General features: G+C 30.6%; 53 protein-coding genes and 1 tRNA gene (2 of these 54 cut by a window edge). 38 read left to right on the top strand and 16 right to left on the bottom strand.

The window, feature by feature from the left end; genetic code table 11:
• From clpX to yihA, 3 genes are all read left to right on the top strand, one after another.
• Window positions 1-933 carry the 3' portion of an ATP-dependent Clp protease ATP-binding subunit ClpX gene (gene clpX / locus BUA21_RS07595; RefSeq protein WP_072744213.1) on the top strand. 348 nt of this gene lie to the left of the window's left edge, so the window shows 933 of its 1281 coding nt (coding positions 349-1281); its start codon lies beyond the left edge, outside the window; its stop codon occupies window positions 931-933.
• A gap of 97 nt (window positions 934-1030) precedes the next feature.
• Window positions 1031-3391, top strand: coding sequence for an endopeptidase La (gene lon, locus BUA21_RS07590; protein WP_072744212.1), 2361 nt, complete (start codon window positions 1031-1033; stop codon window positions 3389-3391).
• Window positions 3378-3986, top strand: coding sequence for a ribosome biogenesis GTP-binding protein YihA/YsxC (yihA, locus tag BUA21_RS07585; RefSeq protein WP_072744211.1), 609 nt, complete (start codon window positions 3378-3380; stop codon window positions 3984-3986). Before lon ends, yihA begins: the two co-directional genes overlap by 14 nt.
• A gap of 20 nt (window positions 3987-4006) precedes the next feature.
• On the opposite strand, the gene rd is transcribed toward yihA, so the two are convergent.
• Complete coding sequence (gene rd / locus BUA21_RS07580; RefSeq protein ID WP_072744210.1) at window positions 4007-4165, bottom strand: rubredoxin; 159 nt, start codon at window positions 4163-4165, stop codon at window positions 4007-4009.
• 188 nt (window positions 4166-4353) lie between these two features.
• On the opposite strand from rd, the gene BUA21_RS07575 reads away from it, so the two are divergent.
• From BUA21_RS07575 to BUA21_RS07545, 7 genes are all read left to right on the top strand, one after another.
• On the top strand, window positions 4354-4755 hold the full coding sequence (locus BUA21_RS07575; RefSeq protein WP_072744209.1) for an ATP-binding protein: 402 nt from the start codon (window positions 4354-4356) through the stop codon (window positions 4753-4755).
• A gap of 13 nt (window positions 4756-4768) precedes the next feature.
• The gene (locus tag BUA21_RS07570; RefSeq protein ID WP_072744208.1) at window positions 4769-6844 is read left to right on the top strand and encodes an S-layer homology domain-containing protein; all 2076 of its coding nucleotides are present in this window, start codon (window positions 4769-4771) and stop codon (window positions 6842-6844) included.
• 132 nt (window positions 6845-6976) lie between these two features.
• Window positions 6977-8803, top strand: coding sequence for a translational GTPase TypA (gene typA, locus BUA21_RS07565; RefSeq protein ID WP_072744207.1), 1827 nt, complete (start codon window positions 6977-6979; stop codon window positions 8801-8803).
• 113 nt (window positions 8804-8916) lie between these two features.
• A complete protein-coding gene (gene cls / locus BUA21_RS07560; RefSeq protein WP_072744206.1) occupies window positions 8917-10374 on the top strand; it encodes a cardiolipin synthase in 1458 nt (485 codons plus the stop codon).
• Between the two features lie 47 nt (window positions 10375-10421).
• Entirely contained in the window at window positions 10422-11213 is a 792-nt protein-coding gene (locus BUA21_RS07555; protein WP_072744205.1) for a hypothetical protein, read from the top strand.
• A 58-nt stretch (window positions 11214-11271) separates the two neighbouring features.
• Complete coding sequence (locus tag BUA21_RS07550) at window positions 11272-12114, top strand: aminotransferase class IV (RefSeq protein ID WP_072744204.1); 843 nt, start codon at window positions 11272-11274, stop codon at window positions 12112-12114.
• 48 nt (window positions 12115-12162) lie between these two features.
• Window positions 12163-13185, top strand: a complete 1023-nt coding sequence (locus tag BUA21_RS07545; RefSeq protein WP_072744203.1) for a lysylphosphatidylglycerol synthase transmembrane domain-containing protein — start codon at window positions 12163-12165, stop codon at window positions 13183-13185.
• 59 nt (window positions 13186-13244) lie between these two features.
• Here BUA21_RS07545 and pepT read toward each other — a convergent pair whose 3' ends face one another.
• The gene (pepT, locus tag BUA21_RS07540) at window positions 13245-14477 is read right to left on the bottom strand and encodes a peptidase T (protein ID WP_072744202.1); all 1233 of its coding nucleotides are present in this window, start codon (window positions 14475-14477) and stop codon (window positions 13245-13247) included.
• Window positions 14478-14758: 281 nt separating this feature from the next.
• Between pepT and BUA21_RS07535 the strand changes: the two genes are divergently transcribed.
• On the top strand, window positions 14759-14947 hold the full coding sequence (locus tag BUA21_RS07535; RefSeq protein ID WP_072744201.1) for an aspartyl-phosphate phosphatase Spo0E family protein: 189 nt from the start codon (window positions 14759-14761) through the stop codon (window positions 14945-14947).
• A gap of 11 nt (window positions 14948-14958) precedes the next feature.
• Here the strand turns inward: BUA21_RS07535 and BUA21_RS07530 are convergent, their stop codons facing one another.
• Window positions 14959-15741, bottom strand: coding sequence for a ZIP family metal transporter (locus BUA21_RS07530; RefSeq protein WP_327198042.1), 783 nt, complete (start codon window positions 15739-15741; stop codon window positions 14959-14961).
• Between the two features lie 292 nt (window positions 15742-16033).
• Between BUA21_RS07530 and BUA21_RS07525 the strand changes: the two genes are divergently transcribed.
• The 3 genes from BUA21_RS07525 to BUA21_RS07515 all read left to right on the top strand — a co-directional run bounded on the left by BUA21_RS07525 (window position 16034) and on the right by BUA21_RS07515 (window position 18309).
• Entirely contained in the window at window positions 16034-16912 is an 879-nt protein-coding gene (locus tag BUA21_RS07525) for a DegV family protein (RefSeq protein ID WP_072744200.1), read from the top strand.
• A 103-nt stretch (window positions 16913-17015) separates the two neighbouring features.
• A tRNA-Lys gene (locus tag BUA21_RS07520) sits at window positions 17016-17091 on the top strand.
• Between the two features lie 117 nt (window positions 17092-17208).
• Window positions 17209-18309 carry a GerMN domain-containing protein gene (locus tag BUA21_RS07515; protein WP_072744199.1) on the top strand — a complete coding sequence of 367 codons (1101 nt, stop codon included), beginning with the start codon at window positions 17209-17211 and terminating at the stop codon, window positions 18307-18309.
• 37 nt (window positions 18310-18346) lie between these two features.
• On the opposite strand, the gene BUA21_RS07510 is transcribed toward BUA21_RS07515, so the two are convergent.
• Window positions 18347-18922, bottom strand: coding sequence for a helix-turn-helix domain-containing protein (locus tag BUA21_RS07510; RefSeq protein ID WP_072744198.1), 576 nt, complete (start codon window positions 18920-18922; stop codon window positions 18347-18349).
• Between the two features lie 449 nt (window positions 18923-19371).
• On the opposite strand from BUA21_RS07510, the gene BUA21_RS07505 reads away from it, so the two are divergent.
• The 9 genes from BUA21_RS07505 (at window position 19372) to BUA21_RS07465 (ending at window position 31437) form a co-directional block, all read left to right on the top strand.
• Entirely contained in the window at window positions 19372-21102 is a 1731-nt protein-coding gene (locus BUA21_RS07505; protein ID WP_072744197.1) for a peptide ABC transporter substrate-binding protein, read from the top strand.
• Window positions 21103-21254: 152 nt separating this feature from the next.
• Complete coding sequence (locus BUA21_RS07500) at window positions 21255-22190, top strand: ABC transporter permease (protein WP_072744196.1); 936 nt, start codon at window positions 21255-21257, stop codon at window positions 22188-22190.
• Between the two features lie 78 nt (window positions 22191-22268).
• Complete coding sequence (locus BUA21_RS07495) at window positions 22269-23225, top strand: ABC transporter permease (protein ID WP_233242568.1); 957 nt, start codon at window positions 22269-22271, stop codon at window positions 23223-23225.
• A gap of 9 nt (window positions 23226-23234) precedes the next feature.
• Entirely contained in the window at window positions 23235-24275 is a 1041-nt protein-coding gene (locus BUA21_RS07490; protein ID WP_072744195.1) for an ABC transporter ATP-binding protein, read from the top strand.
• On the top strand, window positions 24268-25227 hold the full coding sequence (locus BUA21_RS07485) for an ABC transporter ATP-binding protein (protein ID WP_072744194.1): 960 nt from the start codon (window positions 24268-24270) through the stop codon (window positions 25225-25227). The genes BUA21_RS07490 and BUA21_RS07485 overlap by 8 nt, the downstream gene beginning before the upstream one ends.
• 245 nt (window positions 25228-25472) lie before the next feature.
• On the top strand, window positions 25473-26375 hold the full coding sequence (locus BUA21_RS07480; protein WP_072744193.1) for a glycyl-radical enzyme activating protein: 903 nt from the start codon (window positions 25473-25475) through the stop codon (window positions 26373-26375).
• 5 nt (window positions 26376-26380) lie between these two features.
• Entirely contained in the window at window positions 26381-28741 is a 2361-nt protein-coding gene (gene hypD / locus BUA21_RS07475) for a trans-4-hydroxy-L-proline dehydratase (protein WP_072744192.1), read from the top strand.
• Between the two features lie 24 nt (window positions 28742-28765).
• Window positions 28766-30313, top strand: a complete 1548-nt coding sequence (gene pruA / locus BUA21_RS07470; RefSeq protein ID WP_072744191.1) for an L-glutamate gamma-semialdehyde dehydrogenase — start codon at window positions 28766-28768, stop codon at window positions 30311-30313.
• Window positions 30314-30369: 56 nt separating this feature from the next.
• A complete protein-coding gene (locus BUA21_RS07465; protein WP_072744190.1) occupies window positions 30370-31437 on the top strand; it encodes a M24 family metallopeptidase in 1068 nt (355 codons plus the stop codon).
• A 44-nt stretch (window positions 31438-31481) separates the two neighbouring features.
• On the opposite strand, the gene BUA21_RS07460 is transcribed toward BUA21_RS07465, so the two are convergent.
• Window positions 31482-31685, bottom strand: coding sequence for a hypothetical protein (locus BUA21_RS07460; RefSeq protein WP_143147148.1), 204 nt, complete (start codon window positions 31683-31685; stop codon window positions 31482-31484).
• A gap of 14 nt (window positions 31686-31699) precedes the next feature.
• Between BUA21_RS07460 and prdR the strand changes: the two genes are divergently transcribed.
• The 3 genes from prdR to BUA21_RS07445 all read left to right on the top strand — a co-directional run bounded on the left by prdR (window position 31700) and on the right by BUA21_RS07445 (window position 35704).
• The gene (gene prdR, locus BUA21_RS07455; protein ID WP_072744188.1) at window positions 31700-33445 is read left to right on the top strand and encodes a sigma-54 dependent transcriptional regulator PrdR; all 1746 of its coding nucleotides are present in this window, start codon (window positions 31700-31702) and stop codon (window positions 33443-33445) included.
• Window positions 33446-33491: 46 nt separating this feature from the next.
• Window positions 33492-34439 (top strand): alpha/beta hydrolase, encoded by a 948-nt coding sequence (locus BUA21_RS07450; protein ID WP_072744187.1) that lies wholly within the window; start codon window positions 33492-33494, stop codon window positions 34437-34439.
• A 254-nt stretch (window positions 34440-34693) separates the two neighbouring features.
• The gene (locus BUA21_RS07445; RefSeq protein WP_072744186.1) at window positions 34694-35704 is read left to right on the top strand and encodes a proline racemase; all 1011 of its coding nucleotides are present in this window, start codon (window positions 34694-34696) and stop codon (window positions 35702-35704) included.
• Between the two features lie 24 nt (window positions 35705-35728).
• Here BUA21_RS07445 and BUA21_RS07440 read toward each other — a convergent pair whose 3' ends face one another.
• On the bottom strand, window positions 35729-37600 hold the full coding sequence (locus tag BUA21_RS07440; RefSeq protein ID WP_072744185.1) for an ATP-dependent helicase: 1872 nt from the start codon (window positions 37598-37600) through the stop codon (window positions 35729-35731).
• 165 nt (window positions 37601-37765) lie between these two features.
• Here BUA21_RS07440 and BUA21_RS07435 point away from each other — a divergent pair, with 165 nt between their 5' ends.
• The 8 genes from BUA21_RS07435 to map all read left to right on the top strand — a co-directional run bounded on the left by BUA21_RS07435 (window position 37766) and on the right by map (window position 45693).
• Entirely contained in the window at window positions 37766-38158 is a 393-nt protein-coding gene (locus tag BUA21_RS07435; RefSeq protein ID WP_072744184.1) for a GntR family transcriptional regulator, read from the top strand.
• Entirely contained in the window at window positions 38151-39050 is a 900-nt protein-coding gene (locus BUA21_RS07430) for an ABC transporter ATP-binding protein (protein ID WP_072744183.1), read from the top strand. The genes BUA21_RS07435 and BUA21_RS07430 overlap by 8 nt, the downstream gene beginning before the upstream one ends.
• Window positions 39025-40089, top strand: a complete 1065-nt coding sequence (locus BUA21_RS07425) for an ABC transporter permease subunit (protein WP_072744182.1) — start codon at window positions 39025-39027, stop codon at window positions 40087-40089. Before BUA21_RS07430 ends, BUA21_RS07425 begins: the two co-directional genes overlap by 26 nt.
• Before the next feature lie 97 nt (window positions 40090-40186).
• The gene (locus BUA21_RS07420; RefSeq protein ID WP_072744327.1) at window positions 40187-40750 is read left to right on the top strand and encodes a phosphatase PAP2 family protein; all 564 of its coding nucleotides are present in this window, start codon (window positions 40187-40189) and stop codon (window positions 40748-40750) included.
• A gap of 66 nt (window positions 40751-40816) precedes the next feature.
• A complete protein-coding gene (locus tag BUA21_RS07415; RefSeq protein WP_072744181.1) occupies window positions 40817-41629 on the top strand; it encodes a nitroreductase family protein in 813 nt (270 codons plus the stop codon).
• 428 nt (window positions 41630-42057) lie between these two features.
• The gene (locus BUA21_RS07410) at window positions 42058-43881 is read left to right on the top strand and encodes a heavy metal translocating P-type ATPase (RefSeq protein WP_412458289.1); all 1824 of its coding nucleotides are present in this window, start codon (window positions 42058-42060) and stop codon (window positions 43879-43881) included.
• Window positions 43882-43981: 100 nt separating this feature from the next.
• Window positions 43982-44926: a tetratricopeptide repeat protein gene (locus BUA21_RS07405; protein ID WP_072744179.1), complete on the top strand. Its 945-nt coding sequence runs from the start codon at window positions 43982-43984 to the stop codon at window positions 44924-44926.
• A gap of 20 nt (window positions 44927-44946) precedes the next feature.
• Window positions 44947-45693, top strand: a complete 747-nt coding sequence (gene map / locus BUA21_RS07400) for a type I methionyl aminopeptidase (protein WP_072744178.1) — start codon at window positions 44947-44949, stop codon at window positions 45691-45693.
• Window positions 45694-45714: 21 nt separating this feature from the next.
• On the opposite strand, the gene BUA21_RS07395 is transcribed toward map, so the two are convergent.
• Both BUA21_RS07395 and BUA21_RS07390 read right to left on the bottom strand, forming a co-directional pair.
• Window positions 45715-46518: an ABC transporter permease gene (locus tag BUA21_RS07395; protein ID WP_072744177.1), complete on the bottom strand. Its 804-nt coding sequence runs from the start codon at window positions 46516-46518 to the stop codon at window positions 45715-45717.
• The gene (locus BUA21_RS07390) at window positions 46511-47290 is read right to left on the bottom strand and encodes an ABC transporter ATP-binding protein (RefSeq protein WP_072744176.1); all 780 of its coding nucleotides are present in this window, start codon (window positions 47288-47290) and stop codon (window positions 46511-46513) included. The genes BUA21_RS07395 and BUA21_RS07390 overlap by 8 nt, the downstream gene beginning before the upstream one ends.
• Before the next feature lie 126 nt (window positions 47291-47416).
• On the opposite strand from BUA21_RS07390, the gene BUA21_RS07385 reads away from it, so the two are divergent.
• Both BUA21_RS07385 and nudC read left to right on the top strand, forming a co-directional pair.
• Window positions 47417-47995, top strand: coding sequence for a thymidine kinase (locus BUA21_RS07385; protein ID WP_072744175.1), 579 nt, complete (start codon window positions 47417-47419; stop codon window positions 47993-47995).
• Between the two features lie 27 nt (window positions 47996-48022).
• Window positions 48023-48853 carry an NAD(+) diphosphatase gene (gene nudC, locus BUA21_RS07380; protein ID WP_072744174.1) on the top strand — a complete coding sequence of 277 codons (831 nt, stop codon included), beginning with the start codon at window positions 48023-48025 and terminating at the stop codon, window positions 48851-48853.
• A gap of 46 nt (window positions 48854-48899) precedes the next feature.
• On the opposite strand, the gene BUA21_RS07375 is transcribed toward nudC, so the two are convergent.
• The 8 genes from BUA21_RS07375 to BUA21_RS07340 all read right to left on the bottom strand — a co-directional run bounded on the left by BUA21_RS07375 (window position 48900) and on the right by BUA21_RS07340 (window position 55804).
• Window positions 48900-50141 (bottom strand): S41 family peptidase, encoded by a 1242-nt coding sequence (locus BUA21_RS07375; protein ID WP_084604199.1) that lies wholly within the window; start codon window positions 50139-50141, stop codon window positions 48900-48902.
• Window positions 50131-50826: a S41 family peptidase gene (locus BUA21_RS07370; protein ID WP_072744173.1), complete on the bottom strand. Its 696-nt coding sequence runs from the start codon at window positions 50824-50826 to the stop codon at window positions 50131-50133. Before BUA21_RS07370 ends, BUA21_RS07375 begins: the two co-directional genes overlap by 11 nt.
• Before the next feature lie 201 nt (window positions 50827-51027).
• Window positions 51028-51696: a hypothetical protein gene (locus BUA21_RS07365; protein ID WP_072744172.1), complete on the bottom strand. Its 669-nt coding sequence runs from the start codon at window positions 51694-51696 to the stop codon at window positions 51028-51030.
• 55 nt (window positions 51697-51751) lie between these two features.
• A complete protein-coding gene (locus BUA21_RS07360) occupies window positions 51752-52891 on the bottom strand; it encodes a DUF4097 family beta strand repeat-containing protein (RefSeq protein ID WP_072744171.1) in 1140 nt (379 codons plus the stop codon).
• An 11-nt stretch (window positions 52892-52902) separates the two neighbouring features.
• Complete coding sequence (locus BUA21_RS07355; protein ID WP_072744170.1) at window positions 52903-53487, bottom strand: DUF1700 domain-containing protein; 585 nt, start codon at window positions 53485-53487, stop codon at window positions 52903-52905.
• Window positions 53480-53800: a PadR family transcriptional regulator gene (locus tag BUA21_RS07350; RefSeq protein ID WP_072744169.1), complete on the bottom strand. Its 321-nt coding sequence runs from the start codon at window positions 53798-53800 to the stop codon at window positions 53480-53482. The genes BUA21_RS07355 and BUA21_RS07350 overlap by 8 nt, the downstream gene beginning before the upstream one ends.
• Window positions 53801-53897: 97 nt before the next feature.
• Window positions 53898-55004, bottom strand: a complete 1107-nt coding sequence (gene rodA / locus BUA21_RS07345) for a rod shape-determining protein RodA (protein ID WP_072744168.1) — start codon at window positions 55002-55004, stop codon at window positions 53898-53900.
• Between the two features lie 80 nt (window positions 55005-55084).
• Entirely contained in the window at window positions 55085-55804 is a 720-nt protein-coding gene (locus BUA21_RS07340; RefSeq protein WP_072744167.1) for a tRNA lysidine(34) synthetase, read from the bottom strand.
• 216 nt (window positions 55805-56020) lie between these two features.
• Between BUA21_RS07340 and BUA21_RS07335 the strand changes: the two genes are divergently transcribed.
• Both BUA21_RS07335 and queG read left to right on the top strand, forming a co-directional pair.
• Window positions 56021-57115: an NAD(P)H-dependent flavin oxidoreductase gene (locus BUA21_RS07335; protein ID WP_072744166.1), complete on the top strand. Its 1095-nt coding sequence runs from the start codon at window positions 56021-56023 to the stop codon at window positions 57113-57115.
• Between the two features lie 29 nt (window positions 57116-57144).
• A protein-coding gene (queG, locus tag BUA21_RS07330; protein ID WP_072744165.1) for a tRNA epoxyqueuosine(34) reductase QueG crosses the window boundary here: on the top strand, window positions 57145-57671 show its 5' portion. 487 nt of this gene lie beyond the right edge of the window; the window shows 527 of its 1014 coding nt (coding positions 1-527); the start codon lies at window positions 57145-57147; its stop codon lies off the right edge, out of view.

Below are 57671 nucleotides of genomic sequence, written 5' to 3'. Positions count from 1 at the left end.
ACAGGTTCAGGGAAAACATTGTTAGCTCAAACATTGGCAAAGATTTTGAACGTACCTTTTGCGATAGCAGATGCCACTTCTCTGACAGAAGCAGGTTATGTTGGCGAGGATGTAGAAAATATTATTCTTAAGCTAATACAAGCTGCAGATTATGACATAGAGAGAGCAGAAAAAGGCATTGTATATATAGATGAAATAGATAAAATAGCAAGAAAAACAGAAAATCCATCTATAACAAGAGATGTCAGTGGAGAAGGTGTTCAACAAGCATTATTAAAAATATTGGAAGGTACTGTAGCTAATGTACCGCCACAAGGTGGCAGAAAACATCCGCATCAGGAGTTTATCCAAGTAGATACAACAAATATATTATTTATAGTTGGAGGAGCTTTTGATGGGCTTGATAAGATAATTCAAAGTAGAATTAGTAAAAAAGTTATAGGTTTTGGGGCAGATATTCAAAGTAAGGATAATTCAAATATAGGAGAACTTTTGAAACAGGTTCAACCTGAAGATTTACTGAAATTTGGTTTGATTCCAGAATTCGTAGGAAGATTACCTGTCATGGTTACATTAGAAGAATTAGATGAAGATGCCCTTGTAAAAATACTCACTGAGCCTAAGAATTCATTGGTTAAGCAATATAAAGAGCTATTTGCTATAGATGATGTAGAACTTGAATTTGAAGATGGTGCATTAGAGCTAATTGCACAAAAAGCTATAGAAAGAAAAACAGGTGCTAGAGGGCTTAGAAGTATAATAGAAGAAACTATGTTAGATATTATGTATGAAATTCCATCAAGAGATGATGTAGAAAAATGTATTATTACAAGGGAAACTATTTTGAATGGAAATGAACCTACTTTGGTTATTTCTGATATGAAGAAAAAAAGTAGGGCGAAGAAATCAGGCAAAAAAGAATCAGCATCTTAATGGGCTCACATATTAGTGAGTCTTTTTTGTTGATAATAAATGAAAATATTAAAATTGGAAATACTCAATGATAAATGTGTATAAAAGGAGTGAAAGCATGAATATAGACCCATATAAAGTAAACCATAGGGATATGCCTCTTATACCCTTGAGAGGGATTACAGTTTTTCCCTATATGGTTGTTCACTTTGATGTAGGACGAGAGAAATCTATAAATGCATTGGAAAAAGCTATGATAGATGATTCTTTGGTATTTTTGTGTTCTCAGAAAGATGCAAAAATCGATGAGCCAAATATTGAGGATTTTTATCATATAGGAACAGTTTCTAAAATCAAGCAAATGTTGAAATTGCCTGGAGGAAGTATTCGAGTATTAGTTGAGGGACTGAATAGAGGACAGATTAGCAGCATTAAAGAAGAAGAAAGTTATTTTTCCGCAGAAATCGAAGAACTTACCTATGATTGGGAAGAACTTCAGATTGATAAAAAAACTGAAGCAGCTATGAGACTTGTAGTTGAAGACTTTGAGGAATATATAACACTTAGCAATAGAGTTTCTCCAGATTTATTGTTTACAGTTTCTGAAATTGAAGATCCAGGTAGACTTGCCGATGTAATTGCTTCTTATATTTATCTTAAACCGGAAGATGATCAAAAAATATTAGAGGCTTTTGATTTTTATGAGAGACTAGAATTACTTCATAGCTTACTTCAAGAAGAAATAGAAATTTTAAAAATTGAAGAAAAAATAAATCAACGCGTAAAAAAACAGATAACTAAAGTTCAAAAAGAATATTATTTAAAAGAGCAGATAAAGGCTATTCAAAACGAATTAGGCGAAGAAGATGAAATAGTTGAAGAAGTAGAAGAATATAAAAAGAAAATTGAAGAAACAAAAATGCCAAAGGAAGTCAAAGAAAAAGCATTAAAAGAAGTAGAAAGACTTTACAAATTATCTCCAAATTCAGCAGAGGTTGGAGTTATAAGAACTTATTTGGATTGGATAGTTGAACTTCCTTGGAATGTAGAGACAAAAGATAAAGTAAATATAAAAAAAGCAAGGGATATATTAAATAATGATCACTATGGACTTGATGATGTAAAAGAGAGAATACTTGAGTTTATTGCCATAAGAAAGCTTAAAAGCAATATGAAAGGACCTATTTTGTGCTTGGTAGGGCCGCCGGGAGTTGGAAAGACTTCTATAGCTAAATCTATAGCTAAATCTTTGAATCGAAACTTTGTGAGAATGTCCCTTGGTGGTGTACGGGATGAAGCTGAGATTAGAGGACATAGAAGGACTTATGTAGGGGCAATGCCAGGAAGAATTATTAGCCTTATAAAAAAATCAGGTTCAAACAATCCAGTATTTTTATTTGATGAAATAGATAAACTAAGCAGCGATTTCAGGGGAGATCCTGCTAGTGCACTATTAGAAGTACTAGATCCAGAACAAAACAATACTTTTACAGATCATTTTTTAGAAGTTCCTTTTGATTTGTCAAAAGTAATGTTTATAACTACAGCCAATACTACTTCAACTATTCCAGAACCATTGTTAGATAGAATGGAAGTCATAAGAATACCAGGATACACAGAAGAAGAAAAATTAAATATTGCCATGAAATATTTATTACCAAAACAATTGAAAGAACATGGTTTAAAAGAAGAAAATTTATCTATCTCCGAACACGCTATGAGAGATATCATAAATAACTATACAAGAGAGGCGGGAGTCCGAAATTTAGAAAGAAATATTGCCAATATTTGCAGAAAAGCTGCAAAAAAAATAGTTGAAGATGATGTTTCTAATGTCAGGGTTACTCTAGGAAATTTAGAAAATTATTTAGGTATTCCTAAATACAGACATGATATAGCAGGAGAAAAACATGAAATAGGAGTAGCTACAGGTCTTGCTTGGACTGCATTTGGAGGAGAAATTCTTTCTATAGAAGTAAATTGCATGAAAGGTACTGGTAAATTACAGTTGACAGGGCAATTAGGAGATGTTATGAAGGAATCTGCTATGGCTGGAATTAGTTATATAAGAGCAAATTCAGGAAAATTAGGGGTAGATGAAAATTTTTATAAAGAAATGGATATCCATATACATGTACCTGAAGGAGCAATACCAAAGGATGGACCGTCTGCTGGCATTACTATGGCTACAGCTGTTATTTCAGCTCTAACCAATAAGCCTATTTCGAAGAATGTGGCCATGACTGGCGAAATAACATTAAGAGGTAGAGTTTTACCTATTGGTGGTTTAAAGGAAAAGGTACTAGCTGCCCACAGGGCGGGAATAGAGAAAATAATTGTTCCATGGGAGAATAAAAAAGATTTAGAAGAAATACCAGATAAAGTGAAAAGGAAAATAGAATTCGTATTGGTAAAGGAAATGGAAGAAGTTCTTCTTCATGCTTTGATCGAAGTGGAGGATAAAAATGAAAATAATTAGTTCAGAGCTTCAAACTATTGCAGGAAATAAATCTCAATATCCAGTAGATAATTTATTTGAAATTGCTTTTGCAGGAAAGTCAAATGTAGGTAAATCATCATTGATAAATACATTAGTTAATAGAAACAATTTGGCAAGAACTAGTGGAAAACCTGGGAAAACTCAAACTATCAATTTTTATAATATAAATGGAGATTTTAGGTTTGTAGATTTACCTGGATATGGATATGCTAAAGTATCAAAGACTCAAAGAGAAAAATGGGCTCAAATGATTGAAGAGTATCTTAAATTCAGACAAAACCTTATAGAAATAATGCTTGTTGTGGATATTCGCCATGAACCTGGAGACCATGATGCACTTATGTATCAATGGATAAAAAGCTATGGTTTTAATGGAATAGTTATAGCAACAAAGGCTGATAAAATATCTAAGGGGCAATGGGAAAAACAAAAGACTATTATTCAAAGAAAATTGCAAATTGAAAACAGGAATTTCATCATTCCTTTTTCAGCAGAGAAAAGGATGAATTTAGATCAGGTTTGGAAGGCAATAGAGGAGATTATTATGGTAAATAAAGAGCATCAATCTCATTGAGATTGATGCTCTATAGAGTATTATTCTTTTTCAAACATATCCTTACTTGCACCACATACTGGACAAACCCAATCATCTGGCAATTGCTCAAAAGGTGTTCCTGCAGCTATACCATTGTCTGGATCTCCTTCAGCCGGGTCATAAACATATCCACATGGTCCACATACATATCTGTCCATATTCATTACTCCTTTCATAATATCATCTTTTTAAATTTTACCCCGAAAAATACTTTTTAAACTTTTATATTTGTAATATAATATATTTATGGTTTAGTAAAAATATAAATATTAGATTAAAGGACTTGTCAATGGGGTAAAATACATATTGCTAAGATATTATCTAATTTATTATAAATAAAGTATAGATGGATGTGATTATCTTGTCCTTTAAATTTGATGGCACGGTATGTAGCGATTTGCATATCATTAAAGATTTCGTTGAAGATGTTTTGGATAAATTGAATAAGGTTATTAAAGATGAGTCAGTAATGTTTGATGTAAAACTCATTTTAAATGAGCTTGTAGCCAATGGTGCTATACATGGAAACTCTTATGATAGAAATAAGTATGTAAATATTTTTATTAATGTAGAAGATGATTTTATAAGAATTGAGGTAACTGACGAAGGAAATGGATTCAAATGTGATTTGAAGTCTTATGATCCTTTAAATTTGAAATGTAGTGGCAGAGGTCTTGTTATAGTTAGTGGTTTGAGCGATGAATTTTATGTAGAAAAAAACAAAATAACATCAGTTAAATATTTATAGCAGGAGGGTTGAAATGAAAAAATTAGCATTATTTTTGTCTTTTGTAATACTATTTGCTACCTTGATTCCTACAAGTTCCTATGGGGAACCAGAATATAACAAAAAACTTGAGGAGGCTATAATTAAGTCAAAAAATTTATTTAATATAACTGATGAATATGATAAATTCAATTCAAATGTAAGTTCATTTGATGGAAAGACTTTTTTCTATTTAAATTGGATTGATAGTAGTGGTAAATTAGGCGAAATAAATGTAAATATTTCATCCGATGGAACAATTTACAGTTACAACAAATTTAAGCCCAATTATGAAAACAAAAAGTCTAAATTGCCAAGCATATCAAAAGATGAAGGTTTGAGTATAGCTATGAATGCAATAAAAAATATAAATCTTAAAATATCTGAAAGTATAATTTACAATGAATCACAAAAGCCAATAGATCCAAATAGTTCAGAATATAACTATGAGTTTATTAGAGTACAAAATGCTATTCCTTACTTTGAAAATTATTTATATGTATCTATAGATAAAAATACAGGTGGACTCATGAGTTATTATTTAAATTGGGATGAAGAAATATCTTTTCCAGATTCAAAAGACATGATAAATTTAGATAAAGCTATAGAATTGTATAAAGAAAAAATTGGATTAAGTCTTGTATACAAAACAAATTATATAGATGGAATTGATAAAATGTATTTGGTATATACTGGTCTTGAGAACAATAAAGGAATAGATGCTAAAACTGGTGAAGTTGTAAGCTATGATGACTATATGGGTTTTACAGAAGAAAAAGGTGACATGATCTTTAACGAGGAAGGCTTAAGTCCAGATGAAGGTAAGGCTATAAAAAGTATTTCAAATCTAATTCCTAGTGAGGAAGCAGAAAAAAGTGCAAGAAAAGTTCTTAATATAGATGATGAATATAAATTGTCCAGTATAAATTTATATTCATATATAAAAAAGAAAAATGAATATGCATGGACAATGAGTTTTCAAAAAGGTGAAGAAGAAAATAGTCATTATCAATACGATGTATCATTAGATGCCAAAACTGGTGATATCATAAGTTTTTATTTTACTTTTCCTAAAGAAGATACCATCAAGGAATATAAATCAAAAGATCAGATTATGAAAATTACAGAAGACTATATAAAAAAGATGAATCCTGAAATATATAATGAAGTTGAATTATATAAGAATTTTGAGGATAAAAGTGGAGACAATTTAATCTACTGTTTTAATTATATTAGAAAACACAATGAAGCATATATTGCAGATGATAGTATAAGTGTTTATGTAGATGGGAAAAATGGAAATATTGTAGGTTATAATAAGAATTGGCACAAAGGAGAAATACCACAATTAGTTAATAAAATATCGATAGATGAAGCCTATAAGAAACTCTTTGAGGATTTAGGTATGGAGATTAAGTATGTTACAGCAAATGATAGTGCCAATTCTAAAAAAACTGATAAAATTATTAAATTGTGTTACTGTATAAAATCAGACAAGCCATTAAATATAAGTGTAGAAACTGGAGAATTTCTAGACTATAACGGGAGACCATTTAAGGAAGAAAAGGTAGCCAGATACAGGGATATAGACAATTCTTATGCAAAAGAAAAAATTTTAGTATTGGCTGAACATGGTATTGACTTGCCAGGAGAAAATTTCAAACCTAAAGATAAAATAAATCAGAGGGAATTTCTCTATTTACTAGCTAAATCAAATTCTCAGAATATAGATCTAGAGGATGAAAATTCTGATGAAAAATTGTACAATTACCTTATAAAAACTGGAGTTATAAAAGATGAGGAAAAAAATCCAGAAAAACTTGTTACAAAAGAAGAAAGCATTAAATATATTATAAGAATGCTAAAGTATGATAAAATAGCGGATATAAATGGAATTTATAAAGATTTGTTCAAAGATGCAAATGAAATAGATGATAAACTAAAGGGCTATGTTTCTATTGCCTATGGATTAAATATAATTTCAGGTTCAAATGGATACTTGAGGCCTAAATTAGAACTATCTAGGGAAGATGCAGTGAACATGGTGTATAATTATTTGTTTAAAAATTAAGGATATATAAATAGCGGAGAGATTTCCTCCGCTATTTACAATTGTACTTTTTGTTGCTTTTTATAAAATTTATGATAAAATTGTTTTGTTCAGTCATTAATAGTAATTTTAAAATAGGAAGTGGGAAAAAACATGAATAAAAAAAGAGATGATGTTAGAAACATTGCTATAGTTGCCCATGTAGATCATGGAAAGACTACATTAGTAGATGCACTTCTAAAACAAAGTGGTATCTTTAGAGCAAACCAAGTAGTTAAAGATAGAGTAATGGATTCTAATGATATTGAAAGAGAAAGAGGAATAACAATTCTTTCTAAAAATACAGCAGTATACTATAGAGATATTAAAATTAATATAGTAGATACTCCAGGTCATGCAGATTTTGGAGGAGAAGTAGAACGTGTATTAAAAATGGTAAATGGAGTAGTTTTATTAGTAGATGCATTTGAAGGGCCCATGCCTCAAACAAAGTTTGTGTTAAAAAAAGCATTAGAGTTGAATTTGCCAGTTATAGTATGTATAAATAAAATTGACAGACCAGAAGCTAGACCAAATGAAGTAATAGATGAAGTACTAGATTTGTTCATAGATTTAGGGGCCAATGAAGATCAGCTTGAATGTCCATTTATATTTGCCTCAGCAAAGGAGGAAATGGCAACTCTTGATATAAATACTCCAAAGGAGAACATGAAAGATTTGTTTGAAACTATTGTTAACTATATTCCAGCTCCTGAAGGTGACGAGGAAGAACCATTGCAAGTTTTGATTTCAACTATTGACTACAATGAATATGTAGGAAGAATAGGAATCGGAAAAATAGAAAGAGGAACTATTAGTTTAAATCAAGAAGCCATTATAGTGAATCATGAGGAAAAAGATAAAGTTAAAAAGGTTAAAATAACTAAGATATATGAATTTGAAGGACTGGATAGAGTTGAAGTAGAAAAGGCTAGAGTTGGCAGTATCATTGCTGTAACTGGTGTAGAAGGAATTCATATAGGGGATACTATTTGTGATATAAGTACACCAGAACCATTGCCTTTTGTAAAAATTTCAGAACCAACTATGTCCATGACTTTTTCTGTAAATAATAGTCCTTTTGCTGGGCAAGAAGGAAACTTTGTTACTTCAAGGCATTTGAGAAATAGATTATTTAAAGAGCTTCAAACCAATGTCAGCTTGAGAGTTGAAGAAACTGACTCTACAGATGCTTTTAAGGTTTCAGGAAGAGGAGAACTGCACCTTTCTGTATTGATAGAAACTATGAGAAGAGAAGGCTATGAATTTCAAGTGTCGAAACCACAAGTATTATTTAAAGAAATAAATGGCAAGAAACATGAGCCAATAGAGTCTGTAATTATTGATGTACCTCAAGAATTTATTGGGACAGTTATAGAAAAGCTAGGTAAAAGAAAAGGTGAACTTGTCCACATGACTGAATCTAATGGTGGATATGCAAGGCTTATATTTTCTATTCCTGCTAGAGGACTTATAGGCTATAGATCTGAGTTCATGACAGATACTAAAGGAAATGGTATATTGAATACTGAATTTGATGGGTATGAACCTTACAAGGGAGATATTCCTAGTAGGTCTATGGGTTCTTTAATTTCATTTGAAACTGGTGAGACAGCAGCATATGGTCTATATTCTGCTCAAGATAGGGGAATTCTTTTTGTAGAACCTGGGACTAAAGTATATGAGGGAATGGTAGTTGGTTCAAATCCAAAGGGAAATGATATTGAAGTAAATGTGTGTAGAAAAAAACAACAGTCAAATGTTAGAGCTTCAGGGTCTGATGAAGCATTGAGGCTTTCTCCACCCAAAATCATGTCATTAGAAGAAGCATTGGAATTTATAGAAGAGGATGAATTGATTGAAGTTACCCCAACAAGTTTGAGGATTAGAAAAAGAATATTAGATAGTACAAAGAGATATAAATCTAAAAAGAATAAATAGATATGAATAGCGAAAAAGGAGCATTTTTAATGCTCCTTTTTGGCAATTTTAATAGTAATGATGATATGGTATAATATAATTTATAGTTTGATAAAAAATGTGTAGGTGATGCCATGAATTATGTTGTTGATGCTTTAAAATGGATAGTAGACAATATTCTTTTAATCAATATTTTGTTAGCCATACTGTTGGTTTTCTTTGAGAGAAGGAATCCTACTATTACTTGGCTATGGCTTATGATTCTTTTTTTCTTGCCTGGTATTGGATTTTTAATTTATCTATTTTTGGGACAAGACTTAAGAAAGAAGAAAATGTTTAAAATTAAAGAAGAAGAAGATGCATATTTTAAAGATATTGTTGCTACTCAGGAAAAGTTTATTGAAAAGAACGAGTTTAATTATAATGAACCAAAAGTGGTAGAATATGAAGATATTATTCAATTTCATCTTATGAGTAATGAGTCTATCTATACTCAAGATAATGATGTAGAGCTATTTTTTTCAGGATTAGATAAATTTAATTCTTTGTTGAAGAGTATAGAAAATGCAAAAGAATATATTCATATGGAATATTATATTATTAGAAGTGATACTATTTCAACCCAAATAGTTAAAGAACTAACCAAAAAAGCAAAAGAAGGTTTAGAAGTTAAACTAATATATGATGGTATGGGAGGTAGGACACTGCCAAGAGGTTTTTTTAAGGAGCTAATTAAAGCTGGTGGTGAAGTTGCTTGCTTTTTTCCACCATTTTCGCCTTATTTAAGTATAAGAATTAATTATAGGAATCATAGGAAAATTTGTATTATAGATGGTAAAGTAGGATATGTAGGAGGATTTAATATTGGCGATGAATATATAGGGTACTCTAAAAAATTTGGGTATTGGAGAGATACTCATGCAAAGATTAGAGGAAGTGCAGTAAAGGGGTTGCAATGGAGGTTCTTGCTTGATTGGAGGTTTGCATCAAGTACTGAGATAGAAGTAAGCGAAAAATATTTTCCTAAAATTCTGGCTCAGGGTGAAACGGGGATTCAAATAGTTTCATCTGGTCCAGACTCTAAATGGACTAGTATAAAAGATGGATATCTTAAAATGATTATAAATGCAAGAAGTAAGGTTTACATTCAAACTCCATATTTTATACCTGATGATAGTATATTAGAAGCATTAAAAATAGCTGGTCTGTCTGGAGTTGATGTGAGGGTTATTATCCCATCTAAACCAGATCATCCTTTTGTATATTGGGCTAGTTTGTCTTATATAGGTGAGCTTCTTCAAGCAGGAGTCAAGTTTTATACGTATCAGGGAGGATTTATGCATAGTAAGGTGATTGTGATGGACAATGTAGTTTCATCTGTAGGTACGGCAAATTTAGACATAAGAAGTTTCAAACTAAATTTTGAAGTAAATGCATTTATATATGATGAAAAGATAAATAGAGAAATAACAGAAAAAATATACGAAGATTTGAAAAATTGCAGGGAAGTCACAATAGAAAAATACAGAAAGAGATCTTTTATTGTAAAATTTAAAGAATCAGTTTCAAGACTTTTGTCTCCAATTCTTTAACATAAAAAAAATCACCTCTGGTTATACTAAAATCGAGGTGGTAATGATTGAGAAAAAAAATCATGGTATTATTAAATATATTTATTGTTTTATTTTTAGTTTCTTCTTGTAAAACAAATCCTTCTAAGAAGCCAAATGCGTATGAAAAAAAAGATAAGGCTCCCCAAAGTTTAAATGCTATTTTAGAAAATGTAAATTCTATTCTTAAAGATGTAGAAGAGGTAAAAAAAGTAGCAATTAAACCTGAACCGAGTAACGAAGTTAAAGGGATTGAAAATCAAAAAGATAAAGAAAAAGATGCAAAAAATAAGGCTGAAGAAATACAGAAACTTTGGGATAGTATGAATAAAAGCATAAATGACATTCATAAATATTGGAATGCATATGAAATTGAAGGAGCTAAAAAAGGGATAACTGCGGACAGTACTCTTAAATTTGAGGAAAGTATAAATTCTCTGACACTGGCTATTGAAAACAGAGATAGTTTTAATATATTAAATAGTGGCAGTGAAGTATATAAAAATTTGGCATCTTTTTTTGATTTATACAAAGATGAGATAAAAGGAGATATAAGCAAAATAAAATATTGTACTTATAAATCTTATTTGTTAGCAGAAAAAGGAGAAATAGACGCTTCCAAAGAAGTTTTGACAGAAGGGGAAAACTATATAAATAATATGAGAATTAAATTGGCTAAAGACAAGGAGAAAAGCAAAAATGTAGATAAAATTAGTTTTTCCATTCAAGATATGAAAGAAGTGCTAAAATTAAATAATAGCAATTTATTGAAGATAAAGAGGGATATAGTGCTTAAAAATCTTGAAGCATTAGAAAAATAGTGTCAAATTTAAGATGTTGTGGTATACTTTATTTTAGAAAATAAGGGGGTAGATACAAATGAAAAATGAAGCTATTAGAGACTATTTTGTTATGAATGGAGAAATTATTGAAAATAGAGGAATAAATGTATTTAAGAATATAAACAAACCTCCTATTTATGAAGTTATAAGAGTTATAAAAGGAGTACCGCTTTTTTTAGAAGAGCATTTAGAAAGAATGAGAAAATCATCAGATATTGTTGACTATCAGATATATAGAACTGATAAAGAAATAGAAGAAGATATAAAAAAATTAATAAAAGAGAACAATGTTGAGAATTTGAATATAAAATTACTGTGTACTGAAATTCAAGGGAAAGGACAAGTTTTTTTAGCTTATTTTATAAAAAGCTATTATCCAGAATCAAGAGTTTATATGGAAGGTATTCATACTATTTTATATCATTTTGAAAGAGAAAATCCAAATGCTAAGATACTCAATGTTTCTTTTAAGGAGGATGTGAATAGAAAAATAGAAGAAAATAATGCTTTTGAAGCACTTCTTGTAAATAATCAAGGATATATAACTGAAGGAAGTAGGTCCAATATGTTTTTTGTAAAAGATGAAATACTCTATACTGCTCCAAAGGGAGATGTGCTTTTAGGAGTTACAAGAAATCATATAATGGAAGTTTGCAATAAATTGGGTTTAAAAGTAGTGGAGGAAAATATTCATATAGAAGATTTATCTAAAATAAATGCATCTTTTATGACGGGAACGTCAGTTAATGTACTTCCCATTAGTAGCATAGATAAAAGAAAATACGATTCTGTAAATAATATAATAGTAAAATCCGTAGGAGATGCATATTTAAAAGATATGAAAAAATATTTGGACTTAAATAAGAAAATATGGATATAACAATTAATAAAATTTAAATCTTATATTAGAAGAAGGTTGGAGAAATTTATGGATAAGAAAAAAATAAATTATTTGCTTGGAATTCTTATTACTGGTGTGACTCTTGTCATAATTCTAACTAGTGAAAACTTAAAAGACTTGCCTGGACTTATAAGCAATACAAATATGATTTACTTGGTTTTAGCTTTAAGTATGATGTTAGGAGATTGGATTTTCGATGGACTAATATTGAATATAATCACAAAAACAGTTCATGGAAAGGTCAGATATCTTAAATCCTTGAAAATTGCCATTATAGGACAATATTATAGTGCAATTACTCCTTTTTCAACAGGAGGTCAACCAGTCCAAGTATATTTAATGAGTAAAGAAGACATATCAGTTCCCAAAGGTTCACTGATACTTTTCAATAAATTCATAATATATCAAATGGCGGTTACTTTTTATTCTCTTGTAATGTTCATGCTGAAATTGAGTTTTATATTTAGCAAAGCTAAAGCAGCACTTCCATTTGTTATAGTAGGGTTTGTGTTAAATTTATTAGTTTTAGTTGGAATAATTCTATTATTTTATAGACCAGAATGGATAAAGCCTATAGTATTATATGTTTATAAATTTTTAAATAAGATGAAAATCATGAAGGATATTGATAAATATGTAAATAGATTAGATACAGCAATGGAAGAATATATGCAGAGTGTACAAAAAATAAAAGAAAATAGAAAGAATGCGGTACTTTTATTGATTCTCAATATAATAGAATTAACTTTTTATTTTAGTATAACTTATTTTGTATATTTAGCATTAGGGCTTAGTGAAGCAACATTTATAGATATTATAGCTATACAATCACTAGTTTATATGGCAGCTTCTTATATTCCCACACCAGGAACAGCGGGAGCTTCAGAAGGTGGGTATTATTTGCTATTTAAGCCTTTATTTTCACCGGGATTAATAGTATATGCCTTACTTCTTTGGAGAGCTATTAGCTACTATTTTAGAATAATATTTACAGGTATAGTGACCCTTGTTGATTATATAGTGAGAAAAAGAAAAAAAGTGGCAGCATAATGAAAAAAAGTGCATCTGTTTTTAAGATGCACTTTTTTAAAAAATTATTTATAAATAATTTAAGATATAGTTATATCATTGTTCAATTCTACTATTTTAAGTATGACTTCAACTGCCTTTTCCATAGCAAAAGTAGGAATATATTCAAATTTTCCATGAAAATTGTGCCCACCAGTAAATAGATTTGGGCAAGGAAGTCCCATATATGAAAGTCTAGCTCCATCAGTACCTCCTCTTATAGGGCTAATCAATGGTTCTACTCCTACTTCCTCCATAGCTCTTTTAGCCATATTTACAATATGTATTACTGGCTCGATTTTTTCTTTCATGTTGTAATATTGGTCTTTTATTTCAATTGATATAATATTTCCATATTTCACATTTAAAAACTTAACTATTTGATTTATAAGATTCTTTTTTTGCTCAAATTTATCTTTATTGTGGTCTCTAATTATATATTCAATTGTAGTATATTCTACTGTTCCTCTCATGCCTACAAGATGGAAAAATCCTTCATATTCTTCAGTATATTCAGGTCTTTCATTTACGGGTAGCATATTATTTAATTCCATAGCTACAATCATAGAATTTATCATCTTGTTTTTTGCAGAGCCTGGATGAACATTTCTACCTTGTATATGAATTTTAACTCCTGCTGCATTGAAGTTTTCGTATTCAAGTTCTCCCAATGGGCCACCATCAACAGTATATGCATATTGAGCATCAAATTTAGCTATATCAAAGTGATCAGCACCACTACCTATTTCTTCATCAGGGGTAAAACCTATTTTTATAGTCCCATGAGGTATTTGTGGATTTTGAATCAAGTATTCCATTGCTGTAACTATTTCAGCTATTCCAGCCTTATCATCAGCCCCTAGAAGCGTAGTTCCATCAGTTGTTATAAGCTCTTTTCCAATATAAAGTTTAAGTTCAGGAAAATCATCTGGTGATAGTACAATATTTTTAGATTCATTGAGTACAATATCTTCTCCATCATAGTTTTTTATTATTTTAGGGCTTACATCTTCACCTGACATATCTGGACTTGTATCCATATGGGAAATAAAGCCTATAGTTGGAACTTGTTTATCAACATTAGAAGTTAAAGTTGCCATAACATATCCATTTTCATCTACAGATACATCTGAAAGACCCAATTCTTTAAGTTCTTTTCCCAGTTCTCTTGCAAATATAATCTGATTTTCAGTACTAGGAACAGTATTTGAATCTTCACATGATGTAGTTTCATACTTTACATATCTTAAAAAACGTTCAACAACATTAGACATATTTCTAGCCTCCTAAAAGATATTATATATATAATTATACTATTTTTCTAAAAAAATATAAACTATTGTGTTAAATAAGTCAAAAATCATAATAAAAGATAAAATCATGCAAAATAAAAGAGAAAAGTTTTTATGTTTTTTTGTTTAAAAATTGCTATAATTATAAGGTATGTTGAAAACAATTAGCTGCAAAATAAGATATTTTTGATAACCATGGTTATCTTATCAAGTTTTGTGGTATTAAATACAATAAGAACTAAAGAAAGAGGGATTAGAGAGATATGACTGGGAAAACTTCTTTAGAAGTGCTAAAGGATGAAATTACAATGAAAAGAGAAGAATTAAATAAGTTAGTTGAAGGAAATGTAAATAGACAAAAATTACTAAAAATTAGTATGGATTTAGATGAGCTAATATACAAATATTACCTTTTGGAAAAAGAATTTAAAGAAGATAAGGCTGCTGATTAGCAGCCTATGTTTTATCCTAATGTTATGTCTAAAAACATCATCACGACAAATCCTATCATTATACCGTAAGTAGCAGATCTTTCATGTCCACCTCTATGAGTTTCTGGTATGATCTCATCACTTATAACAAATAGCATTGCTCCAGCAGCAAAAGCTAAAATGAAGGGCAATATAGGTTTGAATACTTTTACAAGCCACAAGCCTAAAAGTCCACCTATAGGTTCTACTAGTCCAGTTAGAAGTGCAATAAAGAAAGCTTTTGAAGGTGGATATTTTTCTCTTACTAATGCCAATGCTACAGCCAAACCTTCTGGCATATTTTGAATTCCTATACCTATCGCTAGAGTCAATCCATTTGCAATATTGTTATCTCCAAAGCCTACTCCTACAGCTAATCCTTCTGGAAAGTTGTGAATAGTTATGGCTATGATGAATAACCAGATTCTAGCCAAGGAAGAACTTTTTCCTTCAGTACGTTCATCCAACAAATGAACATGTGGCGAGTATTTATCAGTTAAATCTAAAAAAATTCCACCTGCTAATATACCTATTGCAGTTATTAATGCGCTTTTAGGACCTCCACCACCATATTCAATACTTGGTATGACAAGTGAAAAAGACGTGGCGGCCAACATTACACCAGCAGCAAACCCCAATAAGGTGTCCAACATTTTATCAGAAATATTCTTAGTCAAAAATATGGGCAAGGCACCTACAGCAGTTAAAAGCCCTGCAAATAGGCTTGACAACATACCTACGAGCATTACATTGTTTGAATTTAAAATTTTATCCATATAAGTCTTCCTTTCTAAGTCTTTTTCATATAAATACCCATATTGTTATATATTAATAACTAAAGAATAGAAAATAAAATAAGAACCACAATAAGAATTATGACAATTGTCAATATAGTATATAGCATTTTTTTTCTAATAAAGAAAAATTTCATAGATTCACCCCTCAAAATGTTCTAATATAATTTATTCTTACATTTGTATTTATATTACTGATTTTTCTTTTCTAATACAGGATTTACAGAATGATAGTTATATATTATAATGAATAAAAGAAATAGGGGGGATTTTTATGGCAGTAAAAATTTTATCTGATAGTGCTTGTGATTTGCCTGATGAAATATTAGAAGAGTATAATATTGACATATTACCTATACTTGTAAGTAAGGATGATGAAGAATATTTAGACAAAGTCACAATCGATCCAAAGAAGATGTACGATGACATGAGAAATGGAGTAGTTTATAAAACATCGCAAATTCCACCATATATGTTTGAAGAAAAATTTGAAGAAATAGCTAAAAGTGGTGAAAGTACTATATATATATGTTTTTCATCAGGATTATCAGGAACTTATAATACTTCCTTAATAGTCAGGGATTCTATTAAGGAAAGATATTCTAATCTAGATCTTGATATAGTTGATTCTAGATCAGCTTCTGTAGGCTTTGGACTTTTAGTGTATAAAGCTGCTAAAATGGCAAAGGAAGGCAAATCAAAAGAGGAAATATTGAAGATGTTGGATTTTTATGTAGCACATATTGAACATATATTTACTGTAGATAATTTAGAGTACTTATTTAGAGGAGGAAGGGTATCTAGAGCTCAAGCATTTGTAGGAGGGTTACTAAATATAAAGCCTATACTAGATATACCGGAAGATGGTACATTAAGGCCAGCTGAAAAGGTAAGAGGAAGAAATAAAGTTTTAAATAGAATGCTAGAAATCATGGAAGAACGTGGAGGCAATGCAGATTTAAAAAATCAAACTATTGGTATAAATCATGGGGATGATTTAGAAGGAGCACTTAAATTAAAGGAAATGATTGAAGAAAAATATGGGTGTACAGATTTTGTAATAAATATTATAGGATGTGCAATAGGAGCACACTCAGGTCCAGGAACGCTATCAGTATTTTTCTTAAATGAAAAGCCAAGTCAGGAATTTTAATTCTGACTTGGCTCTTAAAATTGTGAAGATATTATAAAAAAATTAAATTTGGACTAGACAAACTCAAAATAACATAGTATAATAAATAATGTCCTTTGGATATGCACCTTTAGCTCAGATGGTAGAGCAACTGACTCTTAATCAGTGGGCCCAGGGTTCGAGTCCCTGAAGGTGCACCAAGATAAAACCTTGCAACTTGCAAGGTTTTTTTATTTATAGTAATATATAAAAGAATAATATTTGTAGATGATTGGCAATATATAGTTGCACAACTAGACTTTGTTAGGAGTGATAAAATGAAAAAGAAAATTTACGTATTTTTTACAATATTATCCATACTTAGTGTTGTTACAGCTTGTAGTAATATGAATTCAAAAGAAGAATTGAAAGGAGAAGTTTTGGAGGAAAAAGAGGATAAGACAGAAACAGAAAAAATAGAAGAAATGAGCAAGGTATCAGATTATTTTCCTTTTTTACAAAATACATTGATGGTGTATTATGGAGAAGGAAATGAATATGCAGAACAAAGAGTTTATTTTGATTATATTGAAGATAACAAGGCACAAATAAGAATGATAAATGCAGGAACAGAGGTAGTACAAATATTGGAATATAAAGATGGGGAACTTAGGAAAGTTTATAGCGAAGGAGAATTTTATCATATTAAGAATCTACTTAAAGAAGATATAAAAGAAGATGAGAATGTTGAAATTCTTTTAAAAGAACCATTAAAAGTGGGAATGTCTTGGAAACTTCCGAATGGGGAAAATCGCACTATTACAGGCTCTGGAGTGGAGATAAATACTCCATATAAAAAATTTAAAGCCCTAGAAGTAACAACGGAATTAGGGGATAAGGAAAAGCAAATTGATTATTATGTAAAGGGTATAGGTCATGTGGCAAGTATTTATAGTTCAGCTGATTTTGAAGTAAAAACTCTTTTAGAGAGTTTTGAAGAAAACAAACCATTAGTTCATAGTATTAGATTTTATTATCCAGAAGAGGAAGGTACAAAGCTTGTTTATAAAAATACTGATTTTCAATTTAGAACTAATGATAGTATAGAAAGTATATTTGAAAGTGGATTTAAAAATCCCCCATCATCTAAAGAAATATCTCTTATATCGGAAAATACTAAAATTAATTCCATTGTAGTAGATAAAGAGGATAAAATAGTAAAAGTGGATTTTTCTAAAGAATTAATTGAAGAAATGAATGCTGGTAGTTCATTAGAAACACAGATCTTAAACAGTATGATATATACATTTACCAATTACTATGGAGTGGATAAAGTTTATATTTCCACTGATGGAAAACCTTATAGTTCAGGACATTATGAAATTAGAGAAAATGAATATTTTACTAGAGAAGATGAAAATATTGAGGAATTAAAATAAAAGGAACAACTATATAGTTGTTCCTTTTATTTTATTATTATTTAATATGCTCTTTGATATCAAACATTTTTGGAGAATAAGTGCATATTATTTTAACCAACTTGCTTGTATAGTTATCCCAATTATGATTTAATGTGGAATTTATGTGCATGCTATCTCCTGGATATAGTTCAAATCTTTGGTTTTCCAAAAAAACAGTTAAAACTCCTTCTAAAACATAGGTAAATTCTTCCCCCTCGTGAGAATATGGAATTACTTCTTCATTGGTATAATTAGGTAGTATAGTAATCATAAATGGAGACATATTCTTGGTTTCTCCATCGTTTCCCAAATTATGATATATAAATCGAGAGTTTTCAACTATTGACAATTTTTGTTCAAAGCTTCGAGTTATTCTATTTTCGTTGGTAGTTGGTGGCTCAAAAAAATAACTTAAGTCAACTTCCAAAGCAAATGCAATATTTTCTAATGAAGATATTGCAACGGAAGTAAGTCCTCTTTCCAATTGTGACAAATAACCAATTGATAAATTGGTTTTTTCACTAAGTTCTTTTAATGTCATTTTTTTCGATGTTCTAAGGCCTTTAAGCTTTTCTCCAATTTCTTGATTCATTAATTGCTCCTCCTCATAAGTATTAGGATTTATAAAAACATCTATATGTATTAATATTAGCACTAAAATAAGTTTCATTCAAGGAAAAGTCTTGGCGATAATTTTTACATAGCTGAATTTTGTCGAAAGTAAATTTTAAAAACAAAAAACTTATGTATTTTGTATATAAAAAAATAAAATCAAAATTAAATATGAATCAAAAAAAGTCGATGAAATATTCATAAATATGAAAAAATATCATATTAAGTATTGAAAAAAATTTAACCATGTATTATACCAAAGTTATAATTAATTATTTAAAATTTTATAAATATTTAAAAAAACATAAGGACTTTATAGGGGAAGATAAAAAGAAAGGAGGAAAGAAAGTTAAGAGTATGTAAAAACATTAATATTTAGGTATACGAATATATAAGTATATTTGATACCATAAGATTAGGAGGGTAATTATGGGAAAATCAAAAAAAATTATTGCCTTGGCAATAGCTGTGTTGTTATGTTTAGGAACATTAGCAGGATGTGGCAATGAGGCTACTACTGGAGGAAAATCAGAAGGAGAATCTGGAAAAGTTAAAGAAGCAAAAGAACAAGTATATAGCTTTAGTACTTTGGATGAACCTACAGGTTTAAATCCATTGCTTAATACAACTGAGCCAGATTATTCAGTACAGAGGATGATCCTTGAGAGTTTAATTTATTATGTATCTGATGAAAATGGTGTTGCAGTAATTAAACCAGGAATTGCAGAGGATTGGTCAGCAAATGAAGATGGTACTGTATATACTTTTAAAATCAGAGAAAACGCTGTCTGGAATGACGGTGTTCCAGTAAAAGCAGATGATTTTGTTTATACATTTAGGAAGATGGCTACACCAGAAGTAGGTTCTACAAATGCATGGTTATTTGATAATATTATTCTTAATTTTGCAGAAGCACATTACAATGATGGCGAAAATTCTAAATATGATAAGAAACCAGAAGATATTGGAGTAAAAGCAATAGATGAAAAAACCGTTGAATTCACATTGACAAAACCTTGTTCATATTTTGTTCAATTGCTTGATCGTGCAAAACCTGTAAGGGAGGACAAATATGAAGAATGGGGAGAAGAATATGGTTCTTCAGTAGATAAAATTGTGACTAATGGAATATTTGAACTTGAAAATTGGGAACCAAATGTTAAAATGAATTTTGTTAAAAATGAAAAGTATTGGGATGCTGAAAACGTAAAACTTGAAAAGGTTAATAGATATATTGTGGAAGAACCAGCTGCAGCAGTTCAAGCATTGCTATCTGGAGATACTGATTTTGTAGGAACTAATGATCCTGACTGGCAAGGAACAATTGAAGCAGAACAAGATAAGTATACAAAATTTGAATTAGTTGAAAATAATCCTGAATTTTATGGTTTTAATTGTTCAAACAAATATTTCAAGAATCCAAAGATAAGATTAGCATTTTCTTTGGCAATAGATAGAGAAAAATACAATGAAGATCTAAATCATGGAGCTTCTACACCACTTTATTCTTTAGTACCAGATGTTATAAATTGCGGTGAAAAACTATATAAAGATTTGATTAATGAAGATAGTAATGTATTAAAAGATTTGCAAGAAGAATATCCAGATCCAAAAGCACTTTTAGTTGAAGGACTTAAAGAAGAAGGGCTTGATCCAGATCCATCAAAAATGGAAATTAGATATGCAACAAGAGGCACATCTGAATATTCCAAAAAATCAGCAGAATGGTTGTTGCAAGAATGGCAAGAAAAGCTAGGTGTTACAATTACTATTGATATGATGGAATGGAATATTATGTGGGATAAGGTTGATGAAGGAGATTATGATATATGTACTGCTGGTTGGAGTCCTGATTACAATGACCCTAGTACATTGTTAAGCATTTATGATCCTGTTGAAGGATATTTTGATAGTAAAAAGTCAGGTTGGACAGGTTCTGATGCAGATAAGTATCATGAATTGATTGAAAAAGCGTCTTTAAGTACTGATGATAAGGAAAGAGCAGAATTATTCCATGAAGCAGAAAAAATATTGGTTGGCACGGGGGTTATTGCACCTGTTTATTGTGGAAAAGCAACATATTATAAAGCTAATTATTTAAAGGGCTATTATTTGAGTCCAAATGCTGGAGTGGATTATACAAAAATATATATTGAATAAAAGTAGATGAATATTTTTTAAGAATTGAAATTAAAGATAAACAAGACATAGTTTTTTAAAACATGTCTTGTTTATCAAAATTTTTAATAAATCTTTGATGCTAATATATAGAAATTAAAATGTAGGATAAGCATGAAAAGAGGAGTGAAATTATGTTTAAATTTATTCTTAAGAGAATACTCTATGGTTTGCTTACTTTATTTTTGATTACAACAGCAACCTTTTTTTTAATAGCAGGTGCTCCGGGAGATCCTATTGCAGCAAAAGTTGGTCAGATGCCTGAAAAGGCCCAAGCTGTAATTCGTACAAAATACGGTCTTGATAAGCCTGTTGCTGTGAGATATGGAATATATATGAAAAATCTTATAACAAAGGGTGATTTTGGAGAATCTATAGTTTATACCGGGAAATCTGTAAACGATATCATAAAAACGAATGCACCAATTTCAGCTAAAATAGGGATTATTGCTTTGGCACTTCAGATTGTAATAGGAGTTTTATTGGGATTAATATCAGCACTGCATAGAGGGAAAACACCCGATTACATAATAAGGGTTCTCGTAGTACTGGCTATATGTGTTCCAAGTTTTGTATTTGCTGCACTGCTCCAATATTTCATAGGTTTCAAATGGAAATTAGCTCCTGTATTTGGTTGGGGAGAAATGAAACATTATATTCTGCCAGTGTTGGCATATACCATTGGTGGCGTTGCAAGTTATACAAAGTTTATGAGAAGCAGTACTCTTTCTGTTATAAATGAGGACTATATTCTTACTGCAAAATCAAAGGGCTGTAAAAAGGGAAGAGTTGTTAGAAAACACGTTATGAGAAATTCTATGATTCCTATTGTTACTATGACAGGTCCTGCAATTGCAGGTATATTTGCTGGGTCCTTTGTTATTGAAAGAATATTTTCTATACCAGGTCTTGGGTCTTACTATGTAAAATCTGTAACTAACAATGACTATACCATGATATTAGGATTTACTATATTTTTTGCAGCATTGTATGTATTATCATTAATTTTTGTAGATATCATGTATGGAATTGTTGATCCAAGGATTAGAATTACAAGTTCCGAAGATTAGAAGATTTAGATAAATAAAATATAGTATAAAAAGATGCAAGTCTTTAAGATTATCCTGAAAAAGTAAGGGGGTAACAATGTGGATACTGTAAACAATGAGGTAGGTATATCTGCAGATGATGCAGTTTTGACGGATGATATGTTTGAAAGAATAGGAACAAAAGGATTATCTTCTGAAAAAATACAGAAGCCTTCAATTACATATTGGGCAGATGTATGGAGAAGATTTAGAGAAAATAAGTTGGCTATATTAGGGTTAATAATGCTAATAGTGGTAATTGCGACTTTATATTTGGGGCCTAAAATTTCTGGGAAGGATTATCAATATATTGATGCTTCTCAAAAAAACCTAAAACCAAATTCTGAATATTGGTTTGGTACTGATGATATGGGCAGAGATTTGTTTTCAAGAGTTTGTGTGGGTGGAAGAGTTTCTATATTAATTGGACTTCTTTGTACTTTAGTTATGTTTGTTATAGGCTCACTTTTAGGCATAATTGCAGGATTGAAAGGTGGATGGGTAGATAATCTCATTATGAGGATATGTGAATTTATTGGAAATCTACCTTATTTAATTATTGTCATAATATTGACTTTGGTAATGGGAAGAAGTTTATTTTCTTTAATATTTGCAATGAGTATTACTTCTTGGATAGGAACAACTCGTATGGTTAGGGGACAAGTATTACAAATAAAAGAACAAGATTATGTTCAAGCAGCTGTTGCACTTGGGGCAAATATGAATAGAATTATTATTAAACATCTTTTGCCAAATGTTTTAGGAATTATAATGGTGGATATTACAATGTCTGTTCCTGGTTTTATTTTTGGAGAGGCATTTCTTAGTTATATAGGTTTAGGAGTAAGACCTCCTGAAGTTAGCTGGGGTGCTTTGGCATCAGCAGGGCAGCAAAGTTTGATGTTTTATCCTCATCAATTGTTTTTTCCATGTTTGATGATTGTTATTACTACACTGTCATTTCATTTGATAGGTGATGGTCTTTCGGATGCATTAGATCCAAAATTGAGGGAGTAGGTGATTTATATGAATAGTGAAAGAATTTTAGAAATTAAAAACTTAAAAGTCTCATTTAAAACTTATGCTGGAATTGTACAAGCAGTCAGGGGAGTTGATTTTCATTTGGATAAAGGTGAAACTCTTGCTATTGTAGGAGAGTCAGGTTGTGGGAAGACTGTTACTTCTAAAGCTATTATGGGATTGTTGCCAGGTTCTCAAACAATAATTGAAAAAGATAAATCTGAAATTAATTTTGATGGCAAAAACCTTCTTAAGCTTAGTGAATCGGAAATGAGTAAAGTTAGAGGAAGACAAATTTCTATGATATTTCAGGATCCTATGACTTCTTTAAATCCAACTATGAAAATTGGAAATCAAATTGCTGAAAGTATAATTATTCATGAAAATGTATCATCAAGTGAAGCTAGAATTCGTGCATTGAAAATGCTTGAACTTGTTAGAATACCAAATGCAAAGGAAAGATTAGATCAATATCCTCACGAATTTTCTGGTGGTATGCGCCAGAGAGTAATGATTGCAATCGCACTTGCTTGTAATCCTAAAATTTTGATTGCTGATGAACCAACAACAGCATTAGATGTAACAATTCAAGCACAAATCATGGATTTGATAAATGATTTAAAGAAAGAGTTGGATACAGGAGTCATTTTAATAACTCACGATTTAGGTGTTGTAGCTAGTGTAGCAGATAGAATACATGTAATGTATGCTGGGAAAATAGTTGAAAAAGGAACTACAGATGAAATATTTTATAATCCAAAACATCCATATACTTTTGCGTTATTGAAATCAGTTCCTAAACTTCATATAAGTGAAAGGGAAAAATTATATTCATTAGCAGGTACTCCTCCAGATTTGACAGACCCTCCAATTGGTTGTCCTTTTGCTGCGAGATGTGAGTTTGGAATGAAAGTTTGCAGGACTATTTATCCTAAAACCGCAAATTTTGGAGATGAACATGAATCTTGCTGCTGGTTACATAATGAAAAGGCTGATACTAGAGGTGTTCCAGAGCTATTGCTACAAAGGGGTGAACTAAATGGATAATAGTGAAGTATTAATTGAGGTTAAAAACTTAAAAAAATATTTTAAAGCTGGCCGTAAAGCAACTGTAAAAGCCGTTGATGATATAAGTTTTAATATCAAGAGAGGTGAAACCCTAGGCCTTGTTGGAGAATCTGGTTGTGGAAAAACAACTTGTGGGAAAACTGTGTTGGGACTATATGGTGCCACAGGAGGAGAAGTTATATTTGATGGAATAAATGTTCATACATTAAAATCAAAGGAAAAGAAGGAATTTAGAAAAAGGGCTCAAATTATATTTCAAGACCCATATTCTTCTTTAAATCCTAGAATGACAGTTGAAGATATTATTGGGGAAGGAATAGATATACACGATCTTTATAGAGGAAAAGACAGAAAAGAAAAAATTTTCGAACTACTTGAAACCGTTGGATTAAATAAAGAACATGCATCTAGATTTCCTCATGAATTTTCAGGAGGACAAAGACAGAGAATAGGAATTGCTAGAGCATTGGCTATTGAACCTGAATTTATAGTTTGTGATGAACCTATTTCTGCTCTAGATGTTTCTATCCAAGCACAAGTAGTAAATCTTCTAGTTGAATTGCAAAAGGAAAAAAAGTTAACTTATCTATTTATAGCACATGATTTGTCTATGGTTAAGTATATTTCTGACAGGGTAGGAGTAATGTATTTAGGTCATTTGGTTGAGCTTGCAGAAAGTGAAGAACTTTATAAAAATCCATTACATCCATATACTACGGCATTGTTATCTTCAATACCAATACCTGATCCAGAACAAGAAAGAAAGAAAACGAGAATACCAATAGAAGGAGAAATACCAAGCCCTATCAATCCACCACCAGGATGCAAGTTTGCACCTAGATGTAAGATGGCAAGAGAAATTTGTAAAGAAAAAATGCCAGAACTTGTTGAGATAAAGAAAGGACATTTTGTTGCTTGCCATCTATTATAAGAAAATGGAATTTAGTTATATTTAAATATATTGCAAATACTAACTTGGAATAGTGTCATGCTGTGATACTGTTTCTCCCCCTATTTTTATTATAAAAAATGCTTCCAATGGGAGCATTTTTTATAATTTATTTTAATATATAAACAAAATAAATTATTCATATACATGAAAAATATTGAATATTTTTTTAGTATAATATATAATGTATATATAGATATTACATAAAATTAAAAAGAGGTGATCCTTTGGGGCAAGGCTATATTTTCAATATACAAAGATTTTCTATTCATGATGGACCAGGGATTAGAACAACTATTTTTTTAAAAGGATGTCCATTACGTTGTTGGTGGTGCCACAATCCAGAAGGACAAATTTTAGATAGGGAATTGGCTATATTTAAGAATAGGTGTATTGGATGTGGCGGTTGCAAGAATATATGTGAAATAAATGCTGCAACAATTAAAGAAAATAAAGTTTTTATTGAAAGACAAAAGTGCAATTTGTGTGGGAAGTGCGTAGAGGTATGCCCTGGGAAGGCACTTGAATTTGTAGGAAAATTAGTCACTGATGAGTGGGTTATTAATGAAGTGGAAAAAGATGCAATATTTTATGATGAATCCAATGGAGGAGCGACGATATCAGGGGGAGAGCCTTTGATGCAGTTTGATTTTTTATTTAGTATAGTTAAAGGTCTTAAAAAGTCAGGGATTCATGTAGCTGTAGATACATCTGGGTATGCGGAATGGGAAAAAATTGAAAAATTAATAGATGAAGTGGATTTGTTTTTATATGATATCAAATTAATAAATGATGTAAAGCATAAGAAATATACAGGAGTATCAAATAAAGTGATATTAGACAATATAGAGAAACTTTTAAATAGCGGGGCAAACGTTATTCCAAGGATTCCTTTTATTCCAGGAATAAATGATGACTTAGAAGATATAAAAGAATTTTCTCAATTTTTAGGAAAGTTAGGCGTTAAAAAAGTTAATATACTACCTTATCATGACTATGGAAGAGAAAAATACAGTAGATTTGGGAAAGAATACAGAATTCCTAAGGATTTGCTTTTATCTGATGAAAAGAAGGAATTAATAGAGAAAGAGTTTAATAAAAAAGGTATAAGTATAATTATAGGAGGGTAATAAGCATGAATGAAAGGGTAAAAATTTTAAGAGAGAATAGTCTCAATGCAAGGCCTTTTATTTCTATTGAGAGAGCTAAAATAGTTACAGATACTTATAAGGAATATTTTGGGAAGATATCCACACCTGTGTTGAGAGCTTTAACTTTTAAGGCATTGATGGAAGAAAGGGCTATTTGTATAAATGAAAAAGAATTAATTGTAGGAGAAAGAGGAGAAAAACCTAAAGGAACACCAACTTATCCAGAATTGTGTTGCCATACTTTAGAAGATCTCAAAATGATAAATGATAGAGAAAAAATTTCTTTTGATGTATCTGAAGAGGTAATGAAAACTCAAAGAGAACAAATTATTCCCTACTGGAAAGGTATAAGCATAAGAGACAGAATTTTTGAACAAATGTCACAAGAGTGGAAAGATTGCTATGAAGCGGGTGTTTTTACTGAATTTATGGAACAGAGAGCTCCAGGACATACTACAGCTGATGGGAAAATATATGAAAAAGGCTTTTTAGAGATCAAAGAAGAAATATCAAATAGTTTGTCAGCAATAGATTATTACAATGATGAAAAAGCTTATGAAAAACAAGAAGAGTTAAAAGCTATGGCAATCTGTTGCGATGCGATAATAGAATATGCAAATAGATATGCTGAAGAAGCAAAAAAAATGGCAGAAAATGAAGTGGATGTCAAGAGACAACAAGAACTTTTAAAGATATCGGAAACATGTCTTCATGTACCAGCATATAAACCAAGAACATTTTGGGAGGCTCTTCAAATGTATTGGTTTGTCCATATTGGAGTTATTACAGAACTTAATACTTGGGATGCTTTTAATCCGGGAAGATTAGATCAGCATTTGTACCCATTTTATAAGAAAGACATTGAAGAAGGAAGAATAACAAAAGAAGAAGCTGAAGAATTACTTCAATGTTTTTGGGTGAAATTCAACAATCATCCAGCGCCTCCAAAGGTAGGAGTTACTTTAGAGGAAAGTGGAACATATACAGACTTTGCAAACATAAATAGTGGAGGACTAAAAGCTGATGGCTCAGATGGAGTAAATGATGTAACTTATATGGTCTTGGATGTTATAGATGAAATGAGATTGTTGCAGCCAAGTTCCAATATTCAATTGAGTCAAAGAAATCCAGATAAATTTTTAAGAAGAGCTCTCAATATAGTAAAAAAGGGATGGGGTCAGCCTTCTATATTTAACGCAGATGCAGTTGTTGAAGAAATGCTCATACAGGGAAAGACTGTAGAAGATGCTCGATGCGGTGGCACTAGTGGTTGTGTAGAAACTGGAGCTTTTGGGAAGGAAGCTTATATACTTACAGGATATTTCAATTTAAATAAAGTCTTAGAAATAACCTTGAACAATGGCATAGATCCTAATACTGGAAAGAAAATAGGCATAGAAACTAAAGATTCAAGAAAATTTGAAAGCTTTGAAGAATTGATGGAAGCTTTTGAAAAACAACTAAATTATTTTATTGATGTAAAAATCAAGGGAAATAATATCATAGAAAAATTGTATGCCAAATACATGCCTTCTCCATTTTTATCTACCATAATAGATGATTGTATAAAAAAAGGGATGGACTATAACGAAGGTGGCGCTAGATACAATACAAATTATATACAAGGTGTAGGAATTGGCACTATAACTGATAGTCTATCTTCAATAAAATATAATGTATATGATAAAAAATATATTTCTATGGAAAAATTACTAGAGGTTTTAAAATCAAATTTTGATGGTTATGAAGATTTACGACTTAAATTTGTAAATGCTCCTCATAAATATGGGAATGATGATGATTATTCAGATAATATAATGAAGACAGTATTTGATATGTTCTATAATTCAGTTAATGGAAGAAAAAACATGAAGGGAGGTTTTTATAGAATAAATATGCTTCCTACGACTTGCCATGTTTATTTTGGTTCAGTAATTGGTGCAACTGCAGATGGAAGAAAAGCTAAAGAGCCTCTTTCTGAAGGAATTTCACCTGTACAGGGAAGAGATGAATATGGTCCAACATCTGTTATAAAATCAGCAGGGAAAATGGATCATGCGAAAACAGGAGGTACTTTGCTCAATCAAAAATTCACACCAAAATTGTTAGAAGATGATAAGGGTATTGAGAATTTATTGCATCTAGTTAGAGCTTATTTTAAAATGGGAGGTCATCATATACAATTTAATGTTGTAGATGCTGAAACTTTGAGAAAAGCTCAGAAAGAACCAGAAAAATATAGAGATTTAATTGTAAGGGTAGCAGGTTATAGTGATTATTTCTGCGATTTAAATGAGTCTTTGCAAAATGAAATAATCAAACGTACTGAACATGATAGTTTTTAATAAAAATTTAATGAGGTGATAATTATGTTGGAAAAGTTTAAAAATGAACCTTTGATAGATTTTACTAAACAAGAAAACATAGATAAGATGGAGGAAGCATTTAAAAAACTGGATGTTGAAAAAGGTAAAGAATATCCACTTATAATTGGTGGGGAAAAAATTTATACTGATGAAAAAATAACATCATACAATCCATGCAATTTTAAAGAAATCATAGGAATTGTCAGTAAAGGGAATGAAGAATTGGCAGATAAGAGCATGTGTTCAGCACTAGAGGCTTTTGAAATGTGGAAAAATGTATGTCCAAAAGAGAGAGCAAATTATTTATTTAAGGCTGCTGCTATTATGAGAAGGAAAAAATTTGATTTTTCTGCATTGTTGGTAGAAGAAGCAGGTAAAACATGGATTGAGGCTGATGCAGATGTAGCTGAAGCAATTGATTTTTTAGAGTATTATGGAAGACAAATGCTTAAATTCGCAAAGGGTATGGATGTAGGAAGTTTTCCTGGTGAGATAAATGAATGCTACTATATTCCAATGGGAGTGGGGATTGTAATAGCACCTTGGAATTTTCCACTAGCTATTTTAACGGGAATGACAGCGGCTTCAATAGTTACAGGAAATACTGTTGTCATAAAGCCTTCTAGTTCTACTCCTGTTGTAGCAGCTAAATTTATGGAAATATGGGATGAAATTAAATTACCTGATGGTGTAATAAATTATTTGCCTGGTCCAGGAGAAAGTGTTGGAAATTATTTGGTTTCTCATCCAAAGACTAGATTTATCAATTTTACTGGATCAAAAGATGTAGGATTAAATATTTCTAAGATGGCTTCAGATATAAAAGATGGTCAAAAATGTATCAAACGTGTAATAGCTGAAATGGGAGGAAAAGATACAATAATAGTTGATAATGAAGCTGACTTAGATGCAGCGGCAGAAGGAATAGTAGCATCTGCTTTTGGATTCCAAGGGCAAAAATGTTCTGCATGTTCCAGGGCAATTATTGTCGAAGATATATATGATGAAATGATAGATAAGATAGTAGAAAAAACTAAAAAATTAAAAATTGGTCCAACTAGAAAATTTGATACAAATTTTGGTGCTGTAATTGATGAAAATGCTTATGAAAAAATATTAACATATATTGAAATAGGAAGAAATGAAGGCAAAATATGTTTTGGAGGGAACAAATGTGGAGAAAGCGGATATTTTATAGAACCTACTATAATAGTTGATGTGTCCCCAGATGCAAGAATTTCTCAAGAAGAAATTTTTGGGCCTGTTCTTTCTGTGATTAAAGTAGATAATTTTGATTGTGCATTAAATATTGCAAATGATACTGATTATGGTTTGACTGGGGCTGTTTATTCAAATAACAGGCAGAAGCTTGAAAAAGCAAAAAGGGAATTTCATGTAGGAAATTTATATTTAAATAGAAAGTGTACTGGGGCTTTGGTAGGGGTTCAACCATTTGGTGGATTTAAATTGTCTGGTACTTGTTCTAAAGCAGGAGGAGAAGATTATCTATTGTTGTTTATGGAAATCAAATCTGTAGCTGAAAGACTTTAAAAAACACTTTAATTCTCCTGTCAAAGTGTTAGAATATAGTAGAGGAAGGTGATTTTATGACTAGAATAGAAAAATTACATGAGCAAATGAATAAAAACAATATTGATGGATTGTTTTTACTTACAGAGCCAAATGTGAGATATATAAGTAGATTTACAGGTTCTGATTCCTTTGTATTCATAACAAGTAAAAATAATTATTTTATAACTGATTCAAGATATACAGAACAAGCTCAAAGCCAATGTAAGGGATTTGAAGTCATAAGATGGGGAAACCCTTTCAAATCACTTGTTGAAACAGTTAAAGATTTGGCTAAAAAGGATGGAGTTAAGAGGATAGGATTTGAAAGAGAATATATGAATTTTGATATGTATGAAAGTTTAAAAGAAAGCATATCAAATGTGGAATTAGTTCCAACATCTTATTTAGTGGAAGAAATAAGGGTTGTTAAGGATGAAGAAGAAATAGAATATATAAAGAAGGCTTGTGACTTTGCTGATGAGGCTTTTGAGAAAATACTTAAAGTCATAAAAGTTGGAATGACAGAAATGGAACTTGCACTGGAATTGGAGTATTATATGAGAAAAGCTGGAGCAGAAGGTGTAAGCTTTGATACCATATTTATTTCAGGAAAGAAGACTTCTCTTCCTCATGGACAACCTTCAGATAAAAAAATAGAAAATGGAGATTTTATAACTATAGATTTTGGTGCACTATATAAAGGATATCGTTCCGACATGACTAGAACTGTTGTAGTTGGGGAGGCAAATGAAAAACAAGTAAAAATATACAATATTGTAAAGGCTGCACAACAAAGAGGATTAGATGTGCTTAGAAGTGGAATATCTGGAAAAGAAGCAGATACAGAAGTACGAAAAATCATGGGCGAATATAATGAATATTTTGGTCATGGACTAGGTCATGGAGTGGGATTGGAACTTCATGAGATACCATTTATGGGTGTGAACTGTGACAGAGTTTTAGCGGAAAATAGCGTTGTTACAGTAGAACCAGGTATATATATTCCAGATTGGGGCGGAGTGAGGATTGAAGATAGTGTAGTTGTAAAAAAAGATGGAGTAGAAATCATTACTCATTCACCAAAAGAGTTGATAATATTATAAAACATGCTTATATAAATAAACCTCAGGCATTGCCTGAGGTTTATTTAACCTTCTTCTTTGTTTTTGTCTTTATTGCTTTTGTTCTTCTTGTTTGATTCTTTGTTGTTTTTATCTTTTGCCATACTAGTATTTTTTCCTCCCTTCTTGTAGAAGTTGCTTTCAATATATAGTATTTCTATTTTTTCAAAAAATATATAAAAATTGCTATAATAAATTAAATATAGTAGACTAATATTTATAGAGAGCAAAGTGAGGTGTTTATATGTTCCTTCAGTCATATAGTGTTCCTGTAGCAGATGTAATGAGCTATGATATTTTTATAGCTAATGAAAAAGATGAAATGAATTCCATAATAGATTATTTAATTCATAATGTAAAAAAAGAAGTTCTTATTTGTGATGATGATAAAAAAATAAAGAGTGTTATCACTATGGCGGATGTGTATAAATTTGTTAGAGCGGATATTTCCAAAATTAAATTAAATGATTTCATGAAAAGAAATGTACTGTGGGTTAATCCTAATGAATCCTTATCTAATTGCAGGGCTATAATGTTAGAAAATAAAATTGGAAGACTTCCTGTAGTTGAAAATGGAAATATTGTTGGAATCATAAGAGAAGAGCATATTAGAGATTATTTTTACAAGGGTGTGGAAGAAGCAGAATTGGCAATAAAGCATATTTTCAACAGTATTCATGAAGCAATATGTGTTGTGGATAACAAAGGGAGAATAGTTATTTGGAACAAAAATGCAGAAAAATTGTATGGTTTTAAAGAGGATGAATTAAAAGGTAAATATCTGGAGGAATATTTTCCTGATGCAATAGATTTAAAAATTTCAAATACCAAAGAAAGTGTAAAAAATGTATATTATTCACCTAAAGAAGGATATCATGTCATCATAAGTGCTTCACCTATTATCATAGATGGAAAACTTTATGGAGTGGTTAGTACTGAAAAAGATATCAGTGAAGTTGAAGAATTGCAAAGTGAACTAAAAAAAGCTAAAGAACAACTGAAAATATTAGAAAAACAGATAAAAAAATATTCCAAAGATCCTTTTGAGAGAATAATAGGAAATAGCAAGAAGATACAAGGAAAAATTAATATAGCAAAACAAATTGCAAATTCTAATGTTTCTATACTTTTAACAGGCGAAAGTGGAACGGGGAAAGAGGAATTTGCTAGGGCTATTCATTACAGTAGTGGTGTTTTGGGAAATTTTGTACCTGTAAATTGTAGTGCTATACCATCAGAACTATTTGAAAGTGAATTTTTCGGATATGTGGGGGGAGCTTTTACAGGTGCTAGAAGAGAAGGTAAAGCTGGTTTTTTTGAATTGGCCAATGAAGGAACACTTTTCTTAGATGAAATTGGAGATTTACCATTATCCATGCAGGCCAAACTATTGAGAGTTCTCCAAGATAAGAAGATAAAAAAGGTAGGAGGAGAAAAATATATACCTTTAAATGTCAGAGTTGTATCAGCTACCAATAAGAATTTATTAGACCTTATAGATAAGGAATTATTTAGAGAGGAACTTTATTATAGAATAAATGTAGTAGAAATAGAGCTTCCGCCTTTGAGAGAGAGGAAAGAAGATATAGTACTTCTTGTGGATTATTTTTTGAAGGAATTTTGCAAAGAAAACAATAGAAAGATACCTTCTATTGATAATGAAGTAGTTCAAATTCTTATGGAGTATGATTGGAAAGGAAATATAAGAGAACTAAAGAATGTTGTAGAATACATGGCTATTATGTGTAATGAAGAAGTGATAACAAGTGAATTTTTGCCTAAATATATATTCACCAAAAATCTTGACAGTTTTTTAAATTACAATATAAATTCCTTTGATTTAAATGAATCTGTAAAGAATTTGGAAGTAAATCTTATAAAAAAGGCATTAGATATGACATCTGGAAACAAACTGGAGGCTGCAAAAATTTTAAATATACCAAGGACCACTCTTCATTCTAAAATAAAAAAATACAGGATTGATGACTAGTATGTTATAATTAGAATTAACTAACAAGAAAAAAGGGGAGATAAATATGAAGACCAAAGAATTTACTTTTAAATCTGAAGGGGAATTAGATGTTTATTGTAAAAAATGGGAACCTGATGATGGCCCTATTGTAGCAGCAGTTCAATTATCTCATGGTATGGCAGAACACATACAAAGATATGATGACTTTGCTAAAGTGTTAGTTGAAAAAGGTTTTGTTGTATATGGAAATGATCATAGAGGTCATGGGAAAACAGCAGGAAGTTTAGAAAAGGTTGGTTATTTTGCTGACGAAAATGGCTGGGACAAGGTTGTTAATGATATGCATACTCTTACAAATATTATAAAAGAAGAATATGAAAATATACCTGTATTTTTGCTAGGCCATAGTATGGGTTCTTTTTTGTCAAGGAGTTATATTGAACGTTTTGGAGAAGAAATTGATGGAGCTATATTGAGTGGTACTGGAGGAAATCCAGGGATTGCTGGTAGTATTGGGCTTAAGATTGCCAAGAAAGAAATAAAAGAAAAGGGAAGAAAAGCTAGAAGTGAGAAATTAAATGATTTATCTTTTGGAAACTTTAACAAGGGATTTAAACCCAATAGGACAGAGTTTGATTGGCTTACAAGAGACCCTCAAATAGTGGATGAATATATAAGAGACCAATATTGTGGGGAAGTATTTACTGCAGGATTTTTCTATGATATGTTGACAGGAATAAAAGAAATGTATAAAAAAGAAAATCTTGATAAGATACCAAAGAACTTGCCTATTTTCTTTATTTCAGGAGAAAAGGATCCAGTAGGAGGAAATACTAAAGGAGTTTTTCAAGCAATAGAAGCTTATAAAAAAGCAGGTATAAAGGATATATCATATAAGTTTTATCAAAATGCAAGACATGAAGTGTTGAATGAAATAAACAAAGAAGAAGTGTATGAAGATATTATTGCTTGGACCCAAAAACATATGGAAAGGGCAAAAGAAGAGGCATAGATAAATATGTGTCTAAATATAGGCTTGTGATTATATTTAGGCATGAATATGTATTGAAAATAACTGCAATAAAAGATATAAAACGAATTGTGACTATATATAATCATAATTCGTTTTTATGATGTAAAAGGGATGGCTATTTGATGAGGATACAGATGAATTTCATATTGGCATAGATTTTGCTTCACTTAATTGAGGATAAGTATTTTTATAGGATGAATATTAGGAAAAGACAAGAATGGAGAGTGTAAACTATGGAGATTATTAAGAGCATAAATGTTGTAGATACACATACAGTAGGAGAACCTACTAGGGTTGTAGTAGGTGGAATTCCTGTCATTCCAGGAAAGGATATGTCCGAAAAAAAGAAATATTTAGAAGAACATTTAGATCATATAAGGACAATGCTAATGCATGAGCCAAGGGGACATAAAGATATGTTTGGTGCAATCATAACTCAACCTACAAGAGATGATGCAGATTTAGGAGTAATATTTATGGATGGTGGAGGATATTTGAATATGTGTTGTCATGGATCCATAGGTGTTTCTACAGTACTTGTAAATACAGGAATGGTTGAAGTAGTAGAGCCAATAACTGAAATAGCATTAGAAGCTCCTGCTGGACTTATAAAAGCTAGAGTGAAAGTTGAGAATGGGTGCGCTAAAGAAGTTTCTATAACTAATGTGCCATCATTTTTATATAAAGAAGATGTAGAAATAGATGTGCCTAGCGTTGGAAGAATAAAATTAGACATTTCTTTTGGAGGAAGTTTCTTTGCATTGGTAGATGCTAAAGAATTAGGAATGAATGTTGATTTAAGCAATGTAGATAAACTTGTAGAAATAGGACTAGCTATAAGAGATATATTAAATAGTGAAGTAAAAATTTGCCACCCAGAAAAGCCATACATAAATACTGTGGACTTAGTTGAAATATATGATGTACCTTCAAAAGAAGGTGCAGACTTGAAAAATGTTGTGGTATTTGGTATGGGACAATTTGACCGTTCTCCATGTGGTACTGGAACTAGTGCAAAGCTAGCTTATCTCTATGCTAAAGATAAGATTGGATTAAATGAACCTTTTGTATATGAAAGTATAATTGGAACTACTTTTGAAGGAAAAGTTTTGAAAGAAACAAATGTGGGGGAATACAATGGAGTTATTCCTGAAGTAACTGGTAGGGCCTATGTAACAGGTTTCAATCAATTAGTTATAGATCCAGAAGATCCTTTTAAATATGGATTTGTTCTATCCAAATAAAATAAAGTGAGACATTGTCTCACTTTATTTTTTAAACATTTCCTCAATTTCCACTAAAAATTTAGAACTTTCAACTTTTTTATCATTTCTATTTTTGATAGTGACAAGATCTAGCACTTCTTTGGCTCTAGTCATTCCAACATAGAAAAGTCTTCTTTCTTCTTCCAGCAAATCATAATTTCCCTTATAGAAAGCTTCAATACTATTGGAAGTAGGAAAATCTCCATCCACAAGATCTATCATATAAACATTTTTAAATTCCAATCCTTTGGCAGCATGAATAGTAGACAATACTACACCATTTTTGGCTTGTACAGATTTTTTAGATAGATAATCTAAATATTTTAGTCTGCTTAAAAAAACTTCTATAGAAGGAGTATTTTTAGCAATTAATTTCAAATCGAACAATATAGTTTTTAGGGAGTCATAGGTATATCCAAGTTTTAATGAGTTTTCTCTAAGGTATCTTTCATATTTCAAGTCTTCTTCAATAAAACTTATGGCTTCACAGGGCTTTAATCTAGATAAATATTTAAAGTCTCTTTTAAGTTCTATTATCTTTTGTTTATATTCTTCATCTAAACCCGGATACAATAAGATTCTATCAAATACAGAAGAATTAAAATTCAATGTTTTTATATAATTTATATATTTTTTATACACAAATCCTCTCATCTTATAATAAATTTTTTCAAAAGCAGAAATATTTGTATCGTCTTTTGCAAGAGTCAAAAATGCTACAATATCATTTATCATCCAGTGATTAAATAGACTTATTTTCATATCTCTTAAATGAAAGGGTATATTATTCTTTTCTAAATATTCTATGAGTCCTAAAGTAGATATATTGTTTCTATATAGAATAGCAGTATTTGAAAGCTCATCATATTTTTTAAGTTCTCCTACTAAATATTCGTATTGGTCCAGCACGGTTTTAGCTTTTACAATTTGTATTGGTCTAACATCTTCATTTTCTGTAAATAAATTTTTATCATATCTTAAAGTATTTTGTTTTATGAATTTATTGCTTACATTGACTATATTTTTAGATGAACGAAAATTTTCTTCCATATAAAAGATTTTGGCCTTAGGATATATTTTCTTAAATTCCAAAAGTCCCTTAGGGAAAGCACCTCTAAAGCCATATATAGACTGGTCATCATCAGCAACAATAAATAAATTGTTGTTTGGATATGCAATGGTTTTTATTATTTCCATTTGAATTTTAGAAGTATCCTGTCCTTCATCGACTTGTATATAATTGTATTTGTTTCTATACTTGTTCAATAAATATTTATCTTCTTTCAATACCTTATATGTAAGAACCAACATATCGTCAAAATCTATTAGATGATTTTGTAGCTTATAGTTTTCATAATACATATATATTTCCTTGAAATTGTTTATTTCTACATTATTGTTAAGCATATACTCATCTATATCAAAGCACATATTTTTTATATATCCAATAGTGTTTACAATACCTTCAAGCCTTTCTTCTGTAATATATTCACCATTTATTTCAAGATAAATTTTTCTAAGAAGGGCATTTTTATTTATAGGTGTATTTTTTCCTTCCAATAAAGTATATTTTATATTTTTTCTATAGGCATATTCCCTAAGTATAGTATAAGAAAAACTATGGATAGTAGAAAATTTTATTGCTGTGGATTGGAAATTAGGGAATGTAGTATTATATCTTTCTTTCATATCATTGGCAGAAGCTCTACTAAAGGTTATAGAAAGGATGCTGTCGGGATTTATATTGTGATTTTCTATTAGATTATTTGTTCTATGAATTAGAACTGTAGTTTTTCCAGCTCCAGGAACCGCTAATACTAGGGCTGGACCATTTACATGAGAAACCGCTTTTTTCTGATATTTATTTAACTCCATTTTTAGTATCTCACCTTTCAAGAGTTCCTAATTTTATATATAATTATAACAAAAAAACATCAAAGGTACTTGACTTTTTTCCTTGAATGTATTACACTGTTTATAGTGTATTAGTTCAAATAGTACACACGATACACAACACATGGAAATTGTGGAGGTGAGAAAGTGATAAATATAGACGCAACTAGTAGTACTCCGATATATGAGCAAATTGTCAATGAGATAAAAGAAGGAATATTAAAGGGAATCATTGAGCCGGGAGACAAACTTCCATCAGTGAGAGAAATGGCCAAGATGATGACATTAAACCCAAATACTATACAAAAAGCATATCAGGAATTGGAAAGACAAAAGGTGACAGTTACTATAAGGGGAAGAGGAACCTTTGTATCAGAAGATTATAAGCCTAGAAAGGATGAGGAAAAACTTATGGAAGTGAGGGAATTTTTTAAGAAAGGCATAGTCGAAGCTTATTATATGGGATTTAAAGAAGAAGATATATATGAGATGATAAAGAGTTTATTAAAGGAATTGAAGGGGGTGGAGGAAGATGATTAGAACTCAAAATATTGACAAATATCTAGGCGGAACAAAGATTTTAGATAATGTAAGCATAAATGTTGAGGGTGGTTCTATTTATGGACTTATAGGACCAAATGGAGCAGGAAAGACTACTTTGATTAAATGCTTGGTAGGTATATATGAACCTGAAAGAGGAAATACACTTATTTGTGGAGAAGATATTCTAAAAAATACAAGTATCAAGGGTAGAATAGGATATGTTTCTGATTTTCAATATTTTTATCCTAATTTCAAAATAAAAGATATGGTTGAATTTTATAGAAATACTTATCCTATGTGGAACGAAGAGCGATTTAAAAATTTAAAGAAAGTTTTTAAGTTAGATGAAAATAAAAAGATAAAGTACTTATCAAAAGGAATGAAAACTCAATTATCTATATTGGTAAATCTATCTATAATGCCAAAGGTACTTATATTAGATGAACCTACATCTGGACTCGATCCAGTTGTGAGAAGGCAGGTATTAAATTTTTTAGTTGAGGAAGTGAGTTTAAACGATACCACTGTTCTTATATCTACTCACAATTTAGGAGAACTTGAGCAAATTTGTGACCACATAGGAATAATCCATGAAGGAAGAGTACTTATGGAAGAAAGTATAGATGAATTGAAGACTAGAGTGAGAAAAATACAAGTGGCTTTTAAAGAGGATATTCCTGAAGAAATAAAAACAAATAAAGATATTTTAAGAATAGAAAGTGTTGGAAAGGTTTATCAAATAGTCGCAAATGACAATATAGATGATTTGATAGAGGAAATAAAAAAACACAATCCTATACTTTTAGAAACTATAGACATGTCCCTAGAAGAAATATTTATATATAAGATGGGAGGAGAAGGATATGTATTTGAAGACATTGCCCTTTAACAAAAATCTTTTTAACAAAGATTTTAAAATGATAAAACCAATTGTTATATTTATAGCTATAATAATATTTTTTTCAGCTACATTGCCAGTGACAACTAGCTACAATCAATATAAAGAAAGATTAGAATCCTATAAAAAAGACGGTATTGAGTTTAATGAAAAAGAACTACTTCAATGGAGAATTAATGACGTTCACTATAGCTTAGACGCCACAAGAGAGATTTATATATTTATTTCTATATTAGCTCCTATAGTTATGGCTATTATATTATTCGGAGAAGAAAAGAGAAGAAAGACTTTTGAAGTATTGTCAACAATGCCTTTTACAAGATATGAAATATTTTTCAATAAACTATTGGTATCATTGGTAGCTATAATTTTACCTTTTGTCATAAATAGTTTAATAATGCTATTAGCTTTGGGTTTAAGTTCAAATTTAAGAATATTTTATTCTGCTAGAGATGTTCTTTTATGGTGCATTAAAATTATTTATCAGCAAATGCCTGTTTTAGGATTTTCATTTTTGTTTGGAGCTCTTACGGGAACTACTATTGCACAATTTATATTGACAGGAATATTTTTAGTTTTCCCAATAGGATTTTTCACTCTTATTTCTGATAACTTAGATTACTGGGGGTTAAAATTGCCTAGTGCTCCGGGAGTAGTAAGTGAAAAATTTGTTAACTATAGTATATTGGGTGTGTTTGATAGTCCATATCATGGTGCTAAATATTACATTTATTATATAGTTTTATCTATAATATTGATTTTCTTGTCAAAAATATTATTCGATAAGAATAAAGTAGAGAGAAGTGGAGAAACATTGGAGTTTGAGAATATTGAAACATTTTTCAAAGTAGGCGTAAGTATTTGTTTTGCACTTCTTATGGGTATAATGTTTGTTTGGATATTCGAAGATCTTTTCTACAATGGTGATAGATTCAGAAGTGTTTTCCTTGTTCTTGGATATGTGGTTGGAGGATTTTTAGGATGGCTTTTATCCAACTGGAGTATAAAATTAAATAGAAGCAAAGCATAAGGTGGAGAATTCTCTACCTTTTATTTTTGCATTAACACTTTACAAAGGAGGTGATTATATTCTATACTAAGTTTAAAATAAGATGCAGGGTGATATTATGGGAGCTAAAAAAAGAGTTAAGACTTTTGATAAAAAACTGCTTCATTGGTTTAATGATACGATTAAAAATAAATTCTTGGACAAGTTTATGTATTATATAACGAATTTAGGTGGGGGATGGTTTACAACAGGTTTTATGATGTCATTGTTCATATTTGGGAAGAATAAAATGCGACTTATAGGATTGGAGGGACTTGCTAGTCTTACTTTAAGCCAGATATTTGTTCAAATACTTAAGAGATCTTTAGAAAGGGAAAGGCCTTTCAACAGATTTGACAGTGTAAATCGTTTCAACATTGTTCTTAAAGATTATTCCTTTCCATCAGGACATACTACAGCCAGTTTTTCTATAGCCACAGTGATGGCTTTGAATTTCCCTTATATAGCTATACCTGTGCTTTTAATTGCACTTTTAGTAGGAACATCTAGAATGTATTTGGGTGTTCACTATCCAACAGATGTTTTAGCTGGCATAGCTGTTGGAGTGTTTTCTTCATTGATTGTTCATTTTCAGCTAATAGATTATTTAAAACGTCTAATGATATTTATGAAATTGGCATAAATAAGATTAAATTTATAGTGGAGTGGTATAAATAGATAGAAGACAATGAAGAAAGGATGAGCGGAAATGTTAATGAGCAGTTTTTTAAAAAATAGAAAGTCTATAAGGGATTTTAAAGAAAAAGATGCAGATAAAAAAGTATTGGAAGAATTGATGGATTATGGAAAGAAACTGGAATCCGCTATAGGCAAAAATAGTTTTAAGTTTATATTATTTGAAGATGGGAAATTAGTTCACAAAGCACTTAGTGGAAAAGGCGGATATGCTGGTGTTATGATTAAAAGTCCTCATTATATTGTATTGGAACTTTTAGATGAATCAGAGGATTGTATCATAAATGCTTCATATGCTATGGAAAATCTAATAACAAAGGCGTCAGAATTAAACTTAGGTAGTTGTTGGATAAGTGTTGTAGATGTAGAAGAAGATATGAAAAAAGCATTGTTTGAACTTAAAAACGGAAAAGTAGATTATATACTTGCAATAGGATATCCAGTAGCCAAAAATCCATTTGTTCAAGAAGGAGAAAGCTGTAGATTAGCTGTAGAAGAGATAGTTTATAAAGATGAAATTGGAAATAAAATTGACATGGATGAGTTAGAAAATAGAGGATTGAGCGATTTATTTTATTATATAAGATTTGCTCCATCTAGTTACAACAATCAACCTTGGAGATTTATATTAAAAGATGATAGAGTTGTATTGACTTTGATGTGTAATGACAATAAATATAATTTAGTAGATGCAGGGATTATAATGTATTATTTTGAAAACATGGCAAAGTCAATTGGAGTGAATGGAAGTTGGAAATTGCTTCATGATGAAGACTGTGAAGTAGATAAAGTTTTATATAAATTTATAGGAGAATTTTATATATAAATAAAAAAGCAGCTATGCTGCTTTTTTTATACTTTTTTTTCGTTGACATAGAAAACAAAATGGGGTAAAATATAATCAAACATATGAATAAGTGTTCATATGTTTGATGGTTAAAAAGGGGGCTATAGATTATGGTTGAAAAAACTTTAATTTTAGAAGGACTAAATTGTGCAAATTGCGCAAGTAAAATTGAAAAGATGACAAATGATATAGATGGAGTAGATATTGCAATTATGGATTTTGTTTCAAAGAAACTAAAGGTTCAAATACAAAGTGAGAACAATTCAGATAAAATAGTAAATGAAATAAAAGCTATTGTGAATAAAGTTGAACCAGATGTGAAAATAATAGATAGTCAAACTCAGAACAATAAAGCTCATGCACATGTTCATGATCACAGCCATGGAGAAGTGGAAAAGGGTGAAATAATGAAGATTATAATAGGAGCCATATTGTTTATTGTTCCTATATTATTTAAATTTGAGGCAAATTGGGAGTTTATATTTTTCTTTGCAAGTTATATTGTCGTTGGTGGGGAAATACTTGTTAGAGCACTAAAAAATATAACTCATGGTCAAATATTTGATGAAAATTTTTTAATGGCCTTGGCAACCATAGGGGCTTTTGCTATAGGAGAGTATCCTGAAGGTGTGGCTGTTATGTTATTTTATCAAGTTGGAGAATTGTTTCAAGATATGGCAGTTAGCCATTCTAGAAAGTCTATAAAATCTCTTCTTGATATTAGACCAGATTATGCAAATATAAAAAATGGTGATGAAGTAGTGAAAGTTGCTCCTCAAAATGTTCATGTAGGAGACCATATAATTGTTAAACCAGGAGAAAAAATTCCATTAGATGGAACAATAATTGAAGGCAAATCTACTGTGGATACCTCAAATATAACTGGAGAAAATGTGCCTAGAGTTGTACAGGCTGGAGATAGTGTTTTAAGTGGATATGTAAATAATAGTGGACTTTTAACTATAGAAGTTTTAAAAGAATTTGGGGAGTCAACAGTATCAAAAATACTTGATTTGGTAGAAAATGCTTCAAGCAAGAAAGCACCTACTGAAAATTTCATAACTACATTTGCTAGATATTATACACCAATAGTAGTTATTAGTGCTGCTTTTATTGCTTTTATACCACCACTTATATTCAAGCTTAGTTTAAGTGAATGGGTCTATAGAGCACTGATATTTTTAGTTATATCTTGTCCTTGTGCACTAGTTATATCTATTCCGTTAGGGTTTTTTGGTGGCATAGGAGGAGCTTCTAAATCTGGCATACTCATAAAGGGTGGAAATTACCTAGAAGCCTTAAATCAAGTAGATACTGTTGTTATGGATAAGACAGGAACTGTAACGAAAGGTGTATTTAGAGTAACTAGAGTAAATGCTAAAGAGGGATTCACAGAAGATGAAGTTATTTATCTTGCAGCTTATGGAGAAGCTTTTTCAAATCATCCAATAGGCAAATCTATAATAGAAGCTTATGAGGGAAAAGTAGATGAAAGTTTATTGAAAGACTATAGAGAAATACCAGGGATGGGAGTGCAAGTCGGAATAAGCGGAGATAAGGTAATGATTGGAAATGAAAAATTGTTCGAAAGAGAAAATATTAAAGTTGAGGGTAAGAAAGGCTTTGGTACAATTGTATATGTGGCTAAGAATAGTGAATATATTGGGTATATAATCATATCTGATGAGATAAAAGAAGATGCAAAAGATACCATAATGGGACTAAAGAACTTAGGAATCAAACAAACTATTATGCTCTCAGGAGATAATCAATATGTAGCTAGCAAAGTAGGGGAAATATTAGGTATAGACAGTGTATATGGAGGACTATTGCCACAAGATAAAGTTAGTGTTTTAGAAAAAATAATAAATGAGACTAGCCGTAAAGGAAAAGTTGCTTTTGTAGGGGACGGAGTAAATGATGCACCAGTTTTAGCTAGAGCAGATGTGGGGATTGCTATGGGAGGATTGGGTTCAGATGCAGCTATTGAGGCTTCTGATATAGTTATAATGACAGATGAGCCCAAAAAAATAATAACAGGAATCAAAATAGCAAGAAAAACTAAGAAAATTGTCACACAAAATATTTATCTTGCTTTGGGAGTAAAAATTATAGTACTGATTATGGGAGTGTTTGGCATAGCAACTATGTGGGAAGCAGTATTTGCAGATGTAGGAGTATCTATAATTGCTATATTGAATTCAATGCGAGCACTTAAAGTGGAGGAATAAATCCCCCACTTTTCTTTTTTAAAAAATTAATTATTAATATATAAGCTATAAAATATGATAAACTATAAGAAGACAATAAAAATTAAGAGGTGCAGAATTCATGAAAAGTTACTTAACTGATTTTGACAGAAGATATAATTATATAATACTAGCTGAAAATTTTTATTTGGATGATTCTAAAGAAAAAGCTGTGAAATTTTATTTAAAAGCATTGGATTTTCCTGGTGATGAAGATGAAACCATAGATATTTTGTATAATATAGCATTTATTTATGATGAAATGGATAATTTAGAAGGAGCACTGAAGGCTTATAGCGGAGTAGTGGATATAGATGATGAAGAATCGGGAGCTTTTTATGGTATGGCAACAATATATGAAAGAATGGGAAACAAGGAAAAGGCTCTAGAAAGTTATTTAAAAGCTGTAGAAATAAATCCCGAATATGATAGAGCCTATTTTTATATAGCTAATATATATGATGATATGGGAGAAAAAAAGAAAGCTATAAATTATTATAAAAAAGTAATTGAACTATCTCCAAACGATTATATAGCCTATAACAATCTAGGTTCTATCTATGAAGAGATAAAACAATATGATATGGCCTATGAAATGGTAAAAAAAAGCATTGAAATAAATTCAGATTACTATAAGGCTCTCTTCAATATGGGAGTCATATATAAAAAAATGAGCAATTATAAAAAAGCTGTAGAGTATTACAATAAATCAATAGCTAAAAACAATACATATCCCTATTCTTTTTTAAATAAATCTGTTATATATATAGAACAGGGAAAAATTAAAGAAGCAATTGAAGTTTTGACTGAAGGAATTAACTACAATCCTGAAGCAGAATATCTTTATTACAATAGAGCTTGTTGTTATTCAAAGTTAAATAAAAAAGATGAGGCCATAAAGGATTTGAGAAAGTCAGTACTTTTGTATCCTGAATTCATAGATATAATGAAAATTGATGAAGATTTAGAAAATCTCTATGAAGATGAGAGATTTATTGAAATAATAAATAAAAGGGCAAAAGAATAATTTGAAGGGAGTATGAAAATATGGTAATAATAAAGACTATGGAAGAAATTGAAAAGATGCAAAAAGCAGGAGAAATACTTGCAAATTGTCATAAGGAAATTGCTAAAATAATCAAACCAGGTATTTCCACACTAGAGATAGATGAGTTTGCAGAAGAATATATGAAAAAGCATGGTTCAACACCAGAGCAAAAGGGTTATGAAGGATATCCATTTGCTACCTGTGCTTCTGTAAACAATGAAATATGTCATGGTTTTCCAAACAAGAAGCCGTTGAAGAATGGAGATATTGTGACTATAGATATGGTTGTGAATTTAGATGGATGGCTTGCAGACTCTGCATGGTCCTATGCGGTTGGAGATATTTCACTTGAAGCAGAGAAACTTTTGAAAGTAACTAAAAATGCATTGTATATAGGAATAGAAAAAGCAGTTATAGGCAATAGGATAGGAGATATTTCTCATGCTATACAGGAGTATGTAGAAGGTGAAGGTTTTTCTGTTGTGAGAGACTTTGTTGGGCATGGTATTGGGAGAAACATGCATGAAGACCCTCAAGTTCCTCATTTTGGTCGCCCTGGAAGGGGACTTAGACTTATGGAAGGAATGGTTTTGACTATTGAACCAATGGTTAATGTAGGCACATACCGTTGTAAAATTGATGAAAATCAATGGACAGCCAGAACATTAGATGGGAAATTGTCAGCTCAATATGAACATACATTAGCCATAACTAAAGATGGTCCTATAATTATAACTAAGCAATAAAACGAGACTAAAAGTCTCGTTTTATTGCTGCCACTTCGTAAATTTGTTTTCAAAGAATGCTATTAGTTGATACATTAGTGCAGATATTATAGCTAATATAAATACGCTCATCATGACTAAATCTAGCTTAAATACTTGGCCTCCATATACAATCAAGTACCCAATACCTGCTTTAGATACAAGGAACTCTCCTACAATGACACCTACCCAGGAAAGGCCAATATTTACTTTTAAAGTGCTGATGATAGTAGGTATACTTGAAGGTAATACTACTTTTTTTAGTACTTGAAATTTTGTGGCACCAAAGGTTTGAAGTAATTTTATTTTATCTTCATCTACACTTATGAAACCATTGTAGACATTCATTATGGTGATGACTATGGATACTGTAATAGCTGTCACGATGATTCCACTATATCCTGCTCCTACCCATAGTATGATTATAGGGGCAAGAGCTGTTTTAGGTAGACTATTTAAAACTACTAAATACGGATCCAGCACTTTTGCCAAAAAGTCTGACCACCAGAGAAGTATAGCTATCAATACTCCTAAAATTGTTCCTACCAAGAAACCAATTATAGTTTCAAGGACTGATATACCTACATGATAAAATAAGCCGCCATTTTTAGTGTAGTTGATAAATAGATTCCATATTCCTGATGGATGACTAGTCAAAAATGTATCTATCCATCCAAGCCTCGCTGTTATTTCCCATTGGGCTAACCATATGACTAAAATGAGTATTTGGGTGATGAGTATAGCTCTTTTCCTCTTTTTTATTTTTTTCAAATACTCTTCATGCTCTTTAGAAACTTTATCATACATGGACATCTAGCTCCTTCCATATCTTATTAAAATAGTGTCTAAACTCGGGTGCTTCCCTACATTTCATAGGAGTTCTAATTCCATTTGGGCAACTAAGTTTAATAGGGATTATATCTTTTATAGTAGCAGGCCTTTTTGACATAACTACAACTCTATCAGACATACTTATGGCTTCAGCTATATCATGAGTGACCATGATTGCTGTTTTCTTTTCATTTTTCAGTATAATTCCAACTTCATCAGCTATTGCAAGTCTAGTCTGATAGTCTAAAGCAGAAAAAGGCTCGTCTAATAGCAATAAGTCCGGTTTTATGACAAGGGTTCTTATGAGAGCTACTCTTTGCCTCATGCCTCCAGAAAGTTGTCTTGGGAAATTGTATTTAAAATCTCCTAAGCCATAAGTATCAAGAAGTTTTTCTGCATACTGCAAACTTTCTTCATTTACTTTTCCTTGAATTTCAAGACCAATAAGAACATTTTGAAGAATATTTCTCCATTCAAATAGATGATCTCTTTGAAACATATATCCTGTTTCGCTAGATGGTCCATTGACTATTTTCCCATTGATAAGGACTTTTCCTTTTGTAGGCTCAATAAGTCCTGCTATTATAGAAAGAAGTGTAGATTTTCCACATCCACTAGGTCCTACAAGAGACACTATTTCGCCTCTATATACATCTAGAACTATATTTTTAATAGCTTCGGTTTCACCTTCGAGAGTATGATAGGTCATACTTATATTTTTAATTTCAACAATTTTATTTTCCTCCATAAGTCTTCCTCCTCTAGATAAAACATGAGTTAATTTATCATATTCAACGAAAGGACTTTATGTGAATATAGATTCAAATATGCTATAATATCATTTGTGAAAGATATAAATGAAGGGGGAAGTGTTTTGCATCAGTACAAAGGAAGACTAATAATACATACAGGCTCTATGTTTTCGGGAAAAACTTCAAGTTTGGAGAAAGATATAAAGAGATTTAAAATTGCGGGATATAAGACCCTTGCATTTAAGCCTATAGTAGACAGTAGATATGCCAAGAATGAAATAGTGACTCATGATTTGACCTATATAGATGCAATTTTAGTAAAAAACATGGGTGAAATAGAGGAATATTGCGGTGAAATAGAACCTGATGTTATAGCTATAGATGAAATACAATTTTTAGGAGGAGAAACCAGAGAAATAGTTAAAGGTATAAATCAATTTTTGACAAATGGATGTACTGTAGTGGTAGCTGGACTTGATATGGATTATACAGGGAAACCTTTTGAAATCATAAAAGAACTTATGCCCATATCAGACTATTTATATAAGCATCATGCTGTATGTGCGAAATGTGGTTCAGATGCTTGGGTGAGCCATAGAAAGACAAAAGATGAGGAAAGGATAAAGATAGGTGCTTCTAATGAATATGAGCCATTGTGCAGAAAATGTTTTTTAGAGGAAGACAAAAAGAAAAATATATAAATTTGATTTTATTCAAGGAGGATTTTTATGAAAAATTATATTTCTTTTGAACCATCAATACAACCAGAAATTACAAATGAAAATGATATGTATTTTTTATTTGACCAAAACAAGATGATGATTAAAAAAGACAAGAAATATCTTGATATAATTAGATATCAAGATATTGTAAATATGAATATTAAAATTGAAAATGTTCAATATATGGGAACATTAAATGGAGAAAACTGTTTTTCAGCAGGAATTAAAAAAATAGATTCTTCAATAGATGATAGTCAATTTATGGATTTGAAATCACTTATGTTGATACTTGATGAAAATCTATTTTTAGCAGCTTCTAAAAGCTATTTGTTGTTAAATTGGGAAAAAAGTCATAAACACTGTGGGGTATGTGGCTTTCCTATGAAAAGAAAGGAAAGTTTATCTGAAAGAGCCCTTATTTGTCCTAAATGCGGATATACTACTTGGCCTAGAACATCTCCTGCTATAATTGTGGCCGTCACTAAAGGAGAGAAGCTATTACTAGCTCACAATAAAAATTTTTCTCATGGAATGTATAGTGTTATAGCTGGATTTGTGGAACTTGGAGAAACTTTTGAACAATGTGTAAAAAGAGAAGTATTTGAAGAAGTGGGAATCCAAATAGACAATATAAAATACTTTGGAAGTCAGCCTTGGCCTTTTCCAAATTCTATGATGGTAGGATTTACTGCTGAATATTCAGGAGGACAAATAGTTGAAGATGGCAAAGAAATAGTACATGCTGATTGGTTTAGCAAAGATGAAATTCCAGGAATGTACAGAGAATCTAAAAGTATAGGCTCAGAACTTATAAAATGGTTTATAGAAACTCATTAGAAAATTAAGACACAGGTTTTTTCTGTGTCTTAATTTTTTGTTTTCGTTATATTTCATCATTTATTACATATTGAATACATTTATCATATTTGTGGTCAACTGGGGAGAATGGGGAAAGTTCAATATCGGGAGTTGTCTGAACTTCTTCATTTATGGTATAGTCCGGATTCAAACATAATAGACTACTATATCGTACTACTAGCCCACTATTAGGCAATGAAAACAGTAAAGGGTCTATTCCTATACCGTCTCCACCAGTTCTTCCTCCTACCAATGTGGCAAATCCACTTCCCTTTGCAAAGGAAGCAAAACTTTCAGAAGAAGAGTATACTCCAGAGTTCACTAACAAATAGATTTTTCCTTTAAAACCTACAGGATTTTTAGGTTTTATTTTATCGGTTGATAATTTATAATATTTAAAATCAGTACTTATTTCTTCAGGAAACTTGTGTATTAAATTTTCATCTAGAGTACTTATATCTTTTAAATTCATTTTTCTAGCTTTGTAGAATTTTTGGCTGTCCTCACCGCCTTTTGCAAATAAGTAGTAGTCTACTGAAAGAGGTTTATTTATAAGAGGTTGGACTATGTTTTTTACCCAGTAATAATCAGAACCTCCACCATTTCCTCTAATATCTACAATTAGCTTAGGATAATCTTTTATGCTTTCAAGAAACTTTCTTATTTCAACTCCATCTTCTTCTATTCGAAACCCATCCATTTGCTTAACTTTTATATAAGCTACATCATTGGGAATGATAATATCAGATTTAAATGCAGGTTTACTATTCTGTAAATAATTTTCATTTTTTAGTTCTTCTAAATTCTTTTCAGTAAAATTATATCTAGCTTTAACTTTTTTATTATCTAATACCTTACCCCAAGGTTTATTATATTTATCAGCTTTGTAAGCATAAAGTTTATAATAAGAATCAAAAGCATCTTTTGATAATAAATGAGTATGATCATTGTTTAATTCACATAATATCATATTTAATTCATTAGCAAATTCTTCGTCATTCCTTGTTTCTTTGATTCTTTTTTTGTATTCATCTTTATTTGCTAACCAATTTATTCTATTTACTCTTTCGTTGACTTTAAAAAAAGGATAATTTTCTTCTAATGTTTTGTACATATACTCAAAATCTTCAACTTTTTCTTCCACAGTTAGTTCTCTATTAATTGTAGCTACACTATCTTTATTAGAAGAACAACCAGCAAGGGTTGTTGAAACCAATATAAATGTCAAAACATAGAATAACAACTTTTTTCTATTTTTACTTCTCATTATCAGTACCCCCTATATTAATATTACTTAAATCATATTTATTTATAAAATTAATAACTCTATCAACAATATCTTCGGAATTAACCCATAAATCGGGGTAAAAACCTTTACCATCCATATTTTCCATAGTGGGGGGAAGGTTGATATTGGTACCTGAATTAATAGCAATATTAGAATTGGGTAGATACCAACTAGTGTTACTTCCAATTAGTACTGCTCCACTAGTGTTTGTTCCTATAAAAAGCACATTATTTAAAGTTCTTAAATAGCTTACAAATTCTTCTCCAGCTGATGCCACATTATTATTTATAAGTACTATAACCAAAGGTTCATTGTCAAACCTATTTTCAGTATAATAACCAGTATACCAAGCCCCATTAACAAGTTCTTTTTCTTTGCCGCTTAGTTTAGACTTAACTTCATCTGATAGTTCATGATTTGGAATATCACTTTTATTTTCGATATCTAAAAAAAGATTATATATAGTTTTAGTATTTAATTTAGCAAAAAACTTTTCAGAAGATGGTTCTTTACCTGTAAAGTTTTCGTACCAACCCATAGGATAGTTGGAAATACCCCCTAAATTGTTTCTAATATCAAGAATGAATATTTCTTCATTTTTTAATTCTTTGGCACTTTCTACAAAATCATCAAGTTCATCATGAATTTTATCGTCATAGGACATGGGAAGCATCCTTCTATTTTTAACGATACTTGTTCCACCTATTTCATACTTTTCATACCCAACATTATCTAGCTGTTTGGGGAATTTGTATAGTAAGGGTATGTTTTTTGTAATTGTTTTTTTACTTGATTTAAATATTACATCTACACTTTTATATCTATCAGGGTATGTAATGCCTAAGTTATAGACAATACTACCATCTTAAGAAAGGGCAGGTTTTATATAATCATCTATATTTTTATCTCCATTAATAGAATCAATATAATATTTTTCATTTCCATTGATCGTATAAAATCTATTTCCATCTTTATTTATTTGCATATCTTCATTATTTAAATAATAATATTCTTTGCATGGATCATAAGAATTCTTGTCGGTGTATATATAAAAATGCCCATCTTGTATAAAATCCATATTTGTAGTTATTGTATTAAATAGTGTATCTAAGGTTATTTCTTCATTAAAACTACTTAAATTATTTAATATTTTATCTTTGGCAGACAAAAATGTTTTATCTCCACCAAAGTATTCATATCCAGGATAGGCGTATTTTAATACATTGAACATATATTCAACATCTTCTATTGCTTCGCTAAGTGAGATAGTGCTTACTATTTCATCCTTTTTCATTGCAATATTTTCTGGTGCCAGTTCATCATCAAAATTTTCATATTTATATAACTTAGTTTTAAATTCTTTCATTTTTTCACTAGCATTATTTTTTGATATATTTCTGTTATTTTTTATTATTTGAACTATTTCTAGTGGTATGGTTTCTTTAGTATTAAAAGTATTTGTAGGAATACATGAAGTTAACAATAATGAAATAATTGATATAGCAATTATTAGAACTATATTTTTACTTCTCATTATCAGTACCCCCTTTTGTAAGGGGCGACCTTTGGTCGCCCCTGCCTATATTCTTTTACTTTGAATATATATTTACATCTCCTGAAACTGTGCCAATATTTATTTTGTTTTCGGAAGATCCAACGGTGCCTTCAAGACTATTTTTATGCTTTCCTTGAATAGTTATAGGAAAATTACTTTTCAAATCTCCTGAAGTAGTTTGTGCACTAATTTGGAATTCTGATTTTTTTGGCAGAGTTATATTTACATCTCCTGAAACAGTAGCAGCAATGATATTGTCGTTAAAATTCTTGTAGGAAATTTCAATATCTCCTGAAACAGTATTTGTTTGTACACTTCCTATGAGATTTTTAATTTCAATGTCACCAGAAGTAGAATTGAACATATTTTTATCGGCTGAAATATTTAAAGAATCAATATCCCCTGAAGTTGTACTCACTACTAAATCTTTAAGGTTCAAATCATTTAAATTTATATCTCCTGAAACAGTAGCTAAATTCAAATCATTAAAATTCATTTTGGATAAATTCACATCACCAGAAGTTGAGACGATTTTCATATTTTCTTTATAGTTTTCAGGAATATGAATATCTAATTTTAAATTTGAATAGCTCACGTTTTGTGATAGATTGTTATCTTCTTTCTTGGCAGATATATAAAGAGTGTCATCAGATTTTTTTGTCTTTAATTTAGGTATATAATTTGCCTTTATAGTCCCACTATATATTATTTTTATATCATCTCGACTTTCGGGTATGAAGTTTATATCTACAAAATTAGTCTCAACAATTATATCTTTGATACCTACTATATCTTCAGTTTTTTCTTCATTTACATTTTCTTTTTTTGTATTTTTAGTATCTGATGAATGATTATATTCATCAATGTCTACTTCTTCTTCATTGACTATAATTCCATTTGGTGAAATATCTACCACATCATCTCCGTCATTTACATAGATTCCACCGGGATTTATTTGTACTTTAGTTCCATCCTCATCTTCTATATTTATACCATCTAATCCTATTTTAACTTTAGAACCATCAGATTTGATATTCATTCCCTTGAATTTTTTTCTATTGCCATTAATGCCATAGCTTATATGTCCCCCTGACAAATTGTATGATAGAAAAGCAATGCCAAAAGCTACAAGAGCTACCCCTGCAAAAATGGCAACAAATTTTTTAATGTTCATAAAAACTCCTCCTATTTTTTTATTGTATCAATATTCCACTTAAGATACTTTACGGTGCCTTTATATAGTAGCTTAGTTAAGTAAAGGCTGGCCATAAACAGCAATACTCCCAAGCAAGTTAATCCTATTCCCAGTGAAACAGATGTGACTGGATGAACACCTAAATTTACATCATAATAGGAGAACGGATAACAAGACAGTGGGATTAAAATTGTTCCAAATACTGCACCTATACCTCCTGCAACTAATCCTACAGATATACCATACAGTCCAATGAGCAAAGCTATTATGACAATAAAAGGTCCTAAAACTATAATAAAATTAAAAATTCCCAGAGCCATAGCTGAAAACATGGCTTTAAGTAAATTTTTCGGTGAAGGATTGCTTTCGGCTTCATCAATTTTTGAAGAAACTTTGTACATTTTAGCAATATTCCTTGGATCCCCCAATTCCCTAGCAATATCTTCTTCAAATTTTCCTTGAGATAGTCCAATACGAAAGTGTTCTTCGTAGTCATAAATTATGTCATCTATTTCTTCTTGTGGTAGGCCCTTTAAATTAGCTCTTAAAGTTCCTATAAATTCTTTTCTATTCATTTCTATCCCCCTTTATAATAGTATTTACTCCTTGAACAAAATGATTCCATTCGAAAATCAATTCATCACAAGCTTTTTTACCTTCTTCAGTTATAGTATAATATTTCCTTGGAGGCCCTTCTTGAGATTCTTTTAAATAAGTTTTTACAAATCCATCAGTTTTAAGTCTTCGCAAAAGAGGATATATAGTCCCTTCAGAAATATCTATATGTTTAGAAATATGCTCTACCAGTTCATAGCCATAATAGTCTCTTTCTAGTAGCATTGAAAGTACGCAAAGTTCTAAAACTCCTTTTTTAAATTGAATATTCATAGCATTTCTCCTTTTCACTGGTAAGATCAACTATATTATATACTATGCTACCTTGCAATGCAAGGTACTAAATTAAAAAAGATGCTAATATAGCATCTTAAAAGTTTAATCCTTCTTTTCTCATTCCTACGCTTAAAGCAATACCTATGCCTATCATATTCACTAAAAGGAAAGTGCCTCCATAGCTTATAAAGGGAAGAGGTATTCCTGTGATAGGCATAAGACCAATAGTCATACCTATGTTTTCCCATATATGAATGAACATCATTGAAGTTATTCCTATGACCATCAAAGAGCCAAAGGTGTCCTTAGTGTTCTTTGCAATTCTTACAAGTCTATAAAACATAATGAAATACAACAATATCAGAACAAGTCCTCCCATAAGTCCCAATTCTTCTCCTATGACCGCAAATATAAGATCTGTTTGTTTTTCAGGAATGTATCCAAATTGGGTTTGAACTCCTTTAAATAGTCCTCTTCCAAAGACTTTACCTGAACCTATTGCAATAAGTGATTGCTTAGCTTGATATCCTGAGCCACTGGTATCATGCTCTGGATTTAGAAAGTTAAATATCCTGTTTTTTTGATATTTATCTAATGAGAACCATATTGCAGGTAGGGATATGATTCCAATGGCAATAGCATAGCCAAAGTATTTCAATTTAAGTCCCGCAGCAAAAAGCATTGCAAGTACGAAAAATATAAAAACTGCTGCTGTTCCAAAATCAGGTTGAAGCAAAATGAGTCCTATAGGTATAGCTGCAAATAGCAATGTTTTTAGAAGAACAAAGGGCTCATTTATGCTATTCTTATTTTTATCTATGAATTGAGCTAGGGAAATAATAAGCCCTAATTTTACCAACTCTGCAGGTTGGAATGTGAACCCACCAATGGAAAGCCAGCTTCTTGCTCCCCAATCATCATCTCCAGTACCAAATATGAGAACGGCTATAAGTAGTAAATTGCAAAAGATGTATATTGGCAAGTATATTTTTCCTAATAATTTATAGTCCATCATAGCAAGTAATATTATAGCTACTATACCTAATATGACAGTTATTCCCTGAACTTTTATAAAACGAGAATTTTCATAACTTGCAGTTGCACTCATTATCATAACTAGTCCATATACGCATAACAATAAAACGGTTATAAAAAGGACAAAATCAAATTTTTTGATGAAATTTTTTCTAAAGCTAAACATTTTTTATAGCTCCTTTTTTAAATTTTATAAAAACAATTATATCATATTTATCTTAATAAATAGAAAATTATTTACAAATGTCAAAGCCATAAATTACCTTGTTCAAAGTTTTCTATAGCTCTTACTGTTTTATCTTGAAAATCAGGGTACTTTTCTTCAATATTTTCAAGTAAGACTTTTATTTCATTTCGCTTATTTATTTTGTCTTTAGGACAAGTTTTATTTTTCCCTAATGGTAGTTGTTCATCTTTTACTACTTTTTCTATTGTTTTTTCATCTATGTAAATTAGAGGTCTTATTAGTTGTAAGTTATGTTTTTCATTATAGGAAATTGGCTTAAAGGTTTCTAACTTACCTGTATAAATAAGATTTAAAAGAAATGTTATAGCTATATCTGTTTTGTGATGTCCGAGGGCTATTTTGTTTACATGATTGTCTTCTGCAATTCTTGCCATAGCGCCTCTTTTCATCTTTGAGCAGAGATAGCAAGGACTTTTTTTATCTTCAAATATTTTATCTATGATATGAATATTTTCATATATATAAGGAACTTTGTTTTCTCTACAAAATTTTTCTGTATCTGACATATCTATTCCTATACCTATATCTATATGAAGTCCTAATATATCAAAGTTCAAATATGAATTTTCTCTTAAAAGTAATAGAGAATAAAGTAGAAAGACACTATCTTTTCCTCCAGAAAGACCTACTATTATTTTATCATTATTTTCTATCATATTATATTTTTCCACAGCATTTCTTACATCATTTAGGAAGAGTTTATTGTACCACTTTCTCAAGAGATTACCTCCATGCTTTATTTTTATATATTATATCATTTTCAAAAGGTTCGTGGAATGCTTAATATGTTAATCGAACTAATGGCTATTATGATATAATATTTATAATGGTGCAAATTTGTCATTGGATATAAATTTTTAAAATCAGCAATTTGTTTTTAATGACAGAAAAAAAGAGAGGCGGTGAAACACCTAGTTTTTTAAACTGGGTTTATTATGGAATTACCTGAACTTAAAATTGGAAATCTTATTGCAAAAATACCTATTGTTCAAGGAGGTATGGGAGTTGGAATTTCATTATCATCTTTAGCAGGCAATGTAGCCTTAAATGGTGGTATTGGAGTAATATCAGGCGTTGAAATTGGATTTAATGAACCAGATTATTATAAAAATAAAAAAGAAGCTAATTTGAGAGCTCTAAAAAAACATATAAAGAAAGCCCAAGAAATATGTAACGATGGCATTGTTGGTATAAATTTAATGTCAGTACAAAACAATTTTGCGGAAATGGCCCAAAAAGCAGTTGAAGAAAAAATAGATATAATATTTTCTGGTGCTGGGCTTCCGTTGGAATTGCCTAAATTTACTGATGGTTCTGACACGAAAATTGCGCCTATTGTATCTTCAGGAAGAGCTATTTCATTGATATGCAAATCCTGGGATAGACATTATCAAGTAGTCCCTGATGCGGTAGTAGTTGAAGGGCCTAAAGCTGGTGGTCACCTTGGGTTCTCCAAGGAAGATTTAGATGATCCTTCTAAAGAATTGGATAATTTATTGTTGGAAGTTTTAAAAGCAATAAAACCTTATGAGGAGAAGTATAACAAAAAAATTCCTGTTATAGCAGGTGGAGGAATTTTTAATGGAGAAGATATAGCTAAGTTTTTAGAATTAGGTGCTTCTGGAGTTCAAATGGGAAGCCGATTTGTTGCTACATCTGAATGTGATGCTTCTCAAGCTTTTAAAGAAACTTATGTAAACTGTAAGTCTGAAGATATTCAAATCATTAATAGCCCAGTTGGATTGATTGGTCGAGCTATAAATAATGACTTTTTAAATGAAGTAAAGTTGGGTTTAAAAAAACCTATTAAATGTATTGCTAATTGTTTAAAGCCATGTGATCCTACAAAATCACAATATTGCATAGCTGATGCTCTGATTAATGCTCAGAAGGGAAATATGAAATCTGGTTTTGCGTTTGCAGGCGAAAATGCTTACAAGATAGACAAGATAGTTTCAGTAAAAGAATTGATAGAAGAATTGATTTCAGAAGCTAAGTTGTGTTTTAAATCTTTTTCTAATGGAGATTAGATTTTTATCAAGATGAAGGGAAAATGATTATGAATTTAAAACAATATATTATACAAAAATCTCAAGAGGTAGGAATTGATATTATAGGGTTCACAGATTCTGGCAGGCTAGATGATTTGAAAGATTATCTCTATGAAAGAAGAGAAAATAACAGAGAAACAGAATTTGAAGAAAAAGATTTAGAGAAGAGGGTAGACCCTAAAAGTATATTTCCTCATTGCAAAAGTATAATTGTAGTTGGGATTTCTTATAATGTTGATTTTAATGAAAAAGTAGATTTCGAATTAAAGGGGAAAATTTCTAAATCTTCTTGGGGAGAAGATTATCATAGAGTAGTCAAAGATAGAATAGAAAAACTTATAGATGAGATTGAAAAAGAAATTGAATTCAATTATATATCTTTTGTAGATACAGGGCCATTAGTAGATAGGGAATTGGCTAGAAAAGCTGGAGTAGGGTGGTATGGGAAAAATTGTTCAATCATAAATGATAAATATGGTTCATTTATATTCATAGGATATATTTTAACTGATTTAGATATAGAAAGTGACAATCC

The sequence above is a fragment of the Sporanaerobacter acetigenes DSM 13106 genome (assembly GCF_900130025.1).
Taxonomy (GTDB): domain Bacteria; phylum Bacillota; class Clostridia; order Tissierellales; family Sporanaerobacteraceae; genus Sporanaerobacter; species Sporanaerobacter acetigenes.
The sequence above is the reverse complement of the archived record's forward strand: the minus strand, read 5'-3'. Positions and strand labels throughout refer to the sequence as shown.

Excerpts from the sequence above, each read along its gene's own strand:
- lon (WP_072744212.1), top strand. The coding sequence starts at position 1,031 with ATGAATATAGACCCATATAAAGTAAACCATAGGGATATGCCTCTTATA.
- yihA (WP_072744211.1), top strand. The coding sequence starts at position 3,378 with ATGAAAATAATTAGTTCAGAGCTTCAAACTATTGCAGGAAATAAATCT.
- rd (WP_072744210.1), bottom strand. The coding sequence starts at position 4,165 with ATGGACAGATATGTATGTGGACCATGTGGATATGTTTATGACCCGGCT.
- BUA21_RS07575 (WP_072744209.1), top strand. The coding sequence starts at position 4,354 with ATGGATGTGATTATCTTGTCCTTTAAATTTGATGGCACGGTATGTAGC.
- BUA21_RS07570 (WP_072744208.1), top strand. The coding sequence starts at position 4,769 with ATGAAAAAATTAGCATTATTTTTGTCTTTTGTAATACTATTTGCTACC.
- typA (WP_072744207.1), top strand. The coding sequence starts at position 6,977 with ATGAATAAAAAAAGAGATGATGTTAGAAACATTGCTATAGTTGCCCAT.
- cls (WP_072744206.1), top strand. The coding sequence starts at position 8,917 with ATGAATTATGTTGTTGATGCTTTAAAATGGATAGTAGACAATATTCTT.
- BUA21_RS07550 (WP_072744204.1), top strand. The coding sequence starts at position 11,272 with ATGAAAAATGAAGCTATTAGAGACTATTTTGTTATGAATGGAGAAATT.
- BUA21_RS07545 (WP_072744203.1), top strand. The coding sequence starts at position 12,163 with ATGGATAAGAAAAAAATAAATTATTTGCTTGGAATTCTTATTACTGGT.
- pepT (WP_072744202.1), bottom strand. The coding sequence starts at position 14,477 with ATGTCTAATGTTGTTGAACGTTTTTTAAGATATGTAAAGTATGAAACT.
- BUA21_RS07535 (WP_072744201.1), top strand. The coding sequence starts at position 14,759 with ATGACTGGGAAAACTTCTTTAGAAGTGCTAAAGGATGAAATTACAATG.
- BUA21_RS07530 (WP_327198042.1), bottom strand. The coding sequence starts at position 15,741 with ATGGATAAAATTTTAAATTCAAACAATGTAATGCTCGTAGGTATGTTG.
- BUA21_RS07525 (WP_072744200.1), top strand. The coding sequence starts at position 16,034 with ATGGCAGTAAAAATTTTATCTGATAGTGCTTGTGATTTGCCTGATGAA.
- BUA21_RS07515 (WP_072744199.1), top strand. The coding sequence starts at position 17,209 with ATGAAAAAGAAAATTTACGTATTTTTTACAATATTATCCATACTTAGT.
- BUA21_RS07510 (WP_072744198.1), bottom strand. The coding sequence starts at position 18,922 with ATGAATCAAGAAATTGGAGAAAAGCTTAAAGGCCTTAGAACATCGAAA.
- BUA21_RS07505 (WP_072744197.1), top strand. The coding sequence starts at position 19,372 with ATGGGAAAATCAAAAAAAATTATTGCCTTGGCAATAGCTGTGTTGTTA.
- BUA21_RS07500 (WP_072744196.1), top strand. The coding sequence starts at position 21,255 with ATGTTTAAATTTATTCTTAAGAGAATACTCTATGGTTTGCTTACTTTA.
- BUA21_RS07490 (WP_072744195.1), top strand. The coding sequence starts at position 23,235 with ATGAATAGTGAAAGAATTTTAGAAATTAAAAACTTAAAAGTCTCATTT.
- BUA21_RS07485 (WP_072744194.1), top strand. The coding sequence starts at position 24,268 with ATGGATAATAGTGAAGTATTAATTGAGGTTAAAAACTTAAAAAAATAT.
- hypD (WP_072744192.1), top strand. The coding sequence starts at position 26,381 with ATGAATGAAAGGGTAAAAATTTTAAGAGAGAATAGTCTCAATGCAAGG.
- pruA (WP_072744191.1), top strand. The coding sequence starts at position 28,766 with ATGTTGGAAAAGTTTAAAAATGAACCTTTGATAGATTTTACTAAACAA.
- BUA21_RS07465 (WP_072744190.1), top strand. The coding sequence starts at position 30,370 with ATGACTAGAATAGAAAAATTACATGAGCAAATGAATAAAAACAATATT.
- prdR (WP_072744188.1), top strand. The coding sequence starts at position 31,700 with ATGTTCCTTCAGTCATATAGTGTTCCTGTAGCAGATGTAATGAGCTAT.
- BUA21_RS07450 (WP_072744187.1), top strand. The coding sequence starts at position 33,492 with ATGAAGACCAAAGAATTTACTTTTAAATCTGAAGGGGAATTAGATGTT.
- BUA21_RS07445 (WP_072744186.1), top strand. The coding sequence starts at position 34,694 with ATGGAGATTATTAAGAGCATAAATGTTGTAGATACACATACAGTAGGA.
- BUA21_RS07440 (WP_072744185.1), bottom strand. The coding sequence starts at position 37,600 with ATGGAGTTAAATAAATATCAGAAAAAAGCGGTTTCTCATGTAAATGGT.
- BUA21_RS07430 (WP_072744183.1), top strand. The coding sequence starts at position 38,151 with ATGATTAGAACTCAAAATATTGACAAATATCTAGGCGGAACAAAGATT.
- BUA21_RS07425 (WP_072744182.1), top strand. The coding sequence starts at position 39,025 with ATGTATTTGAAGACATTGCCCTTTAACAAAAATCTTTTTAACAAAGAT.
- BUA21_RS07420 (WP_072744327.1), top strand. The coding sequence starts at position 40,187 with ATGGGAGCTAAAAAAAGAGTTAAGACTTTTGATAAAAAACTGCTTCAT.
- BUA21_RS07415 (WP_072744181.1), top strand. The coding sequence starts at position 40,817 with ATGTTAATGAGCAGTTTTTTAAAAAATAGAAAGTCTATAAGGGATTTT.
- BUA21_RS07410 (WP_412458289.1), top strand. The coding sequence starts at position 42,058 with ATGAAGATTATAATAGGAGCCATATTGTTTATTGTTCCTATATTATTT.
- BUA21_RS07405 (WP_072744179.1), top strand. The coding sequence starts at position 43,982 with ATGAAAAGTTACTTAACTGATTTTGACAGAAGATATAATTATATAATA.
- map (WP_072744178.1), top strand. The coding sequence starts at position 44,947 with ATGGTAATAATAAAGACTATGGAAGAAATTGAAAAGATGCAAAAAGCA.
- BUA21_RS07395 (WP_072744177.1), bottom strand. The coding sequence starts at position 46,518 with ATGTATGATAAAGTTTCTAAAGAGCATGAAGAGTATTTGAAAAAAATA.
- BUA21_RS07390 (WP_072744176.1), bottom strand. The coding sequence starts at position 47,290 with ATGGAGGAAAATAAAATTGTTGAAATTAAAAATATAAGTATGACCTAT.
- nudC (WP_072744174.1), top strand. The coding sequence starts at position 48,023 with ATGAAAAATTATATTTCTTTTGAACCATCAATACAACCAGAAATTACA.
- BUA21_RS07375 (WP_084604199.1), bottom strand. The coding sequence starts at position 50,141 with ATGAGAAGTAAAAATAGAAAAAAGTTGTTATTCTATGTTTTGACATTT.
- BUA21_RS07370 (WP_072744173.1), bottom strand. The coding sequence starts at position 50,826 with ATGTCCTATGACGATAAAATTCATGATGAACTTGATGATTTTGTAGAA.
- BUA21_RS07365 (WP_072744172.1), bottom strand. The coding sequence starts at position 51,696 with ATGAGAAGTAAAAATATAGTTCTAATAATTGCTATATCAATTATTTCA.
- BUA21_RS07360 (WP_072744171.1), bottom strand. The coding sequence starts at position 52,891 with ATGAACATTAAAAAATTTGTTGCCATTTTTGCAGGGGTAGCTCTTGTA.
- BUA21_RS07355 (WP_072744170.1), bottom strand. The coding sequence starts at position 53,487 with ATGAATAGAAAAGAATTTATAGGAACTTTAAGAGCTAATTTAAAGGGC.
- BUA21_RS07350 (WP_072744169.1), bottom strand. The coding sequence starts at position 53,800 with ATGAATATTCAATTTAAAAAAGGAGTTTTAGAACTTTGCGTACTTTCA.
- rodA (WP_072744168.1), bottom strand. The coding sequence starts at position 55,004 with ATGTTTAGCTTTAGAAAAAATTTCATCAAAAAATTTGATTTTGTCCTT.
- BUA21_RS07335 (WP_072744166.1), top strand. The coding sequence starts at position 56,021 with ATGGAATTACCTGAACTTAAAATTGGAAATCTTATTGCAAAAATACCT.